The organism is Helicobacter muridarum, assembly GCF_000765805.2.
In the GTDB taxonomy this organism is placed as follows: domain Bacteria; phylum Campylobacterota; class Campylobacteria; order Campylobacterales; family Helicobacteraceae; genus Helicobacter_A; species Helicobacter_A muridarum.
Map to the genome: position 1 here is coordinate 57,672 of NZ_JRPD02000006.1, position 41,701 is coordinate 99,372.

Here is a 41,701-nt window from a genome sequence, read left to right on the forward strand (position 1 = left end):
TTAAAAACTAATGTCCGAAATGAGTTTCATAATAAAGAGATATTAAAGCATATTGGGGATTCTAACCTTGATATGAGAAATTTGGACTATATACAAACATTTTTTGCATTATTTCCGGATCCAATATTAGAGAAAATTATATTGCAATCATTGGAATCTAACACAAATCTCTTGATTCTTGAATCTAAAATAAGGCAGGCTAGAGCCACAGCAAAGGTTAATACTTGGAATCTATTTCCAAAAGCTAATGCTAATCTTAATTATAATTATAGTGATAGTAATTATCAAAGGATACAAACTAATGTTACGCAAAATACTACCAATGTTGCCCTATCGTTTAATTGGGAGGTAGATATATTTGGTAAATTAAATGCACTGCGCTTAGCAAATAAGGAGCAGGTTTTACAATCTATACAAAATTTATATCAAGCACAAGTTGTTTTAATAGGTGATGTGGCGAATTATTATTTTTTGATTAGACAGATTGCTCAATCAATACTCATCAATGAAAAGATTACCAATAATTTAGAGCAAATTTATCTATTAACAAATCAAAAATACCACTTAGGATTAATAGGTATAGATAGCGTGGCAACTACAAAGAGTAATTACTTATCACAAAAGAATGTAACATTGAACTTAAATTATGTGTTAGAGCAAAACAAAAATGCATTACTTTTGTTATTAAATAAAAATGAATTAGGGTTTGATATAGGCAATATTGATTATATATTTAATGAAGGAAAAATTCCTAGCATAAATAGTCTTTCTAGCTCCATTGTTTTTAATCGCCCAGATGTGAAATCTAGTGTATTTGCTTTGAATTCTTCCTTATATCAAAGACATAATAAAAAAATGGCACTTTTTCCTAATATTAATATCAATGGGAGTTTAGGTCAGATTCTATTTTCTCCACGCAATAGTTTAGGTGATATGGTATGGCAGATTGCAAGCTCTCTTGCTATGCCATTATTAAATAGGCAGTCTATAACACAAGATTATATTATGTCTAAAGAGGACACTAAACAGGCTTTTTATACATTACAAAATACAATTAATACAGCGGTATCAGAGATTGAAAATGCTACAAAGAATATGGAGATCACAAATACTGCTTTAGCCATATCGCAAGAAGACTTCGCAAATAATAAAAATACATTTGAGATTATGGAATCAAGATATAAGCAAAACCTAATAGATGATATTTCAAGACTTGAGTATGCTAATACGTACTTGAGAGCTAAGAATAGTTTGCTTAGCGCGTATTTAGCTCAAAATCAAGCTGTGATTGCTTTTTATAAGGCATTTGGTGGGAATCTAGTTCCAAGCCAATCTATATATCATATCGATATGCAGAGAGATAGAATCTTAGAAGACTATAGGATATATGAGAGCAAAAAGAGTAAAAAGGAAGATATAGCCAATGATTTATAACATTTTCACATTTGATCATGATTAAGGATTTTTTATGCCAACTAGTGAAGATATATATAAAACTATAACTCCAACAAAAAAGAAATATATATTATTTGTATGGCTTGCTATTCTAGCCTTCTTGATTTTATTGGTTATGCTTTTTGTATTACGAGACGGTAATGAAGTCATTTATACAACGGTAAACCCCATTAAAAAGGATATTACACAAACAGTTTCTGCTACTGGAACTCTTTCTCCTACAAATGAGGTTGAGATAGGTAGCCAAATTTCAGGCACTATATATAAGCTATATGTTGATGTAAATGATGTGGTAAAAAAGGATCAAATCCTAGCTGAAATTAATCCAAACAAATTAAATCAAACTAAAGATGGATATGAAGCGCAACTCACATCAGCTCTAGCAAATCTAGAAGCTTCTAAAGTATCTCTCTCTCAAAAGGAATGGAATTATAGGCAACAACAAAAACTATATGAAGCTACAAACGGGCGTTCACCCTCATTGTTAGAATTACAAACTGCAAAGATGGAATACCTCTCTGCTAAGGCAGATATAAAGGTTAAGCGAGCAGCTATTAATCAGATTCAAACAAATTTGCGCACATCAAATATTGACTTGCAAAATTCAATCATAAGAAGCCCAATTGATGGTATTGTATTAGAGAGAAGTGTTAGCTTAGGTCAGACTGTTGCGGCTAATTTTCAGTCTCCAACATTATTTAAACTAGCTGAAAACCTTGGTGAGATGAATCTTGTTGTAAATATTTCTGAATCAGATATTGGCAGAGTAAGGACTGGACAGGAAGCAATATTTAACGTTGACGCATATCCAAATCAAGAGTTTAGGGCAAGTGTTGATAGGGTGAATTTTGCAGCCACAACCACAGATAATATAACTAGCTATGAAACTACAATTCATGTGAATAATGATAATCTTCTTCTTAAGCCCGGTATGAATGCAACTGCGCAAATTAAAGTAGCAAGCTCTAGCGGTGCAATGATAGTGCCACTTAGTGCGTTATTCTATGACCCAGAGCAAAGCAAATCAAAAGTAACACAGAAAAAAGCCTCATCAAATCCTTTAACACAAGCAGGGGGACCATCAAGACCGCGTAGTGAAAGAGCTGTAAATACTAATACAAAAACACAGCCCAAAGGGCAAGTTTGGATATTAGAGGAGGGTAATGTTATACGAATGGTTGAAGTAGGTATTGGCATTTCTGATTCTAAAATGGTAGAAATCATATCAAGCGAGATAGATACTAATACAAAAATAGTTACAGAGTCTAAATATAAATAGTTTAAGCTATCTTGGCTATATGAAGTGATTTGCTTAATACGCGCTTTATAATATTACTAGTATTTTTACTTTTTATGTTAATTGGGATTAGCATCATCTTTATTTTTATCACGAAGCTCCAATATAATTGGAGTACCTAAGAGTTTAAATTCTGTTTTAATGGTATTGACTAAGTATCTTTGATAGCTAAAATGCAGCTTAGTCTTATTCATCATAAGGGCTATACGTGGCGGTTTGGTATCAAACTGTGTAGCATAATATATCTTAATGAACTTGCCATGATCGCTTGGAATTGGGTGTTTTTTAATGGCTTCTTGTATGCATTCGTTGAGCCTTGCAGTTGGTATACGATAAGAAAAATTATTATATACCTCTATGATTTTTTGCTTTATGTCATATATATGCCTATTTGTAGCGGCTGATACTGTGATAATTGGAGCATATTCTAGAAATCTAAATTTATGTGAATAATTTTCTTTTAGCTTGGTATATTCTTTACATCTTATATCCCATTTATTCAAAAGAACAATAATGCCCAAAGAATTATCGATGGCAATAGAGCTTATTTTTTCATCAAGCTCTACAAACTCCATGCTGCTATCTAATACCAACAAGGCAATATCGCATTCTTGTAGAATCTTCTGTGTCCTATCCAATGCGTATTTTTCTATGCCATTAATTTTTGAGCGTCTTCTGATACCTGCTGTGTCAACGAATGTAATTTGTTTATTATCATGAATAATACTTTCATTGACTGGATCTGTTGTTGTTCCCGCTACATTGGAGACTAAGGATCGATTAGTTTTTGTTATAGCGTTTAATATGGAACTTTTACCTACGTTTGGTCTGCCTATTATCCCTACATGAATTTGCGGAATTTCTTCTTGATTTGATTCCATTGAGAAATATATTTTTTCATTTGATCTGTCATAATATTCAAGTGGATCTAATCCTATGCTTTGGGTTAAATTTTGTTTTGCTGTAAAAGATTTATGTAGGCTAGAATCTAAAAGCGATATTTTTTTATCATCAACCAAAATTCTTTTCTTTTGTAGCTGGTTTGTATTTATTAACTTTTGAATTGTTGATTCTATTGTTGTGATGAGTTTTGTTATACCTCGATTATTGGATACAGAAATCATTATGAACTCAACTCCAAAAGACATGAAATCGTGAGTATCTAATGCAATTTTATCGCTATCTACTTTGTTTAATACCAATATTGCTGGTTTTTGTTTGGATAGCTCTCTAAAAATCATTATATCGCTATCATCTACACCCATGCTACCATCAACCATATATACAATAATATCGCTTTGTTTTACATATTCATATGAATGTAGCGAAATGTCATATTTTAATGCACTAGCTATATGGCTTTGATTTATAGTAGGTATAAAGTTACAAGATTTAGAATCTGCTTGTATTAAGCTTGTATTTTGCTTTGCCCTAGCTCTTGTCCCAATAGAATCAAGTATATCCAATCCACCAGTATCAATGATACAAATATCAAATTCATTTAACCGTAGGTTTTGCTTATTTATATCTCTAGTGCTACCACTTATGTTTGAAGTAATGGCTACTTGTTTCTTTAGTAATCGATTGAAAAGAGAGCTTTTGCCTACATTTGGCTTACCCATAATGCCAACATTTGCAATCGGAATAATGGGCTGGGTGTTAGCTTTGGATTCTGTGTGGCTATCTATATTCTTAGATTTGTTATGTTTTTTGATATTTACATGTGTTGAGTTCGGTGTATTTGCTAGTTTTAACTTTCTCTTAAATCCAAAAGGAGGTAGCAGCTCCTTTTGTGTATTTATATTGTTTTTTCTTCTAGCCTTTAGGTGCTTTCTGTTCATTTGCTAAATCCTAGCAAGTATGTATAACAATTAGATTATAGGGCTATGAGTATTTAGTGTTAAACTAAAACTGAAGTGCTAAGGTTAGCCCGATTCTATGAATATTCATATTATATCCATCTAACTTTGGTTTTTGATAAGACCCATCAAGACCAATGGCTAATGGCACAAGTGGAAGTGTAAAATGCAAGCCATAGTTAAGAGCCCAAGTATCAGTTAGGTTATTATTAAATGTCGAGCGTGAACCCCCAACATAAGGAGTTAGAATTCCAAATATAGAGTATCCAACTACTGCACCATATTGTATATTGTTATATCTATTTTTCAGAAGCGATCCAGATGAGACGCTTTCGAATTTTACAAATGGAGCTATTCTTATTTTCGTTTTTAGCCATATACGAGCATAACCACCAAAAGATAGAGATGATTTATCAAAATTATAGTGTTTTGCATCACTAAAATCTGCCGAAACAATTCCGCCAGCCTCAATCCCTATTAGAGGTAATGCGCTAGCACTAGATCCTAATGATCCTGCAACCAATGCTGTTGCAACAATCCCTGAAGCACAAATTTTTGTAAAATAAGAAATCTTTCTCATGATAAAGTTCCTCGCTTATTAAATACTATATTATTCTATTTTAGAATTATATGCAAACAATTTAAACCCAAAATAATTTCGATAAATAATTTAATCAGATTATCTTAATTGTGTTTATTTTAATATGGTGGTGCTTTGTGTTTGAAAGATGTAGCAAGAATTGCTCCAATGTTTTGTAGCTATTTGTCTAGCTTTAATGAATAGCTAATTTTTATATTTTATTATCCTAAATGAGATGAAACGTAATAATTTTTATATAATAATAATCCATTTTATTATTAAAGGAAAATATATGCTTAAGACACAAATGTGGAGATTTTATTTTGTATTGTTTACAATGCTATACCTATCTGTGTTAGGACAATCTAAGAATACTATGATTGTGCTAGATCCAGCTAGCATTGAGATTCTATACATGATAGGGGCAGAAGATGAAATACTTGCAATCCCAGATATGAAGACAATTGAGCCTAAAGAAAAGACTAAAAAATTGCAAAAAGTTGGGACTTTTACTAATCCAAGCATAGAGAAGATTCTAAGCTTAAAGCCAAAGATAGTTATTCTTACAAGTTATAGCATTGGATTAAAAGATCAGCTAGAAAGACAGAAAATAAAGACCATGCAATTACCTGTGAATAGTCTAAAAGATATTCAGAATAACATAATCACATTGGGAGATATAACCAATAAACAGGAAAATGCTAAAAAACTTTTAGATGACTTTAATGATAAGCTAGTTCAAATCAAGGCTATGCCAGTAAATAAAAGAGCTGTATTTATATATAGTGCTACGCCCTTAATGGTGTTTGGCGCAAATACTCTTCCTAGTGATGTTTTAGATGCAATTGGTGTAGATAATATTGCTAAAGATATAGTAGGACAACGACCAATTCTTAGCCCAGAATTTCTATTAAAAGAAAATCCAGAAGTTATTTTATATGGTTTGAGAATCACAGATAAAAATGAGCTAATTAATGCTAATCCAGCCTTTAAACATTTGAACGCAGTAAAAAATGATAATGTGTATTTTCTTGAGCTACACTCCTTGCTTCGTGGTTCACCAAATATCATTAATGAGATTTTGCGTATAAAAAAGGATATATTTGGGCAAAAAACTCCTTGATTTTGTTTTGAGTCTTAGCTTGATGGTGGTTTTTAATTTAGCTTTGTAATCATTAGTAAGTTTTTCTTGATATAATCTTTTATACTTAAAGAGATTTGCAGTTAGCTATGAATATTAAGGGAATAGAATGTTTGGCATTAATGCTATATTAATGTTGTTTATTGTGTTTGGCACTGTGTTTATGATTGGCAGTGAATTTAAATATGATAATGGCATATCTAGTAAGGAAATAGAATCTTATTTCCAACAATTCATACAAAGTTTCCCAATAGTAAAATTTAGTGGCTTTTTCAATAAAAGCGATTCTGCAAAAAGGGGACTGCATATATCTGATTGTAGTTTAACTACTTGCAAGGTTTATTATAATGATTATATATCTTTTAAAGGTTCGCATATTCCTATACCAGAGTGCAAAAGCCCAATACCATTAGAGATTATAGATAGCACTAGTGCTAGAATAGGTGATGCTAAGCTTAGTATAAGAGGCAATACTTTATCCATAGATGGTAAAATAACATTTGAATGCAATCCAACAATAATTGCTCAAAATATTAGCAATTCACAAGCAAATTTAGATATAGAATATAATAATGAAAGCTACAAAAATGATATTGGATTTAGCCCAAAAGATTCTAATTTAGAATCTAATGTTGGTATAAGAAATAATTTTCTTGAATACCAAATTACTATTAAAGATTCTACATTTAAGGCAAACTCACCATATCCGGTTAATCTTGATTGCATTCATAGAAAAGACTTTAGCTCTATGTTGATTTGCGCTAATCCATATCTTAGCAATGCGTATAGCTTTGGGCAATTTTTTATTTACCTCGCAGCTCAAAAGCCGCAGTCCTTTCATGTGCCACAAGATGTATATTTACATTATAAGGTAATGCAGGACAAAATCACACAATGTAGATTTCAAGCAAGAAGTAGTTACTGCATAGCACTAGCCATAGAAGAGTTTGAAAAGCAAACTATGCAGAATCTAATATTTGATTCTAGTTGGTTCAATAATAATTAGCCTCTATTTTCTTAACTTAGAATAACCTAAATTTTATTGTCTTTGTGGACTAAATTTTTTAGCCTCATATAAGCAATATTTATAACTTCAAAACAAAATTTATTTTTTGCATTTTTATTAATTTTTATTATAATTTCATTTATCCTTTGACAAAACTAAAGTGATATTGATATAATATTGCTTATGATATAGATAAGATAACATGAAAGATTCGGGGGTATCTATGGATGTTCTAAAACTTGATGCTCTAGCAGAAAAAATTAGAAATACACCTAAAGAAAGTATTCAAACAGAATAAGCCACTAAAATGGCTTTTATTGCCCCATTTCTTAAATATATTGGGTTATGATGTATTTGATCCTTGTATGGTTGTGCCAGAATACATTGCTGATGTTGGGAGCAAAAAGGGAGAAAAAGTAGATTATGCTATTATGAATGATGGCAAACCTTTGATATTGATTGAGGCAAAAAGTATCCATGAAAATCTTGATAATCACAACAACCAGCTTGTAAGATATTTTACTGTAACTGATGCTAAGTTTGGGATTCTTACAAATGGAATCGAATATAGATTTTTTTCTGACTTGGATGAAAAAAATAAAATGGATATTACTCCTTTTATGGTGATTAATATGCTCAATTTAAAAGAGAGGAATAAAAGAGATTTAGAGCGATTTGCTAGAGATAAGCTCAATTTAGATGCTATTTTGGATATGGCAAATCGCAAAAAATATACTACTGGAATCAAAAGCGTTATCAAGGATCAAATGCAAAAACCAAGTGATGATTTTGCAAAATTTTTTATTGCACAGATTACAAATAAAAGAGCAACCCAAGGATTGGTTGAAGAATTTAAAGAATATGTACGTGCTTCTTTGAATGAGATTATCAATGACATTGCAAATGAGAAAATCAATTCAATCAAAAATGAACTTCAATTTCAAAACCAAGAAAATAGCAATCCAAATGAAGATAAGATAGAGTCTGAAAATGGCAATGAAATTAGCACAGAAGAGTTAGAAGGGTTTCATATAGTTCGTGCTATCCTCTCTGAGAGTATAGATAGTAGAAAGCTAGGTTATCGTAATACGAATAATTATCTTGGGATTGTATGTGATGATAGTCGTAGGAAATGGATATGTTATTTACATTTCAAAACAGCAAACAAGTATATTTCATTTAATGACGGTATTGATGAGAGAATCAAAATCGAAAAGTTAGAAGATATTTATACCTTTAAAGATAAATTGCTTGAAGTTATTCAGAAATTTTGTTAGCTTGTTTTGCTTATTTTCTCTTACCTCTCTTACTTGCATAGATTTTTGAATATGCAGTTGATATTAGTGCTATTGCTTTAAGTCATGTAAAATTTAAAACTTCAATTTAATGAATAATTTATATTTTAGGCATATATCAAATTTCAAAACAAATATTTTCCTACCCAAATATATTTTTATAGAATAGAAATTATAGCTTGGAATACTTAAGTTAAGTTTTCAAGATAATTCGCAGCATACTAGTCTAGTGCAGATATAAATCATATTTGTAGTTTTAGAAATTTATGCTTTAGCTAGAGTTACTTTTTTGTATTCTAGTGCTAATTAAGTTTATATGTTTTTATTGTATTAAACTCTTTGGCATAAGAGGTTATATTCGCAAATATTACATATTGCAGTTTGTTTTGTTTGCGTATTCTCTTTACCAAATGATTCTAATATTTCTAATAGTTTTGATTGCGATTCTTTTAAATTCTCTCTTTTTTGTTCTAAGATAAAAGATTTTTCATTATCCTGTGCAAATTCAGATGCATATACATAGACATAATTCATTGGCAAATTTTTATATGGAGTTAAAAAGCTAAAGCTTTCCTTAGCCATCTCAATACAAAGGCTATATATTGGCATTTGCATGCTTTCTATATCTTTTGGCTTTTTTCCTGTTTTGTAGTCATATATCCAAATGGCATTATCATGTTTTTCTATTCTGTCTATAATTCCTACAAATTCATGCTTCCCACATTTTGCATGAAAATCATATTCAAGGGCTAGAATTTCTATCGTGCTTTTTCTAACCCTGCTTTTCTCATAATCAAAGAAATGCTTAGCAAGATAGCAAAGTTTCTCTATCTCTAGCTTTGTTGTGGTGCTATATTCTGTGTTTTGAGCTTGATGTAGGCACTCTTGCTCAAATGTATTGGCTAACAAATCTATATTCTCGCTTGTAATATGTGTTCCAATAAATTTAGAATAAGCCTTATATAATGCGTTATGAATGCAGATTCCAATATCTTTATGGTTTGCCCCATTAGGACTTGTAGGCTCGCTGCTTAAGCCTTCAATATATTTGAAAAAGAATTTACGCTGGCATGTTTGATATATATCAATAGCAGTTGGACTAAATGGCTTTGTATAGCTAAATGCGCCAAAATTATCTTCAACAAAGTTATATGGCAAGTTATCTTGCATATCATAGTATTGATATATCATGTCAATATCTTGTGCCATATCTATATCGCAACGCAATTCAAATAGCATAGTAGATGGAACTTTTTGAGCATTATTGACAAAGCTTATATGTGCTTTTTGGGTGTTTTTGATGATATTGAAATAATGATGCTTGAATAGCTTCTCTTTATCTTGTTTCGTTGGGATGTTGTAGAATTTTCTTATTCTGGAATTTAGGAACATATTATCTGATTTGACATTTGGTATTAAGTCATCTGTGAAATCAAGAATCAAAACTTCTTTGAAGCTAAGACTTCTAGCCTCTAATGCTCCAATGATTCGTATTTTCCCACCAGTTGTATCGCTTAAACTAAATCTTTCTATATCGCGCATAAAAAGCATAAAAAGCTCGTAAAAACCAAGTCTTGATGTTGCTAAAAAATTAACATTATACAATGTTGATAGGCTTGATATAATTTTTATACATTCTGAAATAATGATTTCATAGTCGTAGAAAATAATACGTAAAATTTGTTCTAAATGTTCTATCTTGGGTTCTTCTATATAATAGTTTTGATGTTTTATAATATCTTGCAAAAAGCCCCAAAATGATTCTATTTGAGAATCTTCACTTAAATTTTCATTCAAATTATTATTAGATTCTAAGCTAAATGAAATGTTCCAATTCAGACTTGTTGATAGCATATATTGCAATGATTGATATATGAATTGTATCTTTGATATGTAGTCTTGATTAGATTCTATGCTTTTTCTTTGGCTTAGGATAAATGAAATTATTGGTGTTATATCTATTCTAGTTTGAAAGTCATATTTATTTTTTTGTGCTATATCTTTTGTCATATTGTCTTGCAATGACTTTAGCACCATATACTCTTCTAAAGTTTGGATATTAATTCCCATAGCATAGTTAAACAAATTGCAAGAATCTAAAACCATTAAACTTGTTGCAAAAGATTCATCAGGCAGGATAATAGCAAAGTCGCTTTCGTTAGCTTTATCATCTAGTATCTGATTTTGCCAATCTAGCGCAAGATGTAGGGCTAGATTTGCTTGATTAATTTGCCTTTGTGTTTTGTATAGATTGATTTTGTTAGTATTTAGCTTTGATTCTTTTTTGCATACCAATATATCATTTGAAACGCAATAGATATATTTACAATTGGATTCTAAACTCTTGCTAAAGGCATGTGTATAGTGTGATATATTATAAGAATCTGTGCTGAAATGTATGCAAATAGGAATGATTTTAGCAATATGCGATATGATCTCATATTGTATTGGTGATATAAAACCATCAAGGTCTATATGCACGCTTTCAAACTTTTGCAAATAAGCCTCTAATATATGGTAGTTATGCGAAATATCATTACTATAAATAGAATCTGTTAGATTATTAAGGCTTAGGATTCTTTGATATTCTGTATAAATCTCTGCTAATAGTGCCAACTGCCATTCATATTCAATATATGTATCAATTTCACTAAATTTCATTATATTGTCTATTGTAATTGGTATCTTATGAGCACGTAGCTCATCATAGAATTTCAATAATATATTTGAGCTCTCCAAATATGAAATAAAACTTTCTTCTGGATTTATTATGCCCGCGCTTTGCAATTTAGATAGATCTTTATTGTGCTTTATTGTTTTTAAGGCAACAGATAGGAAAAATTCGCGAAGATTTCCTGGGACTAATGCATTTGATGTATATATAATTTTTTGAAAGAATTCATCTAATGTCATGGCATTTGGCAATATGGTGTCAATAGCACACTGTGGATTTGAAAAATTAAATAAGCAAAACCAATCACTTTTGATTACTGTGTTTTCTTTATTAGATAGATAAAGCGGACTAAAGTCTATATCATCAGCATATAAGCAACGCAGATAAAATTCTCCTTTTGCTCTAGCATTACTAAGAATATATAGACTTCTTTTTTGCATGAATAAGTTCAAGTTATTATTATGAGACAATTCGTATCCTTGACTACTTTATTTTGCTTGATGTTTGGATTTTATTATGGATTGATTATTCATCATACCTTCTTATATTTTTGTATATTTTACTGTGGATTTTAAAATACTATTTCTTGCTTTATAAATATAGAATTATTTATATAATACACTTATAAAATTGTATTCATTATGAACATTTTTACTTACGATCATATTTTTGTGTTGCATTTGTTTAAAATTCAGTTATTGGGTAATTATTATGAATATTAGATTATTTTATATTGGAGTTATAACTACTTTTCTAATATCTTTAGGATTGAGATTGTATTATTTGGAACACAGGGTAGATTTACATCTTGATGAAGTTCTGTCTATTGTGCTTTCAGAATATAATGATTATGGTTGGGGAAAATTTTATGAAGATGGTATTGTATTAGATTCTAATACAATAAAAGAAAAATTATTGTGGAATGACCCTACTATTAGCGGTGCTTTTAGGGATATTGCAAAGCTTTGGAAGAATAATCGCGACAGGCCACATACTAATTTGTATTACAGCATTTTTAGATTATGGCATATTGGTTTTATAGACAATGATACAAAAAGCTTACTATATAGAGGGATATCTCTAAATCTTGTTTTATTTGCCTTTAGTTTTGTTCTTGCTATTTGCCTAGTAAGGAATCTGCTACTACTTGCTAGCTCTAATAGCAACACTATGCAAGTATGTATACTTGTATTTTTAATGATGGCATTTTTAAATCCAGCCTCTATCACAAATACATTATTCATGAGACCTTATATGTTACAAGAGTGTTTGTTTATTTTGTTTCTATGGGCAAATAGCATGCTTTTTTGTCTCTTGAATAATTGCAATATTAATCCTACTTCACCTAAAGACTTAAAACCTAGAATTGTGCGTATGTCTTGTTTCTTGATTATTTCAACCTCCCTTTTATTGTTATCTGGATATTTTACAATTGCTTTTGTTACTATTATTTTTATGGTATGTGGAATATATACTGCTCTTTGTATAAAAAGATATATATATATATATATATATAACAATCTTGTCTTTGGTTTTAAATGTTTTAATATATCCAAAGTATTTTGCAGGCATTATTCAAGATAGGGGGAAAGAAGCAGCAGATAAAATTAATTTAGATTATTTTGTTTCCCATATTACAGAAATTACGCAATCATTTTTTTATTTAATATATAGTAATCTGGGAATGTTTATTTGCATGCTGTTGCTATGTGGGTTTGTATTATTTTTTTATTCTTTTAGGATAAAGTCCTTGCATCAAATTATTAAGCAAGATTTAATAGCTATTTATTCTATTTGTTCTTTTATATGGATGTTTTTAGTTATATTTGTTGCACCTTTTAAAACATTACGCTACATTATGCCCGCATTTCCTATTGTTTTATTATGTGTGCCATATCTTATGTATTTTTTGACAAATAGACATAGACTTTTCGCTTATATATTATGGACCTGGTGCTTTGCTGGTATTATTGCTGTATTTTTCTATGGGAATCGCATTGAGAATATGCAAAGCACATTACAACAACAAATTTCTTCATTAGAAGAAAGGTCAATAGATTCTCATATTGCTGTGTTTATGATACATAGTGCTAATTACGCCCTTTTGGTTCCATATATGCATAACGGTAAATATGTTTTTTTCAACCATTGTGAAAAATTGCAAAAATCATTAAGTAATTCAAATCATGGTTTTACGGCATTGATTGGAGATAAGGGAGCTTGTTTAGAAGATATTAAAAACATGAGAGGAATTTATGATATACAAGATTTTTATGGATTTGAAATACTATATTTTCATTAAGTATGGAATAATTTATCCAATTTGAAAAGTAAGATGTTATAATAAAAACTTTTAATTCTATTAAGGGAGTAGCATGGCAAATCATAAATCCGCAGAAAAGAGGATCAGGCAAACACAAAAAAGAACAGAACGCAATCGTTATTATCGCACAAAAATAAAAAATATTATAAAGGGCGTGCATGAGGCTGTAATCAATAAAGATGTATCTGGTGCTAGCGAGGCATTTAAAAGGGCTAATAAGGAATTACATTCTTTTGTTAGTAAGGGAATCTTAAAGAAAAATACTGCGGCAAGAAAGGTTTCAAGGCTTAATGTACTTGTTAAAAAGCTTAGTCAAGAGCAGTAATTCTAGGCATTTTGTAGAATATGCTAGTAGAGAAGTTAAAGCCAATTATTGCTAGAAATGATGAGTTATCTTCATTGCTAAGCACGCAAGAAGTTATGTCCAATGTTGAAAAATTAAAAAGATTTAGTATAGAGAAAAGTGAAACTGATGAGATAGCGCAGAAAGCAAGGGAATATCTAAAAGTACTTGATGATATAGCAAGTAATAGGAGTTTATTAGATGATAAGGAATTAGGTGAGCTTGCTAAAGAAGAGTTAAGAGAATTGGAGCTTAGAGAATCAGAGCTTCAAAACGAAATCAAGATTCTTCTTATTCCCAAGGATCCAAATGATAAAAAAAATATTTACTTGGAGATTCGTGCTGGTACAGGCGGAGATGAAGCCGGAATATTTGTAGGTGATTTATTTGGTGCATATTGTCGTTATGCGGATTCTAAGGGTTGGCGCGTAGAGATTATTAGCTCTAGTGAAAATTCAGTTGGTGGATACAAGGAAGTAATAGCTTTAATCAAAGGTGATGGTGCATATTCTCGCTTAAAGTATGAGGGTGGCACACATCGTGTTCAACGTGTTCCAAAAACAGAATCACAAGGCAGAATCCACACTTCAGCAATCACTGTGGCTATTATGCCAGAGGTAGATTCTTTGGAAGTTGTAATAAATCCAAATGACTTGAAGATAGATGTTTTTCGTAGTGGCGGACATGGAGGTCAAAGCGTTAATACTACAGATTCTGCTGTGCGAATAACTCATATTCCAACGGGTATAACTGTATCTATGCAAGATGAAAAATCACAACATAAGAATAAAGACAAAGCGTTGAAGATTTTGCAAGCAAGGCTTTATGAAGCAGAGCTAGAGGCGCAGACTACACAGAATCATGAAGCAAGAAAAAATCAAGTTGGCAGTGGAGATAGAAGTGAGCGCATACGTACATATAACTATCCACAAAATCGCATGACAGAGCATAGAGTAAATCTTACTCTTTATAGTCTTGAAGAGATTATGCTAAATGGGGATTTGGATAAAGTGATTGACCCATTAATTGCACATGCGCAAAGTTTGGCTTTGAGTGGTGAGTAATTTTATGATTTTCAAATGGATATAATATTAAAGCAAAGAATAGCATAGATGTATTTTGGCATTTATACTTAAAAAATAAGGGATTTGTATGCCGCATTATTTTTGTTCTAATCAGAATTCAAAACAAGCTATTTCTAGCCTTAAAAATTCATTTGAATTCAATGTTCTTTTTAAAGATGGCGTAAGGCTAAATCATGATAATATTTGCATTCATGCTATTTCTCTAAATAAGCTTAAATATAAGTTACAGCATAGTAGAAAATATAATCGTGATCTTTGTGGAAATGTTCTACTTGGATTTAGCATTAATAAGAAGGTTGCCAAGTCAGTGAAGCGTAATCTTATTAGACGTCGCATTAAGGCTATCTTCCTTTACTTAAGCAGAGAAATGTCAATTAGAAATACTGCATTTGCGCTTGTTTGCAGAAAGGGAATCTTAGAATGGGATTTTCATTCCTTAAAGCAACATATAATCCGCTCTATACATAAAATCAAGAAGTTGCTTACAAATCCAAACAAACGTCACATGTCAACGTATGCTTATAGACAAGACACAAACAAACAAGATTCTAAATAGATGCAATATACTTAATTCATGATTCTATAAACAACTTTCTAATAATCTAGCAATTAATATCTTAGACATAACCAATTCTATATCAATATTAGATTATAGCTCACAACAAACATATATTAAGTTCTAAACATTTCATTCTAATTTTCAAAAATAAATATGAAACTTAGAATGAAAAATATTAAGATAAACATCTAAGATTGCATATAGATTGAGATTCTAAAATCGATATTAATCCTATGTATTGCATTATTCTATTAATATTAGAAAATATATTACTATTCTTATAAAATGATTAACTGTAAAATATTTCACATTTTCTATTTTCTAATTTACATTTACTTTTTGTTTATAGATATTTATTTATTATCATCTTAATTGCTTTAACTTTATGAGAATTAATGAGGTAATGATGAATACACAATCCAAATCTGTTCACCATGAATATAAATTAAATACAGCCGCTGATAGACCACTTATATTTATGTCAATAGCTTGTGTTGTAGTTGTAGCTGGTAGCATTTATTTATTCCCAGAGGCGACAAATAAATATGCTTCTATTTTATTTGGCTTGGTTACGGATTATTTAGGTTCATCAATACAGCTAATTGTGTTAATAGGGCTTTTTATATGCCTGTATATTGCATTTAGTAAATATGGAAATATTAAAATGGGAGACCAAGAGCCAGAATACAAAACCATGCCTTGGTTGTTTATGTTTGTTTGTGCTGGAATTGGTTCATCTATTTTTTATTGGGCTACCATAGAGTGGGTTTATTATTATCAATCTCCCGGACTAGGCTTAACTCCTAAATCGCAAAAAGCATTAGAATCCACTGCCGCTTACTCATTTTTTCATTGGGGAATTTCTGCTTGGTCTGCTTATGCATTAGCTTCTATTGCTTTTACATATCATATTCATGTTCGCAAAAACAAGGGATTATCATTATCAGGTATGATTTCCGCGATTTTTAGAATAGATTCTAGAGGGTTTGTTGGCAAGGTTGTAGATATGGTTTTTTTATTATCATCAGTTGGAGCATTAACCCTCTCCTTAGTGTTAAGCGTGATTATACTAAGTATTGGGCTATCTGCTTTACTTGGGATTCCAGATAATTTTATTACCCGAGCAATTATTACTATTGCTTCTGCTACGATGTTTTTGCTAAGCACATACATGGGTATAGATAAGGGCATGCAAAACTTAAGCTCTGTGCTTGGTTATGGCACTTTGATTCTAGCTGCCATTGTGCTAGTCATTGGTCCTACTCAATTTATCTTAGACAATATAGTAAATAGCATGGGGTTTATTTTTTCTAATTACTTTGGCATGTCCTTATTCACAGATCCTTATGGCGATGGTAATTTTACTAAGTCTTGGACAGTGTATTATTGGTTATGGTGGATTTCATATACTCCGGCTGTCGCTTTGTTTGTTGCGCGTGTATCGGCTGGGAGGAAGATGCGTGAAATTATTTGGGCGTTTTTGCTTGGCTCTAGCTCTGGGACTTGGTTTCTTTTTGGAGTGCTTGAAAGTTATAGCATTCATGAATTTTTAACAGGTGCTCTTGATGTTGTTAACATAGTGAATGAAAAAGGTGGAGAAGCTGCCTTGGTTGCTACATTTTTACATCTACCGCTAGGCAAGGTATTCCTTGCAGTATTGTTATTTCTTATGATTGTTATGTTAGCTTCGCATGTGGATGCTGTTGCCTATGCTATGGCTGCTACTTCAACTAGGAATCTATCAGAAGGGCAAGATCCTAGTCGAGGTATGAAATTATTTTGGTGCATTTTATTAACACTTATACCGCTAGCAATGTTATATATCAATGCTCCATTGTCCGTTTTAAAGACTTCAGTAGTGTTGTCTGGATTACCATTTTTATTGATTTTATTAATTATTATGTTTGGTTTTATAAGGTGGCTTATTAATGACTATTCTCGGGTGCCATCGCATACAATAGATACTTATGTGCTATGTATCGATGATAATGAAGAAAGGGAGCCATCTTTCAAACCAAATATTAAAGGATAAGATCATGTCTACACATATTAGTTTGCCAAAGGATTTTTGCAGCAACCCAAAAGAAGCATATACATTGCCAGCTAGATATTATATTGATGATTCTGTTTTTAGCCATGAAATAGAAAATATTTTTACAAAAGATTGGATTTGTATTGCTCATGTCAACGATGTGCTTTTGCCAAATCAATATATCACTCGTGAAATTATTGATGAATCTATACTTGTCATTCGCGGACGTGATAATGTATTGAGAGCATTTTATAATGTATGTCCACATAGAGCTCATAGAGTTGTTGAAGGCGAGGGGAGTGCCAAGAATCTTACATGCCCTTATCACGCTTGGGCTTTTAATCAAGATGGTTCATTTGTCAATGCTAGGAATTGCAATAATGTTTATAATTTTAATAAGCATGATGCATGTCTTACATCTATTAGATGTGAGGAATATGCGGGGTTTGTATTTATTAATTTGAATCCAAATTGCAATAAAACAGTTGAACAGCAGCTCCCCGGATTAAAGGAATCTTTTGAAAAAACATTGCCAAATGCAGCAAAGCTAAAAAGGGTTGCTAGATTTACTACAAAAACTCCAGCTAATTGGAAAAATATTGTTGATAATTATATGGAGTGCTATCACTGTGCTCCTGCACATCCCGGGTTTGCTGATTCTGTTCAGGTTGATAAATATTGGCATAAGTTCTTTACTAATTGGTCATTGCAATATGGCTTAGCTATTCCATCTGATAAATCTTTTCAGTTTAGTGGAGAGTCTTCATTCTCTGGATATTGGTTATGGCCTTGCACCATGTGGAATGTGAATCCAGTGGGCATGCTTAACGTCATTTTTGAATTTCCAATAGATTCTGAAACAACCTTGCAATACTATGATATTTTTTTACCTAGTGAAGATATAGCAAAGGAATATCAAGATTTAATAGATTGGTATAGAGATGTATTTCGCCCAGAGGATTTGCGTTTAGTAGAGAGTGTGCAAAAGGGATTGCATTCAAGGGGATATAAAGGACAGGGAAGAATTATGGCTGACAATAATGATTCTGGTATATCAGAACATGGGATTGCTTTTTTTCATAATTTAGTAGCACAGAGATATTAATTACTAATCAATCTAAGTTGGAATTAGATAGCTTACAAAATAGATTTATATTTGTAAGCCTACTTAAGTTTTATTTATAATTAAGTTATTATATTTAATAATCTATATTAACTTCTCTTGTGATTTACGAGATCACTATAAATAATTCGAGAGAATAATTTAAGATTGTGATATTCATTGGGTAAACAAATGCTATAAATTTTTAATAAATTCTGCAATTCTAACAAATCCTTTTTTAATCTGTTCTATTTCACACGCAAAACTCATACGAACAAAACCATCCATACCAAATGCACTACCAGGCACCAATGCTACACCGCTTTTCTCTAACAATTCCTTGCAAAATGCTATGCTATCCCCATTAAATCCCTTTACATTTTGAATATTAATGAATAGATAAAATGCTCCATCTGGTTTAGTAACGCTAATGCCAGGTATTTCTTTAATTAGACTGCATGCTATATCTCTTCGCTCTTTAAAGGCTTCCCGCATTTGTCTAATATCAAAGTCTGCGCTTCCATCAATAGCTGGTATGGAGGCTTTTTGAGTAATTGAGTTAATATTTGAAGTGCATTGACTTTGTAGATTATCCATAAGCTTTATTAGCTTTTTATCCTTTGAGGCGGCATATCCCATTCGCCAACCAGTCATTGCTACGCTTTTACTCAAACCATTAATTGTTATAGTGCGCTGCAATATTTCATTATTAAGAGAACCTATACTTGTGCATTCTCCATCGTATACAAGCTTTTCATACATTTCATCGCTAATTACCCATAGGTTATGTTTAATTGCTACTTCAGCAATTGATTCTAATTCTTGTTTACTATATATCATGCCTGTTGGATTGGATGGACTAGTTAATACAATAGCCTTAGTCTTAGGTGTTATAGCGGATTCAAAGTCTATGCCACGTGCTTTGAATCCATACTCCTCTATAGTATTGATAAATACAGGTTTACCACCGCTATAAATTACTAACTCGGGATATGTTACCCAATATGGCGTTGGAATAAGCACTTCATCCCCATCATCAATTATTGTTTGGAATGTATTAAATAAAGATTGTTTTGCTCCATTGCTAACGATGATTTCATTTGGGCTGTATTCTAAATTATTATCTCTTTTTAGTTTGTTTGCTATAGTTTGTAATAACTCTGGGATTCCAGCTACGCTTGTATATTTCGTAAAACCAGAATTGAGAGCACGTACCGCTTCGTCTTTAATGATTTTGGGCGTATCAAAATCTGGCTCTCCGGCACTAAAACTTAATATATCTTTACCTTGAGCCTTTAATTCTCTTGCTAGAGTGGCTACTGCTATTGTGGCGGATTCACTAAGACTTAAAACCTTCTTTGAATACTGTTGCATAATGCTCCTTATCAAACAAAACTAACTTAATGCTATCAGAACTAAGTAATTTACAAGAACAATTTCACATTAAATTTCTCATCCAAGAATATTGATATGAAAAAACTTAACATTTTGTTGTTGTTTGTTGTAAGATTTACTCTTATTCCGTCTCTATCGCTAAGCTTTAGCAGGAATCCTACTAAGCAATCTGGCAGGGGATATGAATCTACGAACTTAATATCTAGCACATCAAATGATTTATTTTTTATATGCTCAATCTCGTCTGTTTTGGTTATCCCGAATAATTTTTTCTTAAAGTCTTTAAAGCTTTCATAATCCGAAATAATGCCTGTGCATGTTATAGATAGGTTTCTATTATTTATATCGCCTTCAAGTGTAAAACCCATGTCCATAATTTGCTCCTTAAAATTACTGTCCAAGAATCTTTGCTAGTATTTTTATAGCTTGGCTTAAATCCTCTTTGAAATGGTAGATTATGCTTGGTACGATGATTGTAAGGATAACAAAAGCTAGGGCAATTTTGACTGGAAATCCAATTACAAGTAAGTTAAATTGTGGATGAGTTTTCATAATCATACCGAAGATTATATCTGATAACAAAATAACGGCTATGATTGGAAAAGCCATAGAGAATCCTATAAGTATCATATTTCCAAATGCTTTTACGAAGTATTTTGCAATGTCTGGTATGCTTGTAGTCATTAGAAATCCACCCAAAGGTGTATCGTTTATTGTGTAGGCTATAATATCAATTAGCAGATAGTGAAAATTAAAGTATAATGCCATGAGTATTGAGAGCATGCTTACGACTTGTGCTACGATTGGTTTAGTAGTTCCGCTTGTAGGATCATATGCGCTAGCCATTGTGAATCCCATGGAAAAACTAGCCAAATCACCTGCAAATATAATCGAAGAAAATGCAATTTGTAACACAAGTCCACATACAAATCCAAGTGTAATTTCAAACAATCCAGCCAATATAAAGCTAGCTAATGTGGGATATGATATTATGCTTTGTAGTGTAGGCATAAATACTACTGCTAGTATAAAGGCTAATGCCGCACGAACACTAACGGGTATAATTTGGTTATCAAAAAATGGAAAAAATGCTAGTATAGAGCTAAAACGCAAAAATAATAACAAGAAAGCCATAACGTTGGCGTTCGTGATATATGGGATAAAATCTAACAAGATATTCCTTTTTGCCTTTCTTTATATGTGTGCTTAGGTTGTTTTGCTAATGTTTATATGATTCTAGCATAGATTTAAACATTAGGTTTTGAATATTACGCAATGTTTATAGGTTTGGGAGTAAGGATAATGCAGTTACAATCGCTTTATAATCTAGCATATATTTTTTCTACATATAAATATATAAATCATATAGAGCGCGTAAGTGATAATATTATTGAAATGAGACTTGATGCTGCTCTTTATTGTATTGATTTGAATAAATCTAATCCTTGTATTTATTTTAGGGAATCTTCTTTTAAAACTAAATCTTACCATGCTCCATTTGACATTGCTTTGCGTAAATATTGTCATAAATCTAGGATTGTGTCATGCAGGCTTGATGGTATGAACAAAATCCTTATATTTGAATGCAATATAAAAAATGCCTATAAGCAACAAAGAATATTTTTGCATTTTGAGTTAATCAATCGTGCAAGCAATGCTATTATTGTCTGCGATGGTATTATTATCTCTGCGCTTAGATTCTCTTCATTGTCTAGAATTATCGCACCAAAAATAGCTTTAACTCCTATGCCACAACCAAGCTTTACAAAACAACTCTTTTTGGAGGATAGGGAATTATTCCTACGTAAACTACAACAGCATTATCAAAACTTGCAAGATTCATTAGTAGTTCAAAATAAAAACAGATTGTTACAAAGATTGCATATAAAGCTAAATAAACTTCAAGTTCTATATGACTCTTTACCTAAAGTAAGTGAATTGGAAAGCTCGCGTGAGGAGCTAGTTATGCTTGCAAATCATATATTAATGAATTTAGATGACATTCCGCCATATGTTACTCGTATAAGAATTAATGACAAAATCTATGAAATTCCACAAGAGAGCAAAGCTTCATTAGTTAGCCAGAAGCTATTTAAACAGGCAAAAAAATTAAAACAAAGAATATTGCATATCAATCTCCAAAAGCAGAATTTAGAATCAAAGATTGAATTTTTGCAAAATCAAATATGCTTTGCTAATAATGCTAGCCTAGAGGAAATAGAAGTGCTAAAGCAAAAAAGAGTAAAAAAAACAAAAGAAGCTAAAAAGTATTTTGAGAGTTTTTACATTAATGGAATCTGCGTAAGTATAGGTAGAAATGAAACTGAAAATTTGCGTTTATTGCAACAAGCTAAAGGAGATTTTTTATGGTTACATGTAAAAAATGTTCCATCATCGCATTTGATTATCCATAGTGTTAAGGTAGATTCTGATACTCTTATGCGTGCTGGAATGCTTCTTGCTAAACTTTGTGGTATAAATGATAAATCAGTTGTGATAGACTTTACTAAACGTAAATTCGTCAGGATTTTACAAGGTGCAAATGTAGTTTATTCTAAGGAAAAGACGATATGTATACATCTTAATAACATATAAGGAGTGATTCATGGCACTTAATTCTATTGGGAATCTTACTTATATTAATCAGGCTAGTAGCGCGACATCTGCCATTCAAGCAAATAATATGCCGCATCCAACTACGCTAAATCACAGCATATTCCATGAGCAGATGCAAAAGATAGAAGAAGTTCGTCCAACTGAGCAATCACATAAACTAGAAGATAAAGAGGGAAATGGCAAGAGGGAATTTGAAAATGAAAAAGAAAAAAAAGGACAAGGAGATGATTCTCAAAGCTTTGAGAAAGCCATTAGCCTAGATGATAGATCGCATACTAGTGTAGGGCATATAGAAGAAAGAGTTGTCACAGAGGATACTATGCTTATGAAATTAGATTCTCACTTGTTAGATATTAAGGGCTGATCAATATAACCATGTATAAAAGTTGACTGGATTTATGATCGATAACTGGTATTTATATAGAAATTCTTAATATATCGATAATTTGGTTCTTATTAAAATACTATAAGACCAAATAAATGTATAAATCTATGGTAAATGATACTTTTGATTGTAATTTGGATTCTTTAGTCAATGATTTATATGATAAGAATCTTAAAGATTGCTTTACTACAAATAATATAATTAATGCTTCTGTTTTTGTATTTCTATAAATTTGTTATTTCACTTATATAAATAAAACAGAACCTAAGTCAATACTTAAAAAATAGAATATTTAGAATGTGCGTTTAAGTAAACTATCAACTCTTAATATAGTAGTAAGCCTATCACCTTGCTTTGCTATTCCATACATTAGATTTTCTTTCTCATCGAATGTATCTGGGATAGGGTCGATGAGACTTTCGTCTATTCTTATGGCTTCTGTTAGTTTGTCAATAACAAAACCAGCTATTTCATCATTGTGATTTACAACAAGATAACGAGTATCTCCGTCTTGCTTGTTAGGCGGTATACCAAACTTCATACGTAAATTAATCAATGGATATACGTTTCCTCGTAAATTAAATACTCCCATGACATAATCAGGAGTGCCGGGCACACGAGTAAAATCTATAGGTTTAATAATTTCTTTGACATTTAGAATAGGAACTGCAAATTCCTCTGTGCCTACAACAAATCCTATTAGCTGGACAATATTTTCAGAATCACCATGTAGCTCTGAACCGTCTAGTTGCTTTTGTTGCTTTGCGAATACATCTTTTATTTGCTTGTTATCCATTCTATTCTCCGCTAGTTTGTAGATTTATATTACGTTTTACAACATTTAATAGATATTCTGGAGTATATGGCTTTGTAATATACTCAGTCATACCAGATTCCACGCCACGCATTCTATCTGTTTTGCTTGTTCTGCTCGTCACTGCTATGAGCGGAAGATTCTTAAAACGATTGTATTTTCTTACTTCGCTAGCAAACGTATAGCCGTCCATGCGAGGCATTTCAATGTCTACTAACACGGCATCCAAATCATGATCACCATTCTTAACTATTTCTAGCCCTTCTAAACCATTGCTTGCTTCAATCACGGTAATACCTAATGGTTTTAAGCATTTTTTCATAATTGCTCGGTCTGTATTGCTATCATCAATTGCTAGGACAACATAGTCACTTGGCGCACTCTTAGTTTTTGCTACTGAATTTTGAGAAATGAGATTGCTTACGCTTACCTTTACATCTTTCGCCATATCCATCATAGCGGCTACGTCTGCTATAAGAGTAATTTTTCCATCTCCTCGCACTGTAGCACCAGCTATACCTTCTGTACCTTTTAAATAGTATCCTAATGACTTAATAACTACTTCTTCTTGCCCAATTAGATAATCTACTATTACTCCGATTTTTTGTTCAGCTAAACCAATAATTACAACATATACTTCATTAAGACTTTCTAATACTGAATCTACTTTAAATATATCTGCTAAGCGAACTAAGCTTAATACTTCATTTCTTAACCTTAGCACACTTTTACCATCAACAGTATAGATTTCCTCTTGAGAAACGCGAACTGTTTCTAATACAGAGCTTAATGGAATAGCATAATATTCTTCTTGTACGCCAACAAGTAATGCTTGCATAATGGCTAGCGTAAGTGGTATTTTAAGTTTTTGTGTAGTGCCAACACCTTTTTCAGAATCTACTTCAATAATCCCATTTAGTTTTTCCACATTTGTTTTTACTACATCCATTCCAACACCTCGACCACTTACATTAGTAATAGTAGCCGCAGTGGAGAACCCAGGTCTAAAGATAATTCCAAATGCTTCCTTGTCGCTCATACTATCTACATCTCTTTCGCTAAGCAAGCCTTTTTCAATTGCTTTTGCTTTTAGCATATCTGCATCAAGCCCTTTTCCATCATCTTTAATTTCGATTACGATATGATTGCCTTCATTGTATGCTTTTAGCTCCACAGTTCCTGTCTCGCTCTTGCCATTTGCCTTACGAACATCAGGTGTTTCAATTCCATGGTCGCATGAATTTCGTATTATATGTATGAGCGGATCGCCAATTTCTTCTACGATTGATTTATCTAATTCAGTTTCTTCTCCACTAATTATTAGATCTATGTTTTTTCCTAATTCACGGCTCAAATCTCTAACCATTCTAGGAAATTTGCTAAATACCTTTCCAACTGGTAACATTCGAGTTTTCATTACCGCTAATTGCAAGTCGGTTGTAACTGTGCTAATAGAGCTAACTACTTGGTTAAGCTCTTCTAAGAATTTTTCACCATCATATCTCTCTTCTACATCACCATAGATTCTAATTAGTCTATTTTTACCAAGCACAAGTTCCCCAATAAGATTCATCAAGTGATCTAATCGTTTGACATCTACTCTTACAGTTGGTTCAACAGCAACAGAAGGTGCTTTTTGAGCATTATCTTTTGGCTTTGCTTGTGGTTTGGGAGCTGGCTTTGCAGCTTGTTCAGCTGATGGCTTTGCTTCTGGTTTAGTTGGTTTTGGTGCTTCTTTTTGGGCATTCGCCTCTTCTTTTCGTTTTTCCTCTCTTCGTTTTTTGTCTTCTGCTTGTCTTTTTGCTAAAAGTCGTTCAATTTCTGCTTCTACTTCATCCGCAGACATATTTGCATAATCTAGTTCTTCTTCGCTTGATTCTTCAGTTGTATTATCACTAGAAGGAGCTTCAACTTGTTCTGGCTGATTAGTTGGGGCTGGTTTGGCTTGAGCTGCTTGTTGTGTTTCTGAGTCTAAATCTCCATCATCTGGTCCTGTGCCTTTTGATATTGCTTGTAATTTCTTCACACAGTCGCCAACATCAATTCCACTGTCAGCATCCGTACCATTATCTCTAATTACGTTAAGAAGTGCTTTCATGAGATCTATGGATTCCAAAATTACGTCCATTATATCTGGTGTAATCTTTAGCTCTCCTCTTCGTGCTTTGTTTAGCACATCCTCCATATTATGAGTTAAGTGAGTAAGAACATCGAAGTTCAAAAATGAGCTAGAACCCTTAATAGTATGCGCTACCCTAAAGATTCTATTAAGTAAATCTAAATCCTCAGGATTATTTTCTAATTCTACCAAATCTTGGTCTAATTGTTCGACCATTTCAAAGGCTTCTATTAGGAAATCCTCCATTATTTCTTGCATATCATCATTCATTAAAACACCTCACAGAATAGTTGTTTAGTCGCTAGATTATAACACAAAAAGAATTGTTTATATGTTATTCTAGTATTTTTGATATTTCTTCGTAGAAGACTTTGGCATCAAATTTGACCAAATACGCATCTACTCCTATATTCTTACTTTTTTCTGCACTAAATTTATCACAGATTGAAGAGTTAAATATTAGCGGTATAGTTTGGAATCTTTTATCATTTTTTATATATTCAGCAAAGTTAAATCCGTCCATTTTGGGCATTTCAATATCAGAAACAATAAATCTAATGTAAGATGATATATTATCCTCATGCTCTTTATAGAGTTCATTTAACATTTGGATTGCCATACTACCATCATGTGCCTCTAGCACTACAAATCCCATTTTTTTCAGGTTTTTCTTTAATAAGGCTCTAGCTACAGTGCTATCATCTACTATTAAAACATTCCCATCAAATTTTTTAAATACATCTCCTAACTCTTTTTTCTCTTGTTGGTCTCCATAGAAGTCAAGATCATCTATAATTCCCTCTAAGTCTAGAATCAGTAATGTCTTGCCGTCCTCTATTCTTGTGGTTCCTGTTATCTTGCTTCTCTCTAAATTGTGGCTATTGGAGCTAAATCTAGCGGCTTGCACATTATCCCATGTGATACGTCTTATAAGTTTTGCTTCATGTACTAAGAATCCGATCTTTAGATTGTTAAATTCCGCAATGATTATACGCTTGCTTTGCAGGGGTATTTTTGCTTCTCTTTCCTTAATATTTAGCCAAGCTGCCAAATCTACAAGTGGTATAATTATTCCACGCAGATCAAACACACCAAGGACATAATCAGGACTAGCAGGTAGGTCAAATGTCTCAGTCATTTGAATAATCTCTTGAACCTTGGCTACATTAATACCATAAATGCCTTCGTATATCTCTCCATTAATTTCCTCGTTTATACGAAAATCAACTAGCTCTATACCGTTTGATGAAACCCTATTAACACTTTTTTCTTTGTCCATTATCGTTTCCTACTTTTGTAATCAATGTATATGTTTTTGTGAAATATGAAGATGGCAATGCCACATATTGTATATTATCTTGTTCTATAGACTTCCCGATATGAAAATGTCCCTCAATAATGCAAAAATTATTATAGATTGATTTTTTATCTCTAGTCAGTGGCAAGATAATATGCTTTTGATATTGCATTATTCTTTCAAGCATAAATTCTCTAAAATCAGATCGATAAAATGAAAACTCTCCAATCATTCTCTGGCTAACTCTATATGCTACATTACGGTAGATTATACCACAACTTAATTTATCGAGCATTCTAAAAATGCCTATCAATATATTACTGCTCAAAATTTTTCTGTATGTATTATAGAGCGGGTTTATCCACAAATCTCCATGTGCTAATATACAAGCATCACCCTTCCAGTTATTAAGAATAATTGGTTGCATTTGGTATTCATAGATTCTTATATTGCCTGGTTTGTATTCTACATTGTGGGCTAGATTTTTAGTGAAGCAAAGTTTTGTTTTTGTGCCTTGTTCCCATATATATTTCAATTTGAAGTCATGATTTCCCTCTATGAATATTATTTCATTGTTAAAACTTAGCTCACAAATAACGCGTATTAATTCTTCATTTTGTGCTTGGCTGCTTTGTAAGGCTCCAACCAGTAAGTGGAAGATGTCTCCCATTAGAAAGATTTGTTTGCCTTTAGGAATCTCAAGGAATGATTCTATTAGCTTTATATCTCCCTGTTTGAAATGAGAATCTGCAATGAATACTGCATCTTCTTGCATTATTATATCTCTTATGAAAGTCATGTTATCCCCAAGTAAAATCTTCATTCTATTATAGAATCCATGAATTAGTCCTTAATTGTGATATACTATAGTATGGATATCGGAGTTATTATGAAGGAGATATTATGGAGCTTATTATCAATGGGGAGATAAAAACATTTAGTAATAATATTTCCATCTCTAATCTATTAAAAGAGCTTAGCATAGAGGAAAGAGTTGTAGCCATTTCGCTAAATTTGGATATAGTAAAAAAAGAATTATGGGATCAGACTATATTAAAGGACAATGATAGACTAGAGTTATTGCAATTTATGAGCGGTGGGTAAATCTTAATTAGGAGTTGTGACTTTGTTGTAATAGCTTGTAAAATTTACTCAAAAGGTTCAAATAGATTTTTTGAGCAGTTGAATTTTGTCAGCTAAATTATATGTTACTAGATATTGGTATTTGGCAATATGCTAAGCCTAAAGTATGAGATTAGAGTTTTATTGTCAATTTTTAAGCATTTGAGATAAATATCATTCAAGACTCCAATACAATATTTATAGTAAATCCTAATTTCTAATAGTTTATTTGTAGCTTAGACATATCAATACCGCTGCGCTCAAGATTTGTTGCTGTGTCATTAGTACTTGTGTATAAATTTGTAATACCCTGCACTCGAGATATTAATAAGTTGCTTGTAGTCTCACTAGATGTAAGGCTGCTTCCTACATACAATGTAGTGAGTTTAACTCCACCAAGTCTAATATCCTCTTGTTTGTTGTTGATTATAGGTTTCACACCCCACGCGCTGTGGGCCACAATTGCCCTTTTTTTGCCTTCAATAGTTTTGTAGCCTATGTATAGCATAATATGTCCGCGAAGCCAAATTATACTGCCAAATGGAATTCCATGTTCTATGATATATTTTTCTTTATCCTTATTATTCATATTTGATAAATCAGTGAATCCTCCACCAAATTTTGCCTGTGCTGCTGAATTTCTAGGCAGGAACACCCCAAATGTAGCAAAACTATCTCTAGTGAAAGCACTGCAATCTCTATTACCAAATAATCCTCCCCAACCATATTTTTGCCCTATCATACTATTGATAATGTTTGCCATATCTTTGTGCGTAAAAGGCAATGGAAAATCTGCAAATAGAGATGAGTTAAAGTCCACCTCGCGAATTTGTGCATAGTTGTTTATGTCTTTGTAAAATGTAATTAGTTTTTTATATTTTTTGTCGTATGGGAATATTTGCCCAATTCTTGCATCTAATATCCATTGTGACTTAGAATATACGGGCACAAAGTCCTTGTTTGGAATCTTATAATCTTCAAATTGTAAGATTTTTCTTTGTGTGTTTTTATCTACAAAAGCAATATTACGTGTATCTATCCAGCCTAAAACATACGGAGCTTGAACGTGTGCAAATCGTCCATCTTTGCTGAAATGAGTTATAGCTAAAGGTGTCCCTTCAAAGACTAAGCTATATTGCCATCTATCAAAAGGGAAGTCGCTAGCATTTTTATATCTAGGTTTATTGCTTGGCACACCTCGAATAGATGTAGCTTCTATTACAATGGCGTTTTTTGGATTCTTTAGGAATTCAGAGATATTCATATTATCTATAATGTTGCTAAATTCTTCTAAGGTATTTGGCATTAAATTCTCTCCGACCCCAAGCAAAGAGTTTATTTTATTTTCTAATTCAGAAATATCATCATTGTATTTTTTTAGTAGTTTTTTGTAGTTTTTAGCATTTTTATTTGGTGGATTTTTCTTTAGTTTTTTTAATTGATCTGAATATTCTAAGGCATTTTGTAATGATGGTAAGATATAAAATACATTTTCTTTATCAGTGTTAATGTTGCTTGGATTCCAGACTGCGTAGAATTTATCTAGATATTCTTGCTTGCCATATTTTTGCATAGTGTCAGTAGTAAAACTGCTTACATCGCTATCTATTGAGATTGCGGCTTTTTTATGATCTAGATAGAAGGATTGGAATCTAAAATTGCTGCTTGCTTTGATTTCTGTGCTATTGGTAGAATGGTTCATATTTGATAGTATATTGTGATTTATGCTATCTGCAAACAAGCCTATTGGAGCACCCAAAAGCAAAGATGTCGAAAACAAAAACAAAATATATTTAGTTTTGCTTAAGTTTTTTAGATTTTTAATGTTCTTAAAACCATTTAGATTCTTATTGTCTTTAGGATTTTTAGCATTTTGTGTAAATATAAGTCTTTTTTTGTTTATTAATTGCTCAAGGTATTTGGCATATAATGCTGCTAGATTCATATTATGTTCTCCTTGTTATATTTTATGTCTCTTATTAGATTTTCTAGCTGTTCTAATCCTATTGCTATCTTAGTAGTCTCTCCTTCTAGGATTACTAATGGTCTCTTTATAATAGAGGGATTATTTATAATCATTTCTTCGCTTATATCACTGGCATTTTTAATATGTGCAAAATCTTTGCTTAACTTTCTATATGTTGTGCCTCTTGTGTTTATAATATTAGCTAAACCATGATCATCTTGTGTTTTGCTTTGCAAGTTTTTAGTTAAGGATTCTAGAAATGATGACTCTAGTGTTTGCTTTTTGTAATCAACAAATTCATACTCTATATCCGCATTTTTTAGAATCTCAAATGCTTTTTTCATGCTATTACATGTTTTGATTCCATATATTGTTACTTTGCTTTGCATGATTTTTCCTTTTACTTGATTAAAATATCTCTCTCATAAGCAGCCAAAACTCCTCTCCTCTTTGCTTATATGAAGGATATTGGTCGATACTAGCGCATGCAGGTGATAGCATTATTGCTATATTTTGATTTGATATTTCATTACCTGTTTGTAATATTGTGCATAAATCTTTAGATATTTCTTCCATAGCTTGCCTTAGTGTTTTGCAAAATTTAGCTTCAATATCAAGTTTTTGACATTCAAGCATAATGTCTTTGCCGTCTTTGCCTATGCTAAAAACTTTGATTTTATGTTGTTTTATATATTCGTATAGTATATTTAGTTTTGCCCCTTTGGCATCTCCTCCAAGTATTAAGTAGAGGTTATAGATATTATAGGATTTTATTGCTGCTAGGGTTGCATGTGGGTTTGTGCCTTTTGAATCGTTAATAAAAAGCAAATTATTATGAATTCTCTCTTGGATTCTATATTCGCCAATTTTATACTTATCAATTAGACTAATATCCGTTCTAATTCCAGCAAAACTGGTTCCTGCTACGCTCATAGCGAAATCGAGTTTAAATGGCTCTTTAAATAGATTTGCATATTTGCTAGGAATTGCAAAATATTCACATAAATGTTTGGAATCTTTATATGCGAAAATATTAATATTTGCTAGATCTATAATCTTTTTGGCAAAATCATATTGATAAAGATCTTTAGGAATGATTGCGAATAGATTCTTTGCATTGCCAGATTTGCTCATTATATCTAATATATTTATCTTGTCCATTATATAGTTTTCATAACTGCCATGCCAACTAATGTGGTCTTGGCTTAATGGAAGCAATATATATAGATTTGGCATGGCGAAGTTACTCCAATGTAGGCTAAATGAGCTAGTTTCAAGCACCCATATATTTGCTTTCATGATATTTTTGTAATTATTATTTTCTTGTTTTGTGTCTTGGTAATGCAGAGAGCTAGGCAGCAAATACTTAGCACATCTTTTATCTTTTTCTTGATTCTCATTGTTGTTTATATTTTGTGTATTGATACAGTAGTTAAAAAGCATGTTAAGACTATAATCAATACTATTGTTTAGGTTTTTGTAGTCCAAGAGATTAACTAATGGTGTTCCAATATTACCACCAGCTTTTGCTTGTAACAATAGGGTGCTAATCTCTGTGGTTGTAGTCTTACCATTTGTTCCACTAATCCATATTGTGTATGGTCTATCTATAAACTTATCATGCTGCAAAAGAAAATACACAAAGTCATATTCACTAATAATATTGTTGAAGAATCTAAGATATGGCATATTTGGATTAATTCCCGGACTAATAATACTAATAGAGTTAATGATATGATTGTTGTTTATAGAGTCATTTAGTGGATAGTAGCAATTTTTATCATTTTTTTCTGTGCAGATTCCCATGCTATGCTCTAATTCGCATTGTTTAGCACTATCTACCAAAAATTTAGAATCATATATATGGCAGTGTATATTGTAATAGTTAAGTAGTTCTACTATTGGCTTGGTTGTGATGCCATATCCTATTATGTTTACTATTTGTAATGTGCTACATTCTATGCCCATCATTACTCCTTTAATAACAAATAATATGAAACATTAAATATCAAAACTTGCAGTTCTTGTAAGCTTGCAGAATTTTACTCCATATAGTCCGCCAATTTCTAAGCTAAGAGATTCTATATCTTGTTTATTTCCTGTTATAACAATTGTCTCTAAACAATTATTTGAATCTATATGTATATGTGTATTACAAATGATATTTACTCCAGCATTATGCTGTATTTCATTTAGACGTTGATTTAGCCCATTTTTATGATGATCATATACTAGCACTAGCACCCCTAGAAAGCCATTGCTATTTTTTTTATCTTCCCATTTGGAATCAACTAACTTTTCTCGTATTAAATCTCTAATTAATTCAGAACGAGACTGATAGGCATTTTGAGTAATTTTAGAATCTAGCTCTTGCAGTAAATTTGCAGGTAAGGAGACTGAGAATCTAATGATTTGGTTATTATCTAGCATACTTACTTCTTACATAATAGTTATGTAAAAATTCTATCACATAATACTATTTTTAAAAAGCCATTTTTGAAAAAATGCTATTTTTTATAATTTTCTTCATTGCTTGGTTTTTCACTCCCTCTCAATAATTTTTATTTCTTCATTTGTAAGATTATATAGCGAATAGACTAAAGTATTTATTTCTTTATCCGTCTTTTCTATTGTTTCATTGAAATTTTTATCTTTTGTTTTGCTAATTCTTTCACAAAATCGGCAAAAGATAGATTATAAAAACTTTCTATATTTTGCGTTATCTTTTTCAGATTGTAAGTTTCTTTAATTCTGCTAATAAATCTATTTGTTTTTTTCTGTAAATCTTTATTAAGAGACAGCATTTTTTCAGAAAGTTCTACTAATGGCTTCTGTTGCTTTGGTGTTGTTTTGGGAATATAGAAAGTTTCTATTTGACTTCCTTTCAAATAAATATAAGCACCACCAATTTTTGTAGAGCCATAAATAACATTATAAATATATGTTGTAAGTTTTGAATTAAGAATAGCCAAAACAAAATCTATTATATTTGATTCTATATCAAAATAATATATTCTATCTAATATATGAGTTTCTTTAATTATGCTTTATCGCTTTTATTTTTAAAACAGTTCGAGGAAGCAAGATTAAATCTTGTGAAAATTCTTTTATTTTTTCTTCTTTTTCTTTAGAATCCTTATATTCTATGAATAATTTTTCTACTGGAAAACAATAACCATTTGATAAATAAGTAGATTTTATTGCTTCTATATCAGATTTTTCTACAAAATCTATCTTAGAGTTTAGCAATCCTCTCTTTATAGATTTTGTTAAATCTTTTAATTGTTTAGATTTTTCTTTTACTTTATTTATTATATTTTTAGAATCATTAGTATTTTCAAAATCTATTAAAACTTTTGATTTATTTTTCTATATATGAATATATAAGGATAAACTGAAGCGTCAGAAAAAATATTATCTAAAGAAACATTTTTTATACTTTTAATGGAGCAATTTTTATTTATATAGTTTGATATATAAACCATATTCAGCAGATAAAAACTTATTAGGCTGAATCAATCCAATTAAACCATTTTGTTTTGCTAAATTTATTGCTAATTCATTGAATATGATATACAAATCATATTGTTTATATGCTGAAAAATATTTTTTCTATTTCATTTTTCTGTTTATTATCTAATTGAGTTCTTCTTACATAAGGCGGATTTCCAATAATTACATCAAAACCGCCTTTTTCAAAAACATCTGGAAATTCTTTCTTCCAATTAAAAGCCTTTTTTCCTGCTATTGCTTCATTATCAATAAGGGAATTGCCACATTTAATTTTATCGTTCAAAGTTGTTAATTTTCTATTTCGTGCTGCGGTATGAAGCCATAATGATAATTTGGTAATTTCTATGCTATCCTCATTTATATCTACTCCATATAAATTATTTTCGAGAATTGTATTCTCAATTTGAGAAAAGTTTAATTCATTCTTATGTATTTTAGACCAGAGATAATCAATTAAAGTATGCTCCTTTCTTAATCGGCTCAATGCTGAGTTTAAGAAAGCACCAGAGCCACACGCACAGTCTAATATTTTAAGACTTAAAAGCCAATCGCGATATTTATTTAGTCTTTCGTCTAATTGGTATATTGTCTTTTTTTGATATTTTTTATCAAAAGTATATTCTTTATCATTTATTTTCAACTCTTCTTTCTTTGCTTCACAAAGTTTGCCTATTGTATTTTCAATAATATATTTAGTAATATATTCTGGTGTATAAAAAACTCCGTCTTTCTTTCGCTTTCCTATATTTGCGTTTTTAGCCTTTATTCCTTTTCTTTCGTTTTCTATTTCTTTCTGGACTTCTTCAATTTCCGTTAATGAGTTTTCAAAAATCCTACCTAAAATATCTACGCTGATTTGACTTTGAAAGTCATAATTTGCCAATCTTTGAGAATGGATATATAAAACATCATCGCCAATCTTTACACTATCTAGTGTTTCATCTGGTTTGAATAAGCCACCATTATATGCAAAGACATCTTTTGAACTGTCGCTATCATTCTTGAAGCCTTTATCAATTCTATCAAAGAATGTTTTGAAAACATTATATAATGGCTGATAATAGCCTAATTCTTTCAATTTTTTATAATCGTTAATAATTCCAATAGCTGAATTAATGGGTAGCAGATTTCTATCTTCACAGAATAAAACAAACAAAATCTTATCAAGAAGCTTTTGAGTTTTTTTGAATAACAAAAGCTTGTCTATCTCTATATTGTTTTTTATCAAATCTTTAAATAAAGCCCCTTTGAAACTTGAATAATCGGAATAGAAGTTATTGGTTATTTCTTTTTCTTCTGTTAATGTCTCGTATTTTAATTTCAGTGGTATATCATTGGTTATGTTTTCTAATTGTAAAAGCAAATAAAGCAAATCAAAACTATCTTTTGATAGATTAAAAAGATTAAATTCTTCATATTTTATTTGAGTTTCAACATATAAACGCAATCTTTCGAAATTAGAAACTATTACATAATTACATTTTTCGTGATGATTTTTATAACTAAACGCTTGAAATGCTACTTTGTCTAAATCTTGCGTGTAAGTTCCCTTTAATTCTATAACAGCTTTCACTTCATTATTTATAATAATAGCTCCATCTGATTTCTTGGAGTTTGATTTACTTTCATTCTTTAATTCAGTAAGAATATTGTAATTTACTTCTGGCGCAATTGTATAGCCTAAGATGGAGCAAAATAAATCTCTAATAAAACCCTCTTGATATTGTTCTTATTTTGAGTTTCTTATATTTTTTTGTTTTTCTTTGTTTGCAAATATCTGGCAGTATAAAGAATATTTTTCAGTTAATAATTCTTTATCAATTTTTGATAGATACTTTTGGATTACTTTCTTTTGAAAGATTGTAAAACCACCGACTTATTATTGCTGATTGTATACCCTCCTTAATAATATTACACTTTTAGTATATCTTTGATTATCTCTTTATACCTGATTGCACATTTAACTTTAAGATATATAGCTTTGATAATGAGGCTACATATAATAGCGATTTGATTTGTTTGCTTGATTTTATATTAGATTCTATGTTGGAATATTTAGCTTGATGAGATTTAGCATCTCTCTGGAATTGTCTATTTATATTTAATAATTCTAAATCATTTAGACTAAAGGCAAAGTTACCAACTACTTGAGGGAAAATAATCTCTCCTAATAGCTTTCCACTCGCATTAAACACTTTTATGCCATTGGCACTACTAGACCATATATTTCCCATAGAATCAACTTTAATCCCATCAGGAAACCCAGGCTCAATAACAGCCAAGATTCGCTCATTTTTTAGAGTTTTATCTTTAGCTATGTCATAGGCTAGGATTCTATGTTGCAAGGATTTATTGTTAATATCATATGCTAGCTGGCTATCTGCTATATATAGAATCTTTTCATCAGGGCTAAGTGCTAGCCCATTTGGGGTTTTTAGTAATGGCGTATTCAGCCTTATTATATCATTTGAATTAGGAGAATATCTATATACAAATTCCCCATCAATTTCTTGTTTCCCTCCATATCCTTCGAGTGGATTTAATAATCCAAATCTTGGATCGCTAAACCAAATATCTCCACTGCTATCAACGATTAAGTCGTTAGGACTATTAAATTTCATGCCTTGATAGGAATCTAGTAATACTTTCCATTGTTCTTCTTTTAATGGCTTTGGGCTTTTTATTTGTTTTAATGTAGTTAAATTTAGTTTTTCAATAGCGCGCTTGCCATGCGATGCGGCTATGAGATTACATTTGGTATCTAGGGCATGACCATTTTGGAAATGAGAAGGTTTGAGCCAAATACTAGTTTTTATTTTAGGCTCTTGATTTTCCCAATCTATCTTGAGTAGCAGTAACACATTTGATTTTACATCACTAAAAACCACATTGCCATTTGGTAATGCTTGCACTCCTTCTAGCCATTCGCCTCCCTCATATGCAATAATTGGCTCTTGATTAGAATCTATAAGCTTGTGAAATGATTTGTCATACGACTTGAATGTAATCTTACTATTTGCACTGTGTTTTGCATGTGAGATTCCAAATGCTATAGCTATAAATAATATAAATATGTTCATTTCTATCCTTGTTGTTAATCTTTTAATCCCATATCTAATATTTTTGCAATTCTTGCTATATCATAGCTTTCTATTTTTTGCCTTGTTTCTTGTATATAAGATTCTACATTATTGGTTGTTATCCTATGCTTGTTTGTTGCAATAGAATCAATTTGCATTTCATTCATATCGCGCCCATAGTGTGTGGTGTCAAAGTAGTTTGCAAGCCTGTTGGGGTAATCTAGTGAATCAAAGCCATAAATTCCTACATTTTCCATGTCTTTTGTCATTTCTACTAAAAGCCTTAAAGACATCTCCCATTCATATAAGTCATATATCTCATCTTTCAATCTAAATGTAAGCCTAGTATATGGTGGTATTACAAAATAAAACTTGGTATTTGGGTTTTGTTTCGCTAAGAATAAAATATTATCATTTAAGTATGCTTCATGACGTTTTATATCTATTTCATGTTCTGCTACTGTAAATGGATTGTTAGCGAAATTTCTCAAATCATCATAGAGTTTCTTAGTTTTTTTGTTTTGGTTACGAGTTAACCATGCCCTTATTTCTTCATCTGTATCTAACTTTGTTGTGTCTGCTGTTTTTGTATTGCTTTGTGTATCACTTGATTGAATTCTTTGTCTATATGTGTTCTTATTTCCTACACATTCTTGGTTTAGAGACCATATTAGAGCGCATGAGATGAAATGATAATTTAGATATAGTTTTATGTCATTTATTGGGTTCTCATCATAGATATATTTAAAGTCTCTAGCATCTTTATCTACTGTTTGCCAAAATCCCTCTATAGACATGATGACTTGCTTTATGTTCTTATGCTTTAATCCATAGTTTAGTATTACTGCTTTTTCATAGTTGCTAGCCCCGCCTGTTGAGAAATTTACCCAAGTCCCTTTAAGCTTCTCATCTGCTAGTTTTTCATCTGATTTAAATAGCATTGATGAGCCCATGATTATAGAATCAAACTGATAAAAATCTATCACCCCTCTAGCTTGCGATCTCCCATGTCCAGTATAGTCAAAGAATGTAATATCTCTCCAATAAGGCTTATGCCAAATTTGCATAGGATCATATAGATATAATAAGATAGAAATGCCTGCTGCAAATGGTATGGGGACGCAAAGGACACATAGATAGAACAGTTTATATGGATTCTTTATCATGCTTATATCTCTAGAAACTAAAATATATAAATTCGCTGTAAGGGTTTATAATTAGTATAATTACTGATGTATATAATATAACCATTGTAAAAATAGCCCACATAGCATTAACTCTAAACTTACCTGTAATTTCTACACTATTTTTCAAACCTAAACACATAATAAAAGCTAGAACTATGTATATCAATGTATCATTTCTTCCATATATATTTTCTAGGAAATGAGGAACTAATCTAGCCTTATGCGGAATCTCAACCCACACAATACCAAACATACCCTTAAGTAAATTTAGCGCGCCTTGTAAATTTTCTGCTCTAAAGAATACCCAAGTAATATTGATAAAATTAAATGTTACAATCCAGCAAAGAATCTTATAAATTTTGGAATCTAGAAAACTTATTAATATGCCCCTTATTTTATTATTCTTAGCATCATTATCTTTAGAATCTCTTATACTATCAATCCACCAAGAATATATTCTATGTATAACCATTGCTATACCATGCAAGATTCCCCATATAATGAATCCTATACCAGCACCATGCCATACGCCACTAATGCAGGCTACAATAAATAGATTACGCAATGTAAAAATTTTATTGTGAATATGCTCTATCTTAAGCTTAGTATATATATACTTATTTATTCTTCTTTTATCTATGTAATCTTTGTTAGTATCTCTATTATGCTTGTCATTCCTATTGCCGCCTAATGGAATATAGATATAACTCTTAAGAAATCTTCCAAGTGTTATATGCCATTTTCGCCAAAACTCTGTAATATTTAAAGATTTGTAAGGTGAATAAAAATTAATTGGCAGCATGATATTAAATAGCAAGCCAAGCCCTATTGCCATATCGCAATATCCACTAAAATCAAAATAAAGCTGAAATGTATAAGATAAAGATGTAGCCCATGATTCAAATATATTTAAAAATCTTCCAGAATCAACAACACCAAAGCCAGCATTAGCCCATATTGAAAAACTATCTGCAATCACTACTTTCTTAAATAATCCAATAGAAAAAATAAATATCCCTCTAGTAATATTTTTGTGATTTAAAACCTTGTTATTTTTATTGGTAAATTGTGGCATCATCTCTGCATGATGTAAGATGGGACCAGCAATTAAATGTGGGAAAAATGTAACAAATAACGCATAGTTAATAAGGCTTCTTTCTTCTACTACCCCTTCATAACAATCAACCAAGTATGCAATCTGCGTAATAGTAAAAAAGCTAATACCAAGCGGCAAAATGATATTCAATGTAAGAATATCTTTATGAAATATATATTCTATAGTTTCTAAGAAGAAATTCATATATTTAAAATAACCAAGCAATGCTATATTAAACGTTAAGGCTATAAAAAGAAGTAGCTTTGGTTTTAGTATTATCAGAGATTTAGATTCAATATTTTTATATTTAGTTTCATTCTTTAAGACTTTAGAATAACAATCATTAGATGTATTAGATTCTTTGCTTTGATTTGCATTACCCAATTTTAATCCAAGCATATAAGAATCTAGGCTTAGATTTTGTAAATTTTTCTTAGTAGGTTTTAATGCAAAAGATTCTATATTTTTTCTTCTTGCTTTAATAATAAAGCCAGATAAACAATAATTAAATCCAATAGACATTAAGAGTAAGGGTAGATACCCTATATCCCAATATCCATAAAAGGACAAACTAGCGCACATAAGCCATATAATGCTAACTCTAGTGAATCCTTTATGATTTAGCATAAAATATATAAAAAATGTAATAGGTAAAAAAACAAATATAAATTCATATGAATTAAATAGCATGAGTTTCCTTATTTATTATGCTAAATTGTGTTATTGAGTTAAGCTCGATAGTATTTATCCTTGCTGTATTTAGTAGGCAAGTAATCATTATGTAAGTAAATTGCAAATGTTTTGCTCTATTTACAATTATTTATTCCTTGCTCTATCTATTAGTGATTATCTCTGGATATATATCATGTAATAGCAATCTCTTTTTTGCCATTTTGGCAAATCTCTTGCCATTGCCATAGTTTACATATGGATCTATGCTTAACCCACCACGAGGTAAAAACTTACCCCATACCTCCAAATATCTAGGCTCTAAGATTGCTATTAAGTCCTTAGCAATAACATTCACACAATCCTCATGGAATCCACCGTGATTTCTAAAACTAAAAAGATATAGTTTCAATGATTTTGATTCAACTATTTTGTTATTTGGAATATAGCTTATATATATAGTGGCAAAATCTGGCTGCCCTGTAATTGGGCACAAAGATGTGAATTCTGGGCAGTTAAATTTTATAAAATAGTCATTATCAGGGTGCGGATTTGGGACTGTTTCTAATATATCTGGGTTGTAATTAAAGTCATATTTTGTATCTTGTCCAAGTGATCTTAGCTTAGGCTTTCTTTCTGTTTTTCTTGTTTCTTGTTTAGATTCTTGCATAATTTGAGATGATCCTTTTATATGTTGTTTATATAGCCTGTGAACTTGTTCTTGATATTCACAGCGTAAAAATAATAGCCACCTTCCTTAATCTTTGTAAAAATGATAATATACAAACAAAAACTAGAATAAAAAACACAAATTTAAAATATGGAATTTTAAATGGATAATGAGCAATTGAAAATTTTTAACTGTTATGAACGATTTACAAATTCAACAAGCTGAATTGCAAAATAAGCAAATTGAAGTCAATGATAAATAATACTTCTAAAAATATAAATAATATTTCCATTACAATATCAAATAAAGAAAGAGCAAGGATTTACCACATTAAATACTTCTTTATCTATGTGTTGATAGTTATTTTTTCAAATGAATTTTTAAAATAATTAAATTTTGTTTTCAAGTTTTTAGTGTAAAATAGTAAAATTTAAAAATTATGTTAAAATATAAAGAAATCAAAATCAAGGATACCTATGCCCTTTGTTAATATAAAAATCACAAAAGAAAACGGCGAGCCTACTTTAAAGCAAAAGCAAGAGTTGATTGAGGGCGTTACAGATTTGCTTGCTAAAGTTTTGCATAAAAACAAGGCTTCTACTGTGGTGATTATTGATGAAATTGACACAGACAATTATGGTTTAGGTGGGAAAGCTATCACTGAAGTGAGAAAAGAGCAGGGTAAAAATTAGCTTTTCTTTGTTGTATTGGGTCATTGAAGCTTGTTGTGTTCCATACAAACCTTTAAAATGGGAGTTTTTATCTGAAGTCAATTATGCGAAGTAGTTTTTATGGGTAAAAGCACAAGAAAGCTAAATATTAAACAAATTCCACAAAAGATAAATATCCAAAAATATACGTCTAAAAAGCTTAATAAATAAGCAAAAAGAAAAGAAAAAATGGCTTGAAAAATTCCAAAAGTAAGAGTTAAAAAACTTGAGCTTGTGGTAAAATGCTCTTTAGAAACAATTTTTAATGCTAAGGAATTAGTGAGTGTTACATTACCGTTGTTGTAAAACCC

General features: G+C 31.1%; 35 protein-coding genes and 4 pseudogenes (1 of these 39 running past the window's edge). 16 read left to right on the forward strand and 23 right to left on the reverse strand.

Annotated features, from left to right (window positions below):
• A protein-coding gene (locus LS73_RS04195) for a TolC family protein (RefSeq protein WP_104692173.1) crosses the window boundary here: on the forward strand, window positions 1–1,434 show its 3' portion. The gene continues 153 nt to the left of window position 1, outside the view; the window shows 1,434 of its 1,587 coding nt (coding positions 154–1,587); its start codon lies beyond the left edge, outside the window; it ends in the stop codon at window positions 1,432–1,434.
• Between the two features lie 34 nt (window positions 1,435–1,468).
• Window positions 1,469–2,734: an efflux RND transporter periplasmic adaptor subunit gene (locus LS73_RS04200; RefSeq protein WP_034557697.1), complete on the forward strand. Its 1,266-nt coding sequence runs from the start codon at window positions 1,469–1,471 to the stop codon at window positions 2,732–2,734.
• A 77-nt stretch (window positions 2,735–2,811) separates the two neighbouring features.
• On the opposite strand, the gene der is transcribed toward LS73_RS04200, so the two are convergent.
• Window positions 2,812–4,593 (reverse strand): ribosome biogenesis GTPase Der, encoded by a 1,782-nt coding sequence (gene der, locus LS73_RS04205; RefSeq protein ID WP_052089565.1) that lies wholly within the window; start codon window positions 4,591–4,593, stop codon window positions 2,812–2,814.
• 64 nt (window positions 4,594–4,657) lie between these two features.
• Window positions 4,658–5,191 (reverse strand): hypothetical protein, encoded by a 534-nt coding sequence (locus LS73_RS04210; RefSeq protein ID WP_034557695.1) that lies wholly within the window; start codon window positions 5,189–5,191, stop codon window positions 4,658–4,660.
• Between the two features lie 292 nt (window positions 5,192–5,483).
• Here LS73_RS04210 and LS73_RS04215 point away from each other — a divergent pair, with 292 nt between their 5' ends.
• The 3 genes from LS73_RS04215 (at window position 5,484) to LS73_RS04225 (ending at window position 8,615) form a co-directional block, all read left to right on the forward strand.
• A complete protein-coding gene (locus LS73_RS04215; RefSeq protein WP_052089564.1) occupies window positions 5,484–6,314 on the forward strand; it encodes an ABC transporter substrate-binding protein in 831 nt (276 codons plus the stop codon).
• A gap of 127 nt (window positions 6,315–6,441) precedes the next feature.
• Window positions 6,442–7,338 (forward strand): hypothetical protein, encoded by an 897-nt coding sequence (locus LS73_RS04220; RefSeq protein WP_034557693.1) that lies wholly within the window; start codon window positions 6,442–6,444, stop codon window positions 7,336–7,338.
• A gap of 317 nt (window positions 7,339–7,655) precedes the next feature.
• Window positions 7,656–8,615 (forward strand): type I restriction endonuclease, encoded by a 960-nt coding sequence (locus tag LS73_RS04225; protein WP_233708838.1) that lies wholly within the window; start codon window positions 7,656–7,658, stop codon window positions 8,613–8,615.
• 348 nt (window positions 8,616–8,963) lie between these two features.
• Here the strand turns inward: LS73_RS04225 and LS73_RS04230 are convergent, their stop codons facing one another.
• The gene (locus tag LS73_RS04230) at window positions 8,964–11,777 is read right to left on the reverse strand and encodes a RecB family exonuclease (protein ID WP_034557692.1); all 2,814 of its coding nucleotides are present in this window, start codon (window positions 11,775–11,777) and stop codon (window positions 8,964–8,966) included.
• Window positions 11,778–12,081: 304 nt separating this feature from the next.
• Between LS73_RS04230 and LS73_RS04235 the strand changes: the two genes are divergently transcribed.
• The 7 genes from LS73_RS04235 to LS73_RS04265 all read left to right on the forward strand — a co-directional run bounded on the left by LS73_RS04235 (window position 12,082) and on the right by LS73_RS04265 (window position 18,754).
• Entirely contained in the window at window positions 12,082–12,891 is an 810-nt protein-coding gene (locus LS73_RS04235) for a hypothetical protein (protein WP_034557691.1), read from the forward strand.
• Window positions 12,892–13,057: 166 nt separating this feature from the next.
• A complete protein-coding gene (locus tag LS73_RS04240) occupies window positions 13,058–13,609 on the forward strand; it encodes a hypothetical protein (RefSeq protein ID WP_138069987.1) in 552 nt (183 codons plus the stop codon).
• 73 nt (window positions 13,610–13,682) lie between these two features.
• Window positions 13,683–13,955: a 30S ribosomal protein S20 gene (gene rpsT, locus LS73_RS04245; RefSeq protein ID WP_034557687.1), complete on the forward strand. Its 273-nt coding sequence runs from the start codon at window positions 13,683–13,685 to the stop codon at window positions 13,953–13,955.
• Between the two features lie 20 nt (window positions 13,956–13,975).
• The gene (gene prfA / locus LS73_RS04250; RefSeq protein WP_034557684.1) at window positions 13,976–15,037 is read left to right on the forward strand and encodes a peptide chain release factor 1; all 1,062 of its coding nucleotides are present in this window, start codon (window positions 13,976–13,978) and stop codon (window positions 15,035–15,037) included.
• A gap of 88 nt (window positions 15,038–15,125) precedes the next feature.
• Window positions 15,126–15,614 (forward strand): ribonuclease P protein component, encoded by a 489-nt coding sequence (rnpA, locus tag LS73_RS04255; protein WP_052089563.1) that lies wholly within the window; start codon window positions 15,126–15,128, stop codon window positions 15,612–15,614.
• Window positions 15,615–16,023: 409 nt separating this feature from the next.
• On the forward strand, window positions 16,024–17,649 hold the full coding sequence (locus tag LS73_RS04260) for a BCCT family transporter (protein ID WP_081955541.1): 1,626 nt from the start codon (window positions 16,024–16,026) through the stop codon (window positions 17,647–17,649).
• Window positions 17,650–17,653: 4 nt separating this feature from the next.
• Window positions 17,654–18,754, forward strand: coding sequence for an aromatic ring-hydroxylating oxygenase subunit alpha (locus LS73_RS04265; RefSeq protein ID WP_034557682.1), 1,101 nt, complete (start codon window positions 17,654–17,656; stop codon window positions 18,752–18,754).
• Window positions 18,755–18,946: 192 nt separating this feature from the next.
• Here LS73_RS04265 and LS73_RS04270 read toward each other — a convergent pair whose 3' ends face one another.
• The 3 genes from LS73_RS04270 to fliR are packed head-to-tail and all read right to left on the reverse strand — an operon-like array spanning window position 18,947 to window position 21,319.
• The gene (locus tag LS73_RS04270) at window positions 18,947–20,125 is read right to left on the reverse strand and encodes a pyridoxal phosphate-dependent aminotransferase (protein ID WP_034557680.1); all 1,179 of its coding nucleotides are present in this window, start codon (window positions 20,123–20,125) and stop codon (window positions 18,947–18,949) included.
• A gap of 50 nt (window positions 20,126–20,175) precedes the next feature.
• Window positions 20,176–20,520 carry a hypothetical protein gene (locus LS73_RS04275; protein ID WP_034557677.1) on the reverse strand — a complete coding sequence of 115 codons (345 nt, stop codon included), beginning with the start codon at window positions 20,518–20,520 and terminating at the stop codon, window positions 20,176–20,178.
• Window positions 20,521–20,536: 16 nt separating this feature from the next.
• Window positions 20,537–21,319: a flagellar biosynthetic protein FliR gene (gene fliR / locus LS73_RS04280; protein WP_034557674.1), complete on the reverse strand. Its 783-nt coding sequence runs from the start codon at window positions 21,317–21,319 to the stop codon at window positions 20,537–20,539.
• A gap of 129 nt (window positions 21,320–21,448) precedes the next feature.
• Here fliR and LS73_RS04285 point away from each other — a divergent pair, with 129 nt between their 5' ends.
• Window positions 21,449–22,741, forward strand: a complete 1,293-nt coding sequence (locus LS73_RS04285; protein ID WP_034557673.1) for a DUF814 domain-containing protein — start codon at window positions 21,449–21,451, stop codon at window positions 22,739–22,741.
• 10 nt (window positions 22,742–22,751) lie between these two features.
• Complete coding sequence (locus LS73_RS04290; protein ID WP_034557670.1) at window positions 22,752–23,126, forward strand: hypothetical protein; 375 nt, start codon at window positions 22,752–22,754, stop codon at window positions 23,124–23,126.
• A 313-nt stretch (window positions 23,127–23,439) separates the two neighbouring features.
• Here the strand turns inward: LS73_RS04290 and LS73_RS04295 are convergent, their stop codons facing one another.
• From LS73_RS04295 to LS73_RS04310, 5 genes and pseudogenes are all read right to left on the reverse strand, one after another.
• On the reverse strand, window positions 23,440–23,943 hold the full coding sequence (locus tag LS73_RS04295; RefSeq protein ID WP_034557669.1) for a chemotaxis protein CheW: 504 nt from the start codon (window positions 23,941–23,943) through the stop codon (window positions 23,440–23,442).
• Between the two features lies 1 nt (window position 23,944).
• Window positions 23,945–25,831: pseudogene (locus LS73_RS04300) on the reverse strand (hybrid sensor histidine kinase/response regulator); the annotation flags it as partial.
• Between the two features lie 132 nt (window positions 25,832–25,963).
• A pseudogene (locus LS73_RS10600) lies at window positions 25,964–26,350 on the reverse strand (Hpt domain-containing protein); the annotation flags it as partial.
• Window positions 26,351–26,414: 64 nt separating this feature from the next.
• Window positions 26,415–27,359: a chemotaxis protein gene (locus tag LS73_RS04305; protein WP_034557666.1), complete on the reverse strand. Its 945-nt coding sequence runs from the start codon at window positions 27,357–27,359 to the stop codon at window positions 26,415–26,417.
• Entirely contained in the window at window positions 27,337–28,176 is an 840-nt protein-coding gene (locus LS73_RS04310; RefSeq protein WP_138069988.1) for a metallophosphoesterase, read from the reverse strand. The genes LS73_RS04305 and LS73_RS04310 overlap by 23 nt, the downstream gene beginning before the upstream one ends.
• Before the next feature lie 104 nt (window positions 28,177–28,280).
• Here LS73_RS04310 and thiS point away from each other — a divergent pair, with 104 nt between their 5' ends.
• A complete protein-coding gene (gene thiS / locus LS73_RS04315) occupies window positions 28,281–28,481 on the forward strand; it encodes a sulfur carrier protein ThiS (RefSeq protein WP_034557665.1) in 201 nt (66 codons plus the stop codon).
• 235 nt (window positions 28,482–28,716) lie between these two features.
• On the opposite strand, the gene LS73_RS04320 is transcribed toward thiS, so the two are convergent.
• The 11 genes and pseudogenes from LS73_RS04320 to queF all read right to left on the reverse strand — a co-directional run bounded on the left by LS73_RS04320 (window position 28,717) and on the right by queF (window position 40,680).
• Window positions 28,717–30,444 carry an SH3 domain-containing protein gene (locus tag LS73_RS04320; RefSeq protein ID WP_052089561.1) on the reverse strand — a complete coding sequence of 576 codons (1,728 nt, stop codon included), beginning with the start codon at window positions 30,442–30,444 and terminating at the stop codon, window positions 28,717–28,719.
• Window positions 30,441–30,854: an ArsC/Spx/MgsR family protein gene (locus LS73_RS04325; RefSeq protein WP_034557664.1), complete on the reverse strand. Its 414-nt coding sequence runs from the start codon at window positions 30,852–30,854 to the stop codon at window positions 30,441–30,443. Before LS73_RS04325 ends, LS73_RS04320 begins: the two co-directional genes overlap by 4 nt.
• A 19-nt stretch (window positions 30,855–30,873) precedes the next feature.
• Window positions 30,874–32,433 carry a Mur ligase family protein gene (locus LS73_RS04330; RefSeq protein WP_034557663.1) on the reverse strand — a complete coding sequence of 520 codons (1,560 nt, stop codon included), beginning with the start codon at window positions 32,431–32,433 and terminating at the stop codon, window positions 30,874–30,876.
• Between the two features lie 33 nt (window positions 32,434–32,466).
• Window positions 32,467–32,895: a nickel-responsive transcriptional regulator NikR gene (gene nikR / locus LS73_RS04335; protein ID WP_034557661.1), complete on the reverse strand. Its 429-nt coding sequence runs from the start codon at window positions 32,893–32,895 to the stop codon at window positions 32,467–32,469.
• A gap of 197 nt (window positions 32,896–33,092) precedes the next feature.
• On the reverse strand, window positions 33,093–33,437 hold the full coding sequence (locus LS73_RS04340) for a hypothetical protein (protein WP_034557660.1): 345 nt from the start codon (window positions 33,435–33,437) through the stop codon (window positions 33,093–33,095).
• A gap of 64 nt (window positions 33,438–33,501) precedes the next feature.
• Window positions 33,502–33,714: a hypothetical protein gene (locus LS73_RS04345; protein ID WP_034557659.1), complete on the reverse strand. Its 213-nt coding sequence runs from the start codon at window positions 33,712–33,714 to the stop codon at window positions 33,502–33,504.
• A 207-nt stretch (window positions 33,715–33,921) separates the two neighbouring features.
• A pseudogene (locus tag LS73_RS04350) lies at window positions 33,922–35,551 on the reverse strand (Eco57I restriction-modification methylase domain-containing protein).
• A gap of 361 nt (window positions 35,552–35,912) precedes the next feature.
• On the reverse strand, window positions 35,913–37,058 hold the full coding sequence (locus tag LS73_RS04355; RefSeq protein WP_081955537.1) for an SMP-30/gluconolactonase/LRE family protein: 1,146 nt from the start codon (window positions 37,056–37,058) through the stop codon (window positions 35,913–35,915).
• Window positions 37,059–37,072: 14 nt separating this feature from the next.
• On the reverse strand, window positions 37,073–38,224 hold the full coding sequence (locus LS73_RS04360) for a hypothetical protein (RefSeq protein WP_034557658.1): 1,152 nt from the start codon (window positions 38,222–38,224) through the stop codon (window positions 37,073–37,075).
• A 10-nt stretch (window positions 38,225–38,234) separates the two neighbouring features.
• Window positions 38,235–40,031, reverse strand: coding sequence for an MBOAT family O-acyltransferase (locus LS73_RS04365; RefSeq protein ID WP_034557655.1), 1,797 nt, complete (start codon window positions 40,029–40,031; stop codon window positions 38,235–38,237).
• Window positions 40,032–40,173: 142 nt separating this feature from the next.
• Entirely contained in the window at window positions 40,174–40,680 is a 507-nt protein-coding gene (gene queF, locus LS73_RS04370; protein WP_034557653.1) for a preQ(1) synthase, read from the reverse strand.
• A gap of 476 nt (window positions 40,681–41,156) precedes the next feature.
• On the opposite strand from queF, the gene LS73_RS04375 reads away from it, so the two are divergent.
• Entirely contained in the window at window positions 41,157–41,372 is a 216-nt protein-coding gene (locus LS73_RS04375; protein WP_104692292.1) for a 2-hydroxymuconate tautomerase family protein, read from the forward strand.
• A gap of 77 nt (window positions 41,373–41,449) precedes the next feature.
• On the opposite strand, the pseudogene LS73_RS10185 reads toward LS73_RS04375, so the two are convergent.
• Window positions 41,450–41,701 (reverse strand): annotated as a pseudogene (locus tag LS73_RS10185) (YbfB/YjiJ family MFS transporter); the annotation flags it as partial.

Bases quoted from the DNA above. Each gene is read 5' to 3' on its own strand.
- LS73_RS04200 (WP_034557697.1), top strand. From the start codon at position 1,469: ATGCCAACTAGTGAAGATATATATAAAACTATAACTCCAACAAAAAAG.
- der (WP_052089565.1), bottom strand. From the start codon at position 4,593: ATGAACAGAAAGCACCTAAAGGCTAGAAGAAAAAACAATATAAATACA.
- LS73_RS04210 (WP_034557695.1), bottom strand. From the start codon at position 5,191: ATGAGAAAGATTTCTTATTTTACAAAAATTTGTGCTTCAGGGATTGTT.
- LS73_RS04215 (WP_052089564.1), top strand. From the start codon at position 5,484: ATGCTTAAGACACAAATGTGGAGATTTTATTTTGTATTGTTTACAATG.
- LS73_RS04220 (WP_034557693.1), top strand. From the start codon at position 6,442: ATGTTTGGCATTAATGCTATATTAATGTTGTTTATTGTGTTTGGCACT.
- rpsT (WP_034557687.1), top strand. From the start codon at position 13,683: ATGGCAAATCATAAATCCGCAGAAAAGAGGATCAGGCAAACACAAAAA.
- prfA (WP_034557684.1), top strand. From the start codon at position 13,976: ATGCTAGTAGAGAAGTTAAAGCCAATTATTGCTAGAAATGATGAGTTA.
- rnpA (WP_052089563.1), top strand. From the start codon at position 15,126: ATGCCGCATTATTTTTGTTCTAATCAGAATTCAAAACAAGCTATTTCT.
- LS73_RS04260 (WP_081955541.1), top strand. From the start codon at position 16,024: ATGAATACACAATCCAAATCTGTTCACCATGAATATAAATTAAATACA.
- LS73_RS04265 (WP_034557682.1), top strand. From the start codon at position 17,654: ATGTCTACACATATTAGTTTGCCAAAGGATTTTTGCAGCAACCCAAAA.
- LS73_RS04270 (WP_034557680.1), bottom strand. From the start codon at position 20,125: ATGCAACAGTATTCAAAGAAGGTTTTAAGTCTTAGTGAATCCGCCACA.
- LS73_RS04275 (WP_034557677.1), bottom strand. From the start codon at position 20,520: ATGGACATGGGTTTTACACTTGAAGGCGATATAAATAATAGAAACCTA.
- LS73_RS04285 (WP_034557673.1), top strand. From the start codon at position 21,449: ATGCAGTTACAATCGCTTTATAATCTAGCATATATTTTTTCTACATAT.
- LS73_RS04290 (WP_034557670.1), top strand. From the start codon at position 22,752: ATGGCACTTAATTCTATTGGGAATCTTACTTATATTAATCAGGCTAGT.
- LS73_RS04295 (WP_034557669.1), bottom strand. From the start codon at position 23,943: ATGGATAACAAGCAAATAAAAGATGTATTCGCAAAGCAACAAAAGCAA.
- LS73_RS04305 (WP_034557666.1), bottom strand. From the start codon at position 27,359: ATGGACAAAGAAAAAAGTGTTAATAGGGTTTCATCAAACGGTATAGAG.
- LS73_RS04310 (WP_138069988.1), bottom strand. From the start codon at position 28,176: ATGACTTTCATAAGAGATATAATAATGCAAGAAGATGCAGTATTCATT.
- thiS (WP_034557665.1), top strand. From the start codon at position 28,281: ATGGAGCTTATTATCAATGGGGAGATAAAAACATTTAGTAATAATATT.
- LS73_RS04320 (WP_052089561.1), bottom strand. From the start codon at position 30,444: ATGAATCTAGCAGCATTATATGCCAAATACCTTGAGCAATTAATAAAC.
- LS73_RS04325 (WP_034557664.1), bottom strand. From the start codon at position 30,854: ATGCAAAGCAAAGTAACAATATATGGAATCAAAACATGTAATAGCATG.
- LS73_RS04330 (WP_034557663.1), bottom strand. From the start codon at position 32,433: ATGGGCATAGAATGTAGCACATTACAAATAGTAAACATAATAGGATAT.
- nikR (WP_034557661.1), bottom strand. From the start codon at position 32,895: ATGCTAGATAATAACCAAATCATTAGATTCTCAGTCTCCTTACCTGCA.
- LS73_RS04355 (WP_081955537.1), bottom strand. From the start codon at position 37,058: ATGAACATATTTATATTATTTATAGCTATAGCATTTGGAATCTCACAT.
- LS73_RS04360 (WP_034557658.1), bottom strand. From the start codon at position 38,224: ATGATAAAGAATCCATATAAACTGTTCTATCTATGTGTCCTTTGCGTC.
- LS73_RS04365 (WP_034557655.1), bottom strand. From the start codon at position 40,031: ATGCTATTTAATTCATATGAATTTATATTTGTTTTTTTACCTATTACA.
- queF (WP_034557653.1), bottom strand. From the start codon at position 40,680: ATGCAAGAATCTAAACAAGAAACAAGAAAAACAGAAAGAAAGCCTAAG.
- LS73_RS04375 (WP_104692292.1), top strand. From the start codon at position 41,157: ATGCCCTTTGTTAATATAAAAATCACAAAAGAAAACGGCGAGCCTACT.